The organism is Paenarthrobacter sp. PAE-2, assembly GCF_026013155.1.
Lineage (GTDB): Bacteria > Actinomycetota > Actinomycetes > Actinomycetales > Micrococcaceae > Arthrobacter > Arthrobacter ureafaciens.
The window spans coordinates 1-55451 of the sequence record NZ_JAPDNV010000017.1 but is presented as its reverse complement, the minus strand read 5'-3'; the positions used below and the strand labels follow the sequence as shown (position 1 = coordinate 55451).

At 62.9% G+C, this 55451-nt stretch carries 57 protein-coding genes, 1 pseudogene and 2 riboswitches (1 of these 60 running past the window's edge); of the genes and pseudogenes, 25 read left to right on the top strand and 33 right to left on the bottom strand.

Features of this window, described 5'->3' with window-relative positions:
• Together OCL88_RS12370 and OCL88_RS12365 are read left to right on the top strand one after the other, a co-directional pair.
• Positions 1 to 1685 carry the 3' portion of a helix-turn-helix domain-containing protein gene (locus OCL88_RS12370; protein WP_243542973.1) on the top strand. Its footprint begins 100 nt before the window's first position, so only the last 1685 of its 1785 coding nucleotides appear in the window; the start codon falls outside the window, past its left edge; its stop codon occupies positions 1683 to 1685.
• A 206-nt stretch (positions 1686 to 1891) separates the two neighbouring features.
• Positions 1892 to 2656: a type 1 glutamine amidotransferase gene (locus OCL88_RS12365; RefSeq protein WP_243542974.1), complete on the top strand. Its 765-nt coding sequence runs from the start codon at positions 1892 to 1894 to the stop codon at positions 2654 to 2656.
• A gap of 165 nt (positions 2657 to 2821) precedes the next feature.
• Here OCL88_RS12365 and OCL88_RS12360 read toward each other — a convergent pair whose 3' ends face one another.
• From OCL88_RS12360 to ald, 3 genes are all read right to left on the bottom strand, one after another.
• A complete protein-coding gene (locus OCL88_RS12360) occupies positions 2822 to 3316 on the bottom strand; it encodes an HtaA domain-containing protein (RefSeq protein ID WP_243542975.1) in 495 nt (164 codons plus the stop codon).
• Between the two features lie 488 nt (positions 3317 to 3804).
• A complete protein-coding gene (locus tag OCL88_RS12355; RefSeq protein WP_264962717.1) occupies positions 3805 to 4062 on the bottom strand; it encodes a hypothetical protein in 258 nt (85 codons plus the stop codon).
• 65 nt (positions 4063 to 4127) lie between these two features.
• Positions 4128 to 5243: an alanine dehydrogenase gene (ald, locus tag OCL88_RS12350; RefSeq protein ID WP_243542976.1), complete on the bottom strand. Its 1116-nt coding sequence runs from the start codon at positions 5241 to 5243 to the stop codon at positions 4128 to 4130.
• Between the two features lie 137 nt (positions 5244 to 5380).
• Here ald and OCL88_RS12345 point away from each other — a divergent pair, with 137 nt between their 5' ends.
• Both OCL88_RS12345 and OCL88_RS12340 read left to right on the top strand, forming a co-directional pair.
• Positions 5381 to 5863: an Lrp/AsnC family transcriptional regulator gene (locus tag OCL88_RS12345; protein ID WP_243542977.1), complete on the top strand. Its 483-nt coding sequence runs from the start codon at positions 5381 to 5383 to the stop codon at positions 5861 to 5863.
• Between the two features lie 36 nt (positions 5864 to 5899).
• Positions 5900 to 6391 carry a hypothetical protein gene (locus tag OCL88_RS12340; protein ID WP_243542978.1) on the top strand — a complete coding sequence of 164 codons (492 nt, stop codon included), beginning with the start codon at positions 5900 to 5902 and terminating at the stop codon, positions 6389 to 6391.
• Positions 6392 to 6450: 59 nt separating this feature from the next.
• Here the strand turns inward: OCL88_RS12340 and OCL88_RS12335 are convergent, their stop codons facing one another.
• Together OCL88_RS12335 and OCL88_RS12330 are read right to left on the bottom strand one after the other, a co-directional pair.
• Positions 6451 to 6876, bottom strand: coding sequence for a GNAT family acetyltransferase (locus OCL88_RS12335; RefSeq protein WP_243542979.1), 426 nt, complete (start codon positions 6874 to 6876; stop codon positions 6451 to 6453).
• A 299-nt stretch (positions 6877 to 7175) separates the two neighbouring features.
• The gene (locus OCL88_RS12330) at positions 7176 to 7808 is read right to left on the bottom strand and encodes a hypothetical protein (protein ID WP_243542980.1); all 633 of its coding nucleotides are present in this window, start codon (positions 7806 to 7808) and stop codon (positions 7176 to 7178) included.
• Between the two features lie 354 nt (positions 7809 to 8162).
• On the opposite strand from OCL88_RS12330, the gene OCL88_RS21275 reads away from it, so the two are divergent.
• Both OCL88_RS21275 and OCL88_RS12325 read left to right on the top strand, forming a co-directional pair.
• Positions 8163 to 8294 carry a helix-turn-helix domain-containing protein gene (locus OCL88_RS21275; RefSeq protein WP_316963924.1) on the top strand — a complete coding sequence of 44 codons (132 nt, stop codon included), beginning with the start codon at positions 8163 to 8165 and terminating at the stop codon, positions 8292 to 8294.
• Positions 8295 to 8685: 391 nt separating this feature from the next.
• Positions 8686 to 9339, top strand: coding sequence for a plasmid pRiA4b ORF-3 family protein (locus OCL88_RS12325; RefSeq protein WP_243542981.1), 654 nt, complete (start codon positions 8686 to 8688; stop codon positions 9337 to 9339).
• A 121-nt stretch (positions 9340 to 9460) separates the two neighbouring features.
• On the opposite strand, the gene OCL88_RS12320 is transcribed toward OCL88_RS12325, so the two are convergent.
• Together OCL88_RS12320 and OCL88_RS12315 are read right to left on the bottom strand one after the other, a co-directional pair.
• Positions 9461 to 10981 (bottom strand): hypothetical protein, encoded by a 1521-nt coding sequence (locus tag OCL88_RS12320; protein ID WP_264962716.1) that lies wholly within the window; start codon positions 10979 to 10981, stop codon positions 9461 to 9463.
• The gene (locus OCL88_RS12315; RefSeq protein ID WP_264962715.1) at positions 10978 to 11553 is read right to left on the bottom strand and encodes a hypothetical protein; all 576 of its coding nucleotides are present in this window, start codon (positions 11551 to 11553) and stop codon (positions 10978 to 10980) included. Before OCL88_RS12315 ends, OCL88_RS12320 begins: the two co-directional genes overlap by 4 nt.
• A gap of 748 nt (positions 11554 to 12301) precedes the next feature.
• Here OCL88_RS12315 and OCL88_RS12310 point away from each other — a divergent pair.
• Positions 12302 to 12667 carry an ArsR/SmtB family transcription factor gene (locus OCL88_RS12310; RefSeq protein WP_264962714.1) on the top strand — a complete coding sequence of 122 codons (366 nt, stop codon included), beginning with the start codon at positions 12302 to 12304 and terminating at the stop codon, positions 12665 to 12667.
• Between the two features lie 38 nt (positions 12668 to 12705).
• On the opposite strand, the gene OCL88_RS12305 is transcribed toward OCL88_RS12310, so the two are convergent.
• Entirely contained in the window at positions 12706 to 12837 is a 132-nt protein-coding gene (locus OCL88_RS12305; protein ID WP_264962713.1) for a hypothetical protein, read from the bottom strand.
• 51 nt (positions 12838 to 12888) lie between these two features.
• On the opposite strand from OCL88_RS12305, the gene OCL88_RS12300 reads away from it, so the two are divergent.
• On the top strand, positions 12889 to 13734 hold the full coding sequence (locus tag OCL88_RS12300) for a cation diffusion facilitator family transporter (protein WP_264962712.1): 846 nt from the start codon (positions 12889 to 12891) through the stop codon (positions 13732 to 13734).
• 898 nt (positions 13735 to 14632) lie between these two features.
• Here the strand turns inward: OCL88_RS12300 and OCL88_RS12295 are convergent.
• From OCL88_RS12295 to OCL88_RS12265, 7 genes are all read right to left on the bottom strand, one after another.
• On the bottom strand, positions 14633 to 15046 hold the full coding sequence (locus OCL88_RS12295) for a four-helix bundle copper-binding protein (RefSeq protein ID WP_264962711.1): 414 nt from the start codon (positions 15044 to 15046) through the stop codon (positions 14633 to 14635).
• A gap of 154 nt (positions 15047 to 15200) precedes the next feature.
• Positions 15201 to 16751, bottom strand: coding sequence for a multicopper oxidase family protein (locus tag OCL88_RS12290; RefSeq protein ID WP_264962710.1), 1551 nt, complete (start codon positions 16749 to 16751; stop codon positions 15201 to 15203).
• 40 nt (positions 16752 to 16791) lie between these two features.
• Positions 16792 to 17541, bottom strand: a complete 750-nt coding sequence (locus OCL88_RS12285) for a cytochrome c biogenesis CcdA family protein (RefSeq protein ID WP_264962709.1) — start codon at positions 17539 to 17541, stop codon at positions 16792 to 16794.
• Between the two features lie 4 nt (positions 17542 to 17545).
• Complete coding sequence (locus OCL88_RS12280) at positions 17546 to 18421, bottom strand: F510_1955 family glycosylhydrolase (protein WP_413775462.1); 876 nt, start codon at positions 18419 to 18421, stop codon at positions 17546 to 17548.
• A gap of 100 nt (positions 18422 to 18521) precedes the next feature.
• Complete coding sequence (locus OCL88_RS12275) at positions 18522 to 19163, bottom strand: DUF305 domain-containing protein (protein WP_264962707.1); 642 nt, start codon at positions 19161 to 19163, stop codon at positions 18522 to 18524.
• Between the two features lie 130 nt (positions 19164 to 19293).
• Positions 19294 to 19764 (bottom strand): hypothetical protein, encoded by a 471-nt coding sequence (locus tag OCL88_RS12270; RefSeq protein WP_264962706.1) that lies wholly within the window; start codon positions 19762 to 19764, stop codon positions 19294 to 19296.
• A gap of 232 nt (positions 19765 to 19996) precedes the next feature.
• Positions 19997 to 20311: a heavy-metal-associated domain-containing protein gene (locus tag OCL88_RS12265; protein WP_264962705.1), complete on the bottom strand. Its 315-nt coding sequence runs from the start codon at positions 20309 to 20311 to the stop codon at positions 19997 to 19999.
• 242 nt (positions 20312 to 20553) lie between these two features.
• Positions 20554 to 20751: riboswitch (cyclic di-AMP (ydaO/yuaA leader) on the top strand.
• Between the two features lie 3 nt (positions 20752 to 20754).
• Here OCL88_RS12265 and OCL88_RS12260 point away from each other — a divergent pair.
• On the top strand, positions 20755 to 21528 hold the full coding sequence (locus OCL88_RS12260) for an NlpC/P60 family protein (RefSeq protein ID WP_264962704.1): 774 nt from the start codon (positions 20755 to 20757) through the stop codon (positions 21526 to 21528).
• Positions 21529 to 21620: 92 nt separating this feature from the next.
• On the opposite strand, the gene OCL88_RS12255 is transcribed toward OCL88_RS12260, so the two are convergent.
• From OCL88_RS12255 to OCL88_RS12245, 3 genes are read right to left on the bottom strand one after another with little or no spacing between them, the layout of a single operon-like run.
• A complete protein-coding gene (locus tag OCL88_RS12255) occupies positions 21621 to 23900 on the bottom strand; it encodes a heavy metal translocating P-type ATPase (RefSeq protein ID WP_264962703.1) in 2280 nt (759 codons plus the stop codon).
• A gap of 2 nt (positions 23901 to 23902) precedes the next feature.
• A complete protein-coding gene (locus tag OCL88_RS12250) occupies positions 23903 to 24127 on the bottom strand; it encodes a heavy-metal-associated domain-containing protein (RefSeq protein ID WP_264962702.1) in 225 nt (74 codons plus the stop codon).
• A 19-nt stretch (positions 24128 to 24146) separates the two neighbouring features.
• Positions 24147 to 24467: a metal-sensitive transcriptional regulator gene (locus OCL88_RS12245; RefSeq protein ID WP_264962701.1), complete on the bottom strand. Its 321-nt coding sequence runs from the start codon at positions 24465 to 24467 to the stop codon at positions 24147 to 24149.
• Positions 24468 to 24670: 203 nt separating this feature from the next.
• Here OCL88_RS12245 and OCL88_RS12240 point away from each other — a divergent pair, with 203 nt between their 5' ends.
• From OCL88_RS12240 to OCL88_RS12170, 15 genes are all read left to right on the top strand, one after another.
• The gene (locus tag OCL88_RS12240; protein WP_264962700.1) at positions 24671 to 25123 is read left to right on the top strand and encodes a universal stress protein; all 453 of its coding nucleotides are present in this window, start codon (positions 24671 to 24673) and stop codon (positions 25121 to 25123) included.
• Between the two features lie 46 nt (positions 25124 to 25169).
• Positions 25170 to 25601, top strand: a complete 432-nt coding sequence (locus tag OCL88_RS12235; RefSeq protein ID WP_264962699.1) for a hypothetical protein — start codon at positions 25170 to 25172, stop codon at positions 25599 to 25601.
• A gap of 63 nt (positions 25602 to 25664) precedes the next feature.
• Complete coding sequence (locus OCL88_RS12230) at positions 25665 to 25946, top strand: DUF2933 domain-containing protein (RefSeq protein WP_264962698.1); 282 nt, start codon at positions 25665 to 25667, stop codon at positions 25944 to 25946.
• Positions 25936 to 26604: a methyltransferase family protein gene (locus OCL88_RS12225; protein ID WP_264962697.1), complete on the top strand. Its 669-nt coding sequence runs from the start codon at positions 25936 to 25938 to the stop codon at positions 26602 to 26604. The genes OCL88_RS12230 and OCL88_RS12225 overlap by 11 nt, the downstream gene beginning before the upstream one ends.
• Before the next feature lie 41 nt (positions 26605 to 26645).
• Positions 26646 to 26831: a hypothetical protein gene (locus OCL88_RS12220; protein ID WP_264962696.1), complete on the top strand. Its 186-nt coding sequence runs from the start codon at positions 26646 to 26648 to the stop codon at positions 26829 to 26831.
• On the top strand, positions 26828 to 27511 hold the full coding sequence (locus tag OCL88_RS12215; protein ID WP_264962695.1) for a TIGR00730 family Rossman fold protein: 684 nt from the start codon (positions 26828 to 26830) through the stop codon (positions 27509 to 27511). The genes OCL88_RS12220 and OCL88_RS12215 overlap by 4 nt, the downstream gene beginning before the upstream one ends.
• A gap of 59 nt (positions 27512 to 27570) precedes the next feature.
• On the top strand, positions 27571 to 28425 hold the full coding sequence (locus OCL88_RS12210) for a DMT family transporter (protein WP_264962694.1): 855 nt from the start codon (positions 27571 to 27573) through the stop codon (positions 28423 to 28425).
• A 68-nt stretch (positions 28426 to 28493) separates the two neighbouring features.
• The gene (locus OCL88_RS12205) at positions 28494 to 28757 is read left to right on the top strand and encodes an SHOCT domain-containing protein (RefSeq protein WP_264962693.1); all 264 of its coding nucleotides are present in this window, start codon (positions 28494 to 28496) and stop codon (positions 28755 to 28757) included.
• 170 nt (positions 28758 to 28927) lie between these two features.
• Positions 28928 to 31507 carry a heavy metal translocating P-type ATPase gene (locus OCL88_RS12200; protein WP_264962692.1) on the top strand — a complete coding sequence of 860 codons (2580 nt, stop codon included), beginning with the start codon at positions 28928 to 28930 and terminating at the stop codon, positions 31505 to 31507.
• Between the two features lie 11 nt (positions 31508 to 31518).
• Positions 31519 to 32880, top strand: a complete 1362-nt coding sequence (locus OCL88_RS12195) for a phenylacetate--CoA ligase family protein (RefSeq protein ID WP_264962691.1) — start codon at positions 31519 to 31521, stop codon at positions 32878 to 32880.
• 103 nt (positions 32881 to 32983) lie between these two features.
• Complete coding sequence (locus OCL88_RS12190; protein ID WP_264962690.1) at positions 32984 to 35413, top strand: phosphoketolase; 2430 nt, start codon at positions 32984 to 32986, stop codon at positions 35411 to 35413.
• 1 nt (position 35414) lies between these two features.
• Positions 35415 to 38633, top strand: a complete 3219-nt coding sequence (locus OCL88_RS12185) for a beta-phosphoglucomutase family hydrolase (RefSeq protein WP_264962689.1) — start codon at positions 35415 to 35417, stop codon at positions 38631 to 38633.
• A gap of 314 nt (positions 38634 to 38947) precedes the next feature.
• Positions 38948 to 39574, top strand: a complete 627-nt coding sequence (locus OCL88_RS12180) for an ABC transporter ATP-binding protein (RefSeq protein WP_264962688.1) — start codon at positions 38948 to 38950, stop codon at positions 39572 to 39574.
• Positions 39571 to 41124 (top strand): ABC transporter permease, encoded by a 1554-nt coding sequence (locus OCL88_RS12175; RefSeq protein ID WP_264962687.1) that lies wholly within the window; start codon positions 39571 to 39573, stop codon positions 41122 to 41124. The genes OCL88_RS12180 and OCL88_RS12175 overlap by 4 nt, the downstream gene beginning before the upstream one ends.
• Before the next feature lie 158 nt (positions 41125 to 41282).
• The gene (locus OCL88_RS12170; RefSeq protein ID WP_264962686.1) at positions 41283 to 41492 is read left to right on the top strand and encodes a hypothetical protein; all 210 of its coding nucleotides are present in this window, start codon (positions 41283 to 41285) and stop codon (positions 41490 to 41492) included.
• 1212 nt (positions 41493 to 42704) lie between these two features.
• Here OCL88_RS12170 and OCL88_RS12165 read toward each other — a convergent pair.
• From OCL88_RS12165 to OCL88_RS12150, 4 genes are all read right to left on the bottom strand, one after another.
• Positions 42705 to 42998, bottom strand: coding sequence for a hypothetical protein (locus tag OCL88_RS12165; RefSeq protein ID WP_264962685.1), 294 nt, complete (start codon positions 42996 to 42998; stop codon positions 42705 to 42707).
• Between the two features lie 118 nt (positions 42999 to 43116).
• On the bottom strand, positions 43117 to 43782 hold the full coding sequence (locus tag OCL88_RS12160) for a DsbA family protein (RefSeq protein WP_264962684.1): 666 nt from the start codon (positions 43780 to 43782) through the stop codon (positions 43117 to 43119).
• Between the two features lie 177 nt (positions 43783 to 43959).
• Positions 43960 to 44181 (bottom strand): hypothetical protein, encoded by a 222-nt coding sequence (locus OCL88_RS12155; protein ID WP_264962682.1) that lies wholly within the window; start codon positions 44179 to 44181, stop codon positions 43960 to 43962.
• A 160-nt stretch (positions 44182 to 44341) separates the two neighbouring features.
• Entirely contained in the window at positions 44342 to 44995 is a 654-nt protein-coding gene (locus OCL88_RS12150) for a TlpA family protein disulfide reductase (protein WP_264962681.1), read from the bottom strand.
• Positions 44996 to 45077: 82 nt separating this feature from the next.
• Positions 45078 to 45280, top strand: a riboswitch (cyclic di-AMP (ydaO/yuaA leader).
• 152 nt (positions 45281 to 45432) lie between these two features.
• On the opposite strand from OCL88_RS12150, the gene OCL88_RS12145 reads away from it, so the two are divergent.
• Entirely contained in the window at positions 45433 to 46083 is a 651-nt protein-coding gene (locus OCL88_RS12145; protein WP_264962680.1) for a M23 family metallopeptidase, read from the top strand.
• Positions 46084 to 46127: 44 nt separating this feature from the next.
• Here the strand turns inward: OCL88_RS12145 and OCL88_RS12140 are convergent, their stop codons facing one another.
• The 11 genes and pseudogenes from OCL88_RS12140 to OCL88_RS12090 all read right to left on the bottom strand — a co-directional run.
• A complete protein-coding gene (locus OCL88_RS12140; RefSeq protein WP_264962679.1) occupies positions 46128 to 47036 on the bottom strand; it encodes a cytochrome c oxidase assembly protein in 909 nt (302 codons plus the stop codon).
• A gap of 2 nt (positions 47037 to 47038) precedes the next feature.
• A complete protein-coding gene (locus tag OCL88_RS12135; protein ID WP_264962678.1) occupies positions 47039 to 47287 on the bottom strand; it encodes a hypothetical protein in 249 nt (82 codons plus the stop codon).
• A 25-nt stretch (positions 47288 to 47312) separates the two neighbouring features.
• Positions 47313 to 47948 carry a DUF3105 domain-containing protein gene (locus OCL88_RS12130; protein WP_264962677.1) on the bottom strand — a complete coding sequence of 212 codons (636 nt, stop codon included), beginning with the start codon at positions 47946 to 47948 and terminating at the stop codon, positions 47313 to 47315.
• On the bottom strand, positions 47945 to 48889 hold the full coding sequence (gene lgt, locus OCL88_RS12125; protein ID WP_264962676.1) for a prolipoprotein diacylglyceryl transferase: 945 nt from the start codon (positions 48887 to 48889) through the stop codon (positions 47945 to 47947). Before lgt ends, OCL88_RS12130 begins: the two co-directional genes overlap by 4 nt.
• Positions 48886 to 50433: a multicopper oxidase family protein gene (locus tag OCL88_RS12120; RefSeq protein ID WP_264962675.1), complete on the bottom strand. Its 1548-nt coding sequence runs from the start codon at positions 50431 to 50433 to the stop codon at positions 48886 to 48888. Before OCL88_RS12120 ends, lgt begins: the two co-directional genes overlap by 4 nt.
• 44 nt (positions 50434 to 50477) lie before the next feature.
• Positions 50478 to 51227: a cytochrome c biogenesis CcdA family protein gene (locus tag OCL88_RS12115; protein WP_264962719.1), complete on the bottom strand. Its 750-nt coding sequence runs from the start codon at positions 51225 to 51227 to the stop codon at positions 50478 to 50480.
• Positions 51228 to 51232: 5 nt separating this feature from the next.
• The gene (locus tag OCL88_RS12110) at positions 51233 to 52114 is read right to left on the bottom strand and encodes a F510_1955 family glycosylhydrolase (RefSeq protein ID WP_264962674.1); all 882 of its coding nucleotides are present in this window, start codon (positions 52112 to 52114) and stop codon (positions 51233 to 51235) included.
• A gap of 72 nt (positions 52115 to 52186) precedes the next feature.
• The gene (locus OCL88_RS12105) at positions 52187 to 52669 is read right to left on the bottom strand and encodes a DUF305 domain-containing protein (RefSeq protein WP_319951654.1); all 483 of its coding nucleotides are present in this window, start codon (positions 52667 to 52669) and stop codon (positions 52187 to 52189) included.
• 245 nt (positions 52670 to 52914) lie between these two features.
• Positions 52915 to 53382 (bottom strand): hypothetical protein, encoded by a 468-nt coding sequence (locus tag OCL88_RS12100; protein ID WP_264962672.1) that lies wholly within the window; start codon positions 53380 to 53382, stop codon positions 52915 to 52917.
• 319 nt (positions 53383 to 53701) lie between these two features.
• On the bottom strand, positions 53702 to 54124 hold the full coding sequence (locus tag OCL88_RS12095; protein ID WP_264962671.1) for a four-helix bundle copper-binding protein: 423 nt from the start codon (positions 54122 to 54124) through the stop codon (positions 53702 to 53704).
• A 688-nt stretch (positions 54125 to 54812) separates the two neighbouring features.
• Positions 54813 to 55451, bottom strand: a pseudogene (locus tag OCL88_RS12090) (Fis family transcriptional regulator); the annotation flags it as partial.

The following is a 55451-nucleotide window of genomic DNA, read 5'->3' as shown; positions in this document are numbered from 1 at the left end:
TGTCCGAGCTCACGCAGCTAATGATGGAAGGACCCGATCCGCTCGCGCTTGCTCAAAGGGCAGTGGACCTGGTTGCCAGGGCAACAAACTCAGCAGGGGTTTTCGTCTACCTGTGGGATGAACAGGAACAAGTTCTTGTTATGCGTGCAGGTACTGCTGGAGTACAGAGCCAGCAAGTTGGAAGGGTCACCCTTCGCCTCGGTGAGGGGGTAACCGGCTGGGTGGGGCTTACCCGGCAGTCAGTTGTCCTTAACAAAAACATTCAGCAGGATCCGCGGTTCGTCAGCATCAGCGAACTTCAGGAAGAAGATTTCAACTCGATGCTGGTAGTCCCGATCGTGGCTCCGACCGGGACGCTCCTGGGTGTATTCAGCCTCTGGTCGTATGCCGAGGAAACCTTCACCTGGGAGTCAAAGCTGATTGCTGACGAGGTGGGCATGCTGCTTGCCAGCGGCCTGCTGCAGGCTGAGACGGTTGACGACTTGCGGCGTCAGTCTGCAGCAGCGCATTTCCTTGTAGATTTCCCGATCAACTCCGCCACTTCCGTTCTGCAATGCGCTCAAGTGGCCGCCCAGTCGATCCTCAAGCACATGAGCTCCGACGGTTGTGTCATCGAATATTTCGGCCGTGGTCCAGCCACATCCCCGCCCACTGCCATCGCAATGGACAAGGGCGAGCGAAGCGGAACAGTGGTTCGAACCACTCACTCACGAACAGCAACCTCCGAATTTATCGAATCCAACTTCGCCGGACATGAGCGGATATCTGTTTCCTTCGGCCTGACGAGCACCCGGGGCATCGTCACCTGCTACCGTCCACGCCGCTATTCCACCAGGGAACTTGACCGTCTCAGCGCCATTTGCTCTCAGCTGGCCGCCCTGTTTGAAGCAGTAGAACTGGAATCGGTAGGTTCTTCCCATGCTTCACGCCTGCTCCGTAGCGTCGGCACGAGCACATTCGCCCGCATTCTGGAGGAGTCAGGCTGGTCAAAGGGCCGCACCCTGCCTGTCCTGGTACGGGTGAAACGGCTGAAATTCGACTCGGATGCCGTGTCTAGGCGCATTGCCCCCTACCTGCAGGAACTGGCCGGCCCACGGTCCCTCGTCTTCACGGAGGGACCCCTCAGCCTGCTCTTTATCGATACCCCCTTCGGTACGGGAGAGGAGATCCAGGCGAAGCTGGAGACAACTCTTTCTGAGCTCGACGAACACCGCGGCGTTTCAGCCTTCGCCGGCCTCGGTCCGGTGGCCCGCGATGTCGCTTCCCTGCAGCCTGCGCTTTCCGACGCCGAGACCGCACTGGCATGGACAGAACTAGTTGCCAGGACGTCCGGGAGACGGGTCACCTCTTTCAGCGAAATAGAACATCTGCAGGACATGCCGCTCGTAGGGGAAGGGATGTCTGCGGAGATCAAGGACGTGCTCGCTGAACTCAGGTCCCTCATGCGCTACGACGCGGAAAATGGAACCCAGTTGGCCGAAACAGTTGCCATGCTGCTATCCAACAAGGGATCCATTGCGGACACGGTCTCCAAGTTGCATATCCACCGCAACACGCTCCGGCAACGCCTCCAGCGCGTAGAGCAGCTCATCGGTCATTCCTTCGAAGAAGCCGGTGACTGGCTCCCCACAGGCATTGCCGCACGATTGGCGGTGCGGGAAGGCCAGGGCGCGGTTCTTCAGTGACGGCAACGGCCGCCCAAACTGAGTCCTGTTCAAGGATCGTCACATGGTGTGAATAGAGTCGACCCCAGCCAACCGAAGCTCCAAAGTCTCAGCTCTGCAAGCACACACATTCGGATCTCAATGTGCAAATGGCACTGCTGTGGCGGCGATGCTGTTCGCTACGTTGAAGTATTGGAAACTTCGATCGCCCGATAAGGATTTCGAGCATGACCTACCAGCCAGATCTTTCCCGGGGCACCGGCACTTTGCAGGCCCTCGTCATACAGCCGGATCCCTATTGCCCGATCGACCGTCTCGGTCTGTGGCTGCACGACGAGGGTATAACCACCAGAATTGTCCAGCCTTTCAATGACGACGTGATCCCGGAAATACTCCAGGAGGACGCCCTGGTGGTCCTGGGCGGAGACATGAGTTCGCTGGACGACCATGTCTATCACTGGCTTGCTCACATCCGCAGCCTTATGGCAGCTGCTGCCAGCCACAGGAAGCCCACACTTGGGATTTGCCTCGGAGCTCAGCTGATGGCACAAACGTTCGGCGGAACCGTGACCAGGGGCGACCAGGGCCTCGAAGCGGGCGTCGTAGAGGTAGCGTTACGGGCGGAGGCGGCCGAGGATCCCTTGATGGCCGGGTTACCGGGCCCTTTCTGCGCAGGGGCAATGCATGGGGACATGATCGACCACCTGCCACCTTCGGCGGTCTGGCTCGGGATGACCGCCCAGTATCCGCACCAGGCTTTCCGGATAGGCGAGATGTCGTGGGGAGTGCAGTTTCACCCTGAACTGTCGCCGGCAGTCTACCGCCAGTGGTTGTCCCTCGTCGACGAGAATGACGCGGTTGCTATGGAGCGGGCAGGGCGCGGGATGCAGGCGTTCGAGAATCAAGACCAGATTGTGAGGGAGCATACCGAGGCACTGGCGCGACGCTTCGCCCACCTGGTCCGTACGACCGCTACAGTGGCTTCCCAGTAGACCAAGTGGTGTGGCGCGGCGCTGCCCTTGCGGCTTGGGCGTGTCCTGGACATCCGGCGCCGCGTCTCCTGCCCCCGATTCCAAGGGGGGCAGGAACACGCCATATCCGTCGTGGCCGGATGCGCCAGGTATGTTTTGAGCTCCTGGGTAAATTGAACTCCTGCGTCACGGTACTTTCACGGAAGATGGTGCTCTCATGGTCAGCGGAGCCAGTGTCTCTCCGGCTGAGTAGCTGTCTGCAAAGACAGCCGCGCCTGCGCTGGTCAGCGATACCTGGACATTCGCCCACATGGTGACGCCGTCTTCCACCGACACCGCCGGCAAACGCAGATGGGCGAGTTGCACCGTCTCGTTTCCTTGATCGATGAACAGGTATGCCCCGTCCAGCCCGGCTTCAATTTTGGGGTTGCAAATTGCGACCGACATAAGCCCGTGATGGGCGAGGAAGCGGGCGTCTCCACCGAACCGGAGCACAAAGTGGTCACTGTCAGACTGGTCCACGCTCTTGAACGGGAAATAGAACTGCCGGGTATTGGTCACGGCAGCACCGTCACGCAGGAGTATGCGTCCGTCATGCATGGACTGCACATAGCGGACAAAGCTGTCTTTGACCGCCCATGCCATGCCGAGATCTGCTCTTTCAACAGTGAGTTCGGACATCAGGTTTCCTTCGTCGTTGCCAGGTTGCACAGGGTCGATGGCGCTCCCCGCTCTCTGACACACCAGGTAGGGGAGGGGCTTGCCGGCTGTTCATCTTCGACCATTTTCGTGGCGGCTCAGATGATCGACATGTACTGCGGGCACATCATTCGCGCGGACCGTGTGCCTGGCGCCCATCGGAAAGGACGGTCGTTGAGGTTGAGAGCTGCTGGGGGAGCGCTGATGGGCGGGGCCAGTCCGGCCGGGCCTGAATTATCGTGCCATGTTCAGTCGTTCAGACGCGATGCACTCGTATACGAGCCCGGGAGGAATCTGGTGGCAGAGCTCCAGGGTGTAGGACCAGGGGCCGTGCCAGGTGACAAGAACACCTGACGCTTCACTGTGGCCCCGTTGGGAACGCAGCCGGGTGATGGCTGCCGACAATTCATCATCACTGTGGAGCCGCTCCCGACGCTGTACGTATCCAGCCGCGTTGGACTGCCCGCCCCTCATGATGCAGCCTCCCGCTGGAAGTCAGGGCAACGGCTGAACCTATCGGTTTCCCACTTGTAGTCGACCCACACGTTGAAACCGTCTGCCCGGTGAAATAGCCGGCGGGGCTCAGCCCCGTCACTGTCGAGCCACAAAATTTGATCATCGTCGGTGACTGCATCGACAACTCCGCGCCGGATCTCCTGATCCTGAAGTTTAACAATGACCAGCTGGCCAATCAGCGGCTGCCACTTGGGCTGCAGGTGAAATGCCATTCGATGCTTCCCTTTCTGTGAAGCGGGCCGTGTCTGCCTTCTATCGGGCAGACACGGCCGATGCCTTAGACCGTTACGAGGTCCTGCCAGTCGGCGAGGTCATGCCCGTGGGCATCGCTGACCGACTTGTGGGTCACCTTGCCTGCCGCCACGTTCAGACCGCCGGCGAGAGCTGGAAGCCGGTCGAAAGCGCCTTTGACGCCGTGGTTCGCAAGGGCTACCGCGTAGCGGAGCGTGACGTTGGTCAGCGCGTAAGTGGACGTGTTCGGGACGGCACCCGGCATGTTTGCCACGCAGTAGAAAATGGTGTCGTGGACCTTGTACGTGGGTTCCTGGTGCGTGGTGGGGTTGGTATCTTCAAAGCAGCCACCCTGGTCCACGGCGATATCAACGAGCACCGAGCCGGGCTTCATCCGGGCCACGAGGTCGTTGGTCACGAGCTTGGGTGCCTTCGCTCCCGGGATCAGGACGGAGCCGATGACGAGATCAGCGTCGATAACGGACTTTTCGATCTCGTATGAGTTGGACGCTACGGTCTTCAGGCGGCCCTGGTACTGGGCGTCCAGTTCGCGCAGCCGGTTGATGTTGATGTCCAGGATGGTCACGTCGGCGCCGAGGCCGAGCGCCATGGCCGCGGCGTTGGTGCCGGCGACGCCTGCACCGAGGACGACAACCTTGGCGGGACGGACGCCCGGAACGCCGCCGAGCAGCACACCCTTGCCGCCAGCGGGTGCCATCAGCGAGGTCGCACCGACCTGGACGGAGAGCCGGCCGGCCACTTCGGACATCGGGGCGAGCAGCGGCAGTGCCCGGCCTTCCTGGACCGTCTCGTAGGCGATGGCGGTGACACCGGATTCGACAAGCGCCTGGGTCAGTGCGGGTTCCGCTGCAAGGTGCAGGTAGGTGAAAAGTAGCAGGCCCTCACGGAAGTGCCGGTATTCGGATGCCACGGGTTCCTTGACCTTCATCACCATGTCGGCCCTAGCCCAGGCCTCATCTGCGGTTTGAACGATCTCGGCTCCAGCAAGGGCGTACTCCTGATCGCTGATGCCGGAGCCGGCGCCGGCGCCGGTTTCCACGAGCACGTCGTGGCCGTTTGCTTTGAATTCGTGGACGCCGGCGGCAGTGATGGCAACGCGGAACTCGTTGTTCTTGATTTCCTTGGGAACGGAGATGATCATGACTCGTGCTTTCTGACGGGATTGATGCTTGTGGGCAAAAGAATGACAGAAAATGCGGAAACATGAGCGGAGCTCGCAGGATCTGCGGCAGAATGAAAACAAATGAACAATTTCCACAATGTGAGGAGCGTTACAGCGTGTCGGACTCGCAGAAACTGCAACAGGTGACGTTGGACGAAGTCGACCAGAAGCTTCTGGGCCTGCTTTCCAATAATTCAAGGCGTACCAACCAGTCGTTGTCGGAGGCTCTCGGACTTGCGCCGTCAACCTGTCTTGCCCGCCTCAAAGCGCTCAAAGACTCGGGGGTAATCAAGCGGTTCACCGTCGAAGTCGCACCCGAAGCGATGGGCCTGCCCCTCCAGGCCCTGGTCAGTGTGCGGCTCAGGCCCGGTGCCCGGCACTTGATGAATGCCTTCGGAAGCGAGTTGCGGGACCTGCCCGAGATCAAGCAATTCTTCGTTCTTGGCGGTTCGGACGATTTCCTGATCCACATCACGGCCAAGAACACCGAGCACATCCGTCAATTCGTACTGGACCATCTGTCATCGAATCCTGCCGTCGCAGGTACCCAGACCAACCTCGTGTTCGAACATGGCCACGGAAGCGCGTTCGGGCTCTAGAAACCTGGGACCAACTGCCACCGATGGCCCAAGCCATTGGGCATCCCCGTTTTTCCCGCATCTGGGGCCCAGGCCGTCGTATATCACAAGAAGGACACCGAGGCCGGAATTACCTCTGCACTGCTCAACTCCGCACAGCAGATCGGTGTTGCCCTCGGACTGGCAGTTCTGGCGGGCGTCGCTGCGACGGTCAGCAACAGCAGCCGGCATTCGGCCCTTACGGAGGAAGCCCAACTAATCACCGGATACGGCAGCGTGCTTGCCGTCGCGGCCGGGCTGCTGGTGGCTGCAGGAATACTGGCTGCGGCTACCTTGCCTTCGCGAACCGCGGCACAGGCCAGCGCCCCCGCTGCGGCCGGAATAGGCGGACCCGGACAGGGACTGTCTCCGGCGACGAGAAGGTACAGCATGCACGCCCTGATGCCTGGGCGTGCATGCTCGTTGGCCGAGGTCCCGGTGACCGGCGCAGCGACTGGACAATGCCGCTACGCCACCACTCATCCGCGGCTCTTTACCGTTGTTTCATGATTCGCAACCCCTTGGGGTGGACATAACCAGACGCAGTCGAGGGAGCCGTCCCGGAAAGATCAGTCGGTAATGAGGCGCCTGGCGAAAGTCAGGGAGTCACTGGATTCAAATCCGACGGCACGCCAAAAATCTGCTGCCGCTTCATTTTTGCTGCGGACGTTCAGATGGATCTTGGGACAACCCAAAGCACCCAGCCGCTGCTCGATATCCTGAACAAGGCGGCGGCCCAGCCCGCGGCCTTGCTGTTCGGGGTGGATAGCAAAGTAGTGGATCCAGCCCCTATGCCCGTCATAACCAGCCATGGCCGTGCCGACCACCCGCAGTCCGTCATGTGCCACCAGAAAGAGTTCTGGCTGCACCTGGAGTTTCCGCTCTATATCTTTTCGGGGATCGTTCCAGGGACGTACAAGGCCACAAATGGTCCAAAGGTCCACTACGGAATCGGTGTCTTTGCTGTTGAAGCTCCCAAGAGTGACTGTCTGCATTGTGGGGTCCTTAGGACGGGTGCGGGGACCAATGAGGAGCGGTCCCCAAGGCGATTCGAAAGTGCATCCCAAAGAATACCCACTGTGTAACGGCTCGTTGCCGCCGTGCAGGTGTCCTTGTCCACGTACGGATGCAAAAGTGGCGCATCAGAGCGCAATTGCGCAAAGCCGGAACGCCGATAACTTATATTCCGTCAAGCAAAAGATGCCAGGTTGGGTGTGACCTACCCCTGGGTCCGCATACACGGATGCTTCTGGATCCCTGGGGGAGTTGTGCGACCTTGCCTCTGGTTTACTGGTTAGAGGGTTCGGTCGTCCTGCAACGGTTGCAGAGTCTCAGGCAGCCATGAGTCCTCAGGCCAGTTGTTGCGCTTCCTAATGTCCTCAGCATGTTCAACGGCGTTGCGCTGCAGGCGCTCGATTACGTCCTCGGAAACACCGCCAAGCCGGGCAAACCTGATGTTGTTGATCATGCCAACCAACCAAGCGGCGGCAGTGGAGTTTGCTTCTAATACGGCCTCGACGTAGTCGGCACGGCGCTTATCGACCTTCTTTTCGAGTGCCTCCCGCATGAACAGGTTTGCCGTAGCCCAGTCTGCCTGCAGCCACTTTCCCACCGCGTCGCCGTCTAGCTTGTCCGCGAGCATCTGCAAGCTTGTACGGGCCGACACAAGCTTCGGCCCCACAGCCTCGGACGATCCGGCGAAATCGAATGTCACTAAGTCGTTTAGGGCGCGTATTGCCTCATCCCACACGATGTCGAGGCGGGCCCGCCTAGCGTCTTCCAATGCCGATTCCGCTATGGCGTTAGCATGATCGGCGCGCGCGTTTGCGCCCCTGGCGATGTCATTGGCCTTACGCGAACTAATCCACGCCAAGCCCGCAACGACTAGGGAGAGAGCCGCGATTGCGACAGAGAACCATTCAGCCATGAAAACAGATTAGGCCAGCTCGCCCGCACCGGCGTTTCCTGGGGGATACCGGGCCCAGTTCTATCCCGTATCGTCCCGACTCCAGAAGGAACCGAAACGAAACGGTTCTGGGCTATAGCGACAACTAGGGTTGCTGTAGCGTTCAACCGGTTCACCTTCTCGGCCTACCGCTGCAGGGTGCGGGATCAAGACCTTAGTGGCGTGGTTGCTTCCCTTGTCCCACTGGGACAGTAGTACTGTCCCACCGTGGGACAAGGGAAGGAAGCTATGTCGTTCGTCAGCTCATCGGAAGCATTTCGGGCAGCTCGGGCTCAGGCCAGCGTTGTATGAGCCGTCGAGTCGGAAGTGCTTCACATGGCTGTCTACGATGGACGCGAGCAGGGCATGACGATTCGGGAGGTGGCGGCGGCATTGCAGTTGCCCAAAAGTACTGTCGCCAGGCATTGGCAGGAGGGTCACAGGTGCCCGGAGGTCCCGCCGGTGTAGGGCGACGAGGCCGGATACGTAGCCACCTGGAATTCGACGTGGAGCCACGATCCAACCGAGCACATCAAGACTTCATCTTGGACGTGGGAAGAATTCGGCGACGGCACCCGTCGCGTCCAGCAACATGCACTCGGCCCAGTCAGGCAGCAATCCGCGGACGACAACGGACCGGAGTGCACAGCCTGAGCTGGTCCTTCATCTGAGCGCTGGGCGTTCCCGCCACTTCGCCCTGATACGCAGCGTCAAAATAGACCGGTTTCTTTCCGCGTGCGGCCGGAGCCTATGGTCGTTCCGAAATACAGATAACCCACGTTTTGTAAGGCTGAAGTTTGATGGCAGGGGAGAGGCTAGCGTCTTTGGGGCCGAAATGCGGGCTGTAAGAATGGCCTGCATGGAGAACGCTTCTACCGAGATGTGCGGGCAGCCGGGGTCGATACTGGGGGTTCGCGTGGAGCTGGCCGACATCGAACCAAAAATCTGGCGCCAGCTGGAGGTCAGCGGCTCCTTGACTCTGGATCAGGCACACAGGGTCCTGCAAACTACCTTTGGGTGGGAGGACATGCACCTGCACAGGTTTACAGCCGGTGACCCCTTTGCGCCGTTGCGACCGGTGGACGGTGAAATTCCTGAGACTCTGCAGTGGCTTCCACGGCGGGAGTGCAACGAACCGGATGACAGGCCAGAGGAAAAGATGTCCCTTGGCCAATTGCTGGACATGGGCGGTGGCGCAGCCTTTTATGAATACGACTTTGGCGACAGCTGGCTGCACCGGCTTGAGCTCGTTGCGCAATATCCTGCGAAGGAAGGCGCCCCGCTGGCCAGAGTGGCCGGCGGCGCCCGCCGCGGCCCGTTGGAAGACTCCGGAGGATTCCCAGGGTATGCAGAGATCCTGGAGGCACTGGCAGACCCGGCTCATCCGGACCACGCCGAGCACTCGGAATGGGTGGCGGAGATCACCGGCTCGGCTGAACCTTTTGATCCGGAGTTCCTGGACATTCCGGCCTTGAACCAGGCGCTGGCAGCCCAGGTTCAAGCACGTGATTAGCGGGCGAAAAGCGCTGCGGTTACGCCGGAATGCAACCCCTTCCGCGGCGTCTCCCCCGGCCGTTTTCGAGCGCCGATAATTGATCTTTCGTCAACTAGGGGAGTGCCTCACGGCTTCGCCCCTACAATCCCCATATCGGAGGCCCTGAATTTTCTTCCGCATCTTCGACATGTTCCTCGTCGAACCCTGTCGAAGATGAGCTTAGTTCGCGGTTTATCGCCTCAGCGAGTGCATTACCCAGACTGCTTGTGTCTATCTGCCTATTGTGCAGTAACAGATTTAGCGCGGCCCTGGCATGGTTTGCCAATGAGTCGGAGGGACTGCTGGTGACGAGCATTTCGGAGAATTCGACGAGAGAAGTCGTGTCCACTCCGGCGATACTGTCTTGGATTTGTATCCGGGGCACATAAAAGCTCTCTTCCAGCGCATCAGTAACTGATGATATATCACTGTAAATATCACCGGACTGCTCCGCAGATATCGATACTCGCCTAGACAGGCCGTGGAGGTCGACTGCTTTGACTCTAAATGAAGGCAGCTTGTCCGCAAGATCTGACCACTGCGGTGTGCCGCCACCGGAGAAACGACCCTTCAACTTGCGGGCATCATCTGCAAAAAGAATTCGCCAGTCCTCGATATCGAGGGCTATGAGGCCGCGCCACAACTTCCACTGAGCCTCACGGGATGAACTTGCGGTGCCGGCCTCATTGAGAGATGCATGAGCATCCTCCTCCGGAGTAACCATATTCATGACTACTTGGCTGCGTTTTGCACTCCATCTATTGACATTGGCATCGAGGAGGGGCGAAACGTCGTAGGCTTCCAAGTCAGCTGCTATCTCGAACAGGTCTGACAGAGTCATAACCTCGCCGATTTCATCCCATAAGTGTCGAGTTCGACGAGCCTCCGGGTTGCCGAGCAAGAGCGGCAAGACGGTTCGTAGTTCGGCTTGCGTAAACTGCCCTGCTAACGAGAGCTCCCCAAACTCCCCTCGCAGCACGTCCCGGACGAGGCCCGTTGAGCGTTTGAGCCGCAGGGCGGCGTCCTCCATAAAGAACTGATCAACTGCGCTGTTGAAAGCATCGAACGATTCTGCGTGATCAGTCAGAACGGATGCCGAGTAGATGCTGCTGGCTTCTTCTTTGCCAACGTATCCGCGCCCGCCGCGTAAAAAGTTTTGACTGATGAGCTTTGAAAAGTCATACCCCGTCTTGGGGGACATGGTCGTCGGCGATAACGCGGAAATAGAGCCCGTGTCAGTCATCAACAAGTCGACACGGCGCGTCTTCTGCTCTTCCCGGACAGCTTCACGGGCCGGCGCGCCGGAGCTTCGTTCGTCAACGCCAATGACTAGGGGGGACTGGGCAATGAGTCCATGGATGTCGGCAGCAATGCCAAGGGGATCAACGTCCGTGCGCACAAAGAGCGGGCGCTCCACACGGCGACCCGCCTCCTGCCACGTAAGAAACATGTCGGGCATATAGGAATGATTGAAGTACTCCGTGAAAACGACGTCCACTCGCTCATCCAACTCGGCAAGCTTCTCAGCGACTGCTGTTTTCACGCCGCTAACAATGTTGTGCGGTGAGCTGCCGTTAAGAGCTGCAAGCACTTCTTGCTGAAAATCACGTGGTTCAGTCACTGCGCTTTCCTTCCCAGCACTTCTTCGATGCGATTTAGCTCTGAAGGTGTAAGCATGAAGCGCTCCTGGCGCTCATTGAGTATGAGAAGATGAACAAGGTCTGATGTTTCCTTGAGGACGTTATCGTCAATTTCCGCATCGCCTAAGACGGATCCAAATTCCGTAAGAGCCTCACGGATCCGAGATGGCTTGAAGTTGTCTACCCATTTTCCCAGACCGAAAGGGTGGGTAGTAACAAACATGAATTCGGGGCGCTCTGCCGCATTGTTCTTCTTGGCTAGTGCGGTCGCGCTGTAGGCATTTGCTAGAAATTCTTTATAGTAAGTGTCAAGCTTGCTGGCGTTACCGTCATAGTTTTTTGCTTCGACATACAGGGGGACGTTCGATTCGCCGAAGATGAAGCCGAACATGTCGAACAACTTAGTCCCGTTCAGCAATTGAACGCGGCAGATAGTGTCGTTCCTGTACGCATTGAATGGCAGTTCAATCCACGTGGTGCTCTCAAGGCCGCGCTTTGCAAGGGCTACGCCGTCGATGCCCTTTTGCTGGATTGGTTCAGCATCTAGCCCCAATTAACGTCCCGATCGTTGATGCCTATATAAACTTCGGCGATTCTACACCGGCCCGGCCCGGAGAAGGTCCACTTAGGCAACAACGACACAATCCATGACGACGTGCTTGTAGCACGTCGAGCATGAGCGAACTCTCGGAACTGCGAACCGATGCGAGTTTCTCTCCCCTAATGACAGCCCAGACCGGACGCCGATAATGGATATTCGGTCAGGTAAGCCAATAGGAGAGTCCGACACACAACACCCGTCAACTTCGGCGTCAGACTAGGGCGAGAATCCGTTTCATTGACAGCCGCTCCATGCTGCTCTCAGACTTCACCCTGACAGTCCGGAGGGGAGGAAAGTTGAGGGGCAATGAACCGGGGATCATCGAAATAGCCCAAAGAATCGGGGCCTGATGGAGATTTCTCGGGATACGGGCTAGCGATGTCACGCCTTGCATCTCGACAGCACATAAGAAAAGTCCTGACTTTGCCGACAGACGAGGATCCTTCCTGGTCAGGCGCCTTAATGTCGGGTTGGGGTGTACTTCAGATGGACGCGTGCGCGCGCCTACCCACAGCGTCACGAGCTACAGAATGCCTTCGATATACCGTCGGAGCTCTCGAATTGTGCTCTCACTACTGCTAGCTGATTCCTACTTGGATGAGAGGGGATAACGCGATGCTCCTGTAGTCGTCAATTTGGCCTCAACATAGCGCCGGAGGTATGGCGCGTAAGTAGAAACTGGGTATGTAATAATATTCGCATGAATGCAGATAGGGCCTGCGGGTTGAACGTGGACAGCGGGTATGTGGAGTTGGCGGTGGAGGTCTTCGCGATGCTTGCCGACGCTACGCGGGTTCGGATAGTCCTGGCTTTGCGTGATGGCGAGATGTCGGTTAATGATCTTGCCGAGGCGGTGGGTAAGCCTCAGTCTGCCGTGTCTCAGCATCTGGCCAAGATGAGGATGGCCCGGATGGTTTCTACGCGTCATGAAGGCACCCGCGTGTTTTATCGCCTGGAGAATGAGCACGCCCGGCAGCTTGTTGCTGACGCCATCTTTCAGGCCGAGCATACTCTCGGGGGCACGCCTCGCCACCATCATGGGCAAACGGAGAGTGGTGCGGCGTGAAGCATACAGACGAGAACGAGTACACAGATACTCACTCGTCATCGATGTCCAGCCCCGCTCGGGAACACGACGTTCATGCGCACGAACATGGCCATGGTCATGGTCATGGTCACGGTCACCAGCATGGACATGGGCATGAGCATCCGGGGGGCTTGAGAGGGTTCCTTCATGGCCTGTTTGTGCCTCACAGCCATGATGCTGCCGATTCTGTGGATGAGGCGATGGAATCCTCGGTTAAGGGCATCCGGGCGCTGAAGATTTCCCTAGGCGTACTGGCTGTCACGTCGTTGTTGCAGCTCGTGGTGTTTCTTTTCAGTGGTTCGGTGGCTCTGCTGGCCGATACAATCCACAACTTTTCTGATGCCCTGACGGCGGTGCCCCTATGGGTGGCGTTCGTCCTGAGCCGGCGCGCCGCGACCCGGACGTACAACTACGGGTTCGGGCGGGTCGAAGACGTCGCGGGATTGTTCATCGTCGCCATGGTGGCTCTGTCGGCCATTGTGGCCGCGGTCGAATCTGTTATCCGCATCTTCCAGCCTCAGCCGCTGAACAATTTGGGCTGGGTCCTGGCTGCGGGTCTGATCGGGTTCGCCGGTAACGAGATCGTGGCGATCTACAGGATCCGAGTTGGTAAGGAGATCGGCTCGGCGGCTCTGGTCGCGGATGGTGTCCACGCCCGGACCGACGGATTCACCTCCCTGGCGGTCGTCGCCGGCGTGATCGGCGTCTGGCTTGGTTTCCCCTTGGCTGACCCGATCATTGGCATCCTGATCTCAATCACCATCTTCGTCTTGCTGTGGGGTACCGCCCGGGACATTGGCCGCAGGCTGCTGGACGGGGTTGATCCAGACCTGCTTGAACGCACCGAAACGGCCATCGCACCGGTGGCCCCTCCTGCTTCAACAGTCCGGCTCCGGTGGAGCGGCCACCGGCTGCACGTTGAGGTCACTACCCCTGCCGACGAGCGGTGGACCGTGGTCGAGTTCAATAAGGTCAGGGATTCCGTCGAGAAGGCCGTGCGGACCAATATCCGCAACGTCGGAACGGTGCTAGTCGTTGCCCGCTAACCGACGGCCCACCCGGGAGGCCGTAGCTCCCGGAGGACTTAACAGCGCTCCATTTGACTGGACCAGTGCCGGTATCCCGGGCTACGGACGGTTCTTCCTCACAGACGCAGCTGTAGAAATGATCAGTGTCTTCGGAGGCACGTTGCACTGCTACATGGGTCCGGGCGGTTGCCGGAAGCAGGGTTTGTATTTCTCGCGAACCCTTCCCCGTAAGCACCTTTACTGTCTGCTGGGCCCCGGCGACGTGGCCCATGGTGCTGCTGGGGCCGGAGAACTTGGTATTGGCGTCAGCGTCAGCCATGACTTGGCGCCCAAGCTGGACGGGGCAGTCCTGGACTTTGGGCTTTACAACAAGATGCAGCGGTTTGTCTGGTTGTCACTTCCTGCGGTGAAAGGGCCACAGTGCACCTGCCTGCGTTCCACCGGAGCCCCGGCCGCCAAGCGATCCCCCTGTCTTGATGATGCAGGAACAGGTTTGACCGACCTGCCATGAGACATCTGCTCTGGACGAGCATTTGACACCACGAACCGGGCCCCGCCGACAAAAGGAACACCATTCAGGCCTGCGGGTGCCGGATGTCGTCACGGGTTTCGGTGACCTTCGCTTGTGGCTCTCATCGGCTGACCTTTCACGGGTCGTGATGCAGGGCGCCGCTATCCCCAGGCTTCTAACCGGGGTGACCAATGCCTGTTGTTGTTTTGAAGGACAAACTGTCCTGGAAAAGAACTACAAGACCATTTCGGCGGCTGCGATCGCCGTAGCCGCCGCTCTGGCTGGGTGCTCAGGCTGGTCAACGTCACCTTGGACGGTTTGCGGCCGGCCCCAGTCCTCCAGGACCTGAGTTTGCCGCCGGCGCTGAAGGGAGCCCGCGCTGTGAACTGGGCCCCCTTCAAACCGTTAGCCGAGTGAAGCGAGGAGTTCGTTGCAGGCCGCTTCACACCGGCGGCATGCTTCGGCGCAGATCCTGCAGTGTTCGTGCATGCCTGCGTGCTGTTCGCATTCTTCGGCGCAAGTCTTGCATGCGGTCGCGCAGGCTTGGAGTATGGCGCGGGTGACGTTGGCGTCGTAGCCGGTATGACGCGAGAGGACATTGCCGGTTGTTATGCAGATGTCGGCGCAGTCGAGGTCGGTGCGAATGCACTTGGCCAGCTCAGCGATCATGTCCTCGCTGAGGCAGGCGTCCGCGCAGGCGGTACAAGCTTGTGAGCAGTCATAACAGGATGCGATGCATTCGGCGAGCTTGTGCTGGTCGATGCCGCCCAGGTCTTTGGGGTAGGCATCCAGGAGCTTGTGGGTTGTGCCGTGTGTCATGTCTCTCCTTAGTTATTGTTGCGCTGGCTGTTGTGTTTGCTGCGGGGCTCTGCGGTTATCGCCCTGCAGTGACTGGGTTGTTTGGTGTCCTTTCTCTTCGTCAGTGGAGCCGGATGTTGTAGGTCCTTGGTCAAGCGGTGTTCGGGAACAGGGGTCATTGGGTGTAGGAGAAGACTGTCATCATGCCCCGTTCGGCGTGGTAGGCGTTATGACAGTGGGCAAGCCATTGGCCGGGGTTGTCCGCGTCGAAGATTACTGTGACGGTTTGTCTGGGGCGGACGATGATAGTGTCCTTGCGCGCCCCGCCACCTTTTACCTGAAAGGTGTGGCCGTGCAGGTGCATGGGGTGCCACATGTCAGTGTCGTTGATGAATTTCACTTCAACCCGTTCACCTGCCTTGATATCGAAGGTGGAGGCGTAGGGGTTGGTCATGTCGAAGCGTTTGCCATTGATGCCCCAGTCGTAGTGCATCATGCTGCCGGTGAGGTGGACGTCGTGGGTACGATCGGGGGCCTTGTCCGCCAGCGTGACTTTGGGATCGGCTTTCAGTTGTCCTCCGTCAGTCACGGTGCCCTCCAGTTTGTTCGGGAGTACAGCGGGCAGTGGTTTCTTACCCGTGCCGGTGCTGATGAAACCCAGCGCCTGGCCGGTCTTGCCCTCAGCCAGTGCCATGACCGGGGTGTAGCCTTCCCTGACTGTGAGGAGTGCGTCGATGCGTTCGCCCATGGCGAGAACCACGGCGTCGACGTCCTGGTGTTGGACCGGGAACCCGTCGGTGTGGGTAAGGGTGAGTTTTTGGCCCGGTACGCCGACCCGGTAGGCGGTGTCCCCGGCGGCGTTGATGATCCTTAGCCGGATCACTTCCCCTGCCTTGGCGCTCAGGGTCTCGGCCTCATCGGGTGCTTTGGAGTTGAACAGGTGGTACGGGTATCTGACGTCGCCGGCGTCACCGCCGAGGAAGTCGCTGCGGGAGCCCATGAGCATGTGTTTCATGCCCGCTGATCCTCCGGTGGGTGGGGGTGTGGATCCCATCATGGATCCGTGGTCCATTCCGGACATGGACATCCCGCCGGAGAGTTCCTTCACGACTTCGTCCGGGGTGCCGGTAATGCCGTCGAGCCAGTCGTCGAGCAGGATGACCCAGTCCCTGTCGTAGACGAGTTCCTCCGCAGGGTCCTCGACAACCAGTGCCCCATAAAGCGCGCGTTCGCGTTGCATTTCGACGTGGGAGTGGTACCAGTAGGTGCCGGGGTGGGGGAGCCGGAAATCGTAGCTGAACGTGGCCCCGGCGTTGACTGGTTCTTGGGTGAGGCCCGGGACGCCGTCCTGGTCGTTGCGCAGAGCGAGCCCGTGCCAGTGGATGCTGGTGGTGTCTTTCAAGTCATTGACGAGATTAACGTTCAGGCGGTCCCCGGCCTTGGCGCGGATGGCTGGTCCTGCCAACGTCCCGTTGTACCCCCAGGTGGTGATGCTCTTGCCGGCCACGGCGGCGGTGAAGGCACCTGCCTGCAAGTGTTGGGTGACGGTGTTTCCTGACGAGGGGCGCGCGGTTTCATGGTCGGCGACCATCGGGTCGGTGGGCATGATTCGTTTGGCTGTGGCGGTCGTCGATTGCGGGTTTGGGGTGCAGGCTGCCAGTGCCGCGGCCGCGGCGGTGGCGACCGATAGGCCCAGGAAGCGGCGCCGGTCCAGGTGGTGTTGCATAGATACTCCTTGGTGGGCGGAGTTTGCGGTTCCGCCGGTGTCAGATGGGGGTGAGGAAGGTCCCGGAGAGGTTTTGCAGCTGGTAGATCCAGCGGACCCAGAGTCCGGTGACCATGAGGATGCCGAGGACGATGAGCATTGAGGCTCCGGCGATGTTGACGGCCCGGATGTGTTTGCGGATGAAGGTCAGGGCGTTGCTGACCCACCCCAGTCCCAAGGCGGTGAGGACGAAGGGGATGCCGAGTCCCAGGCAGTAGGCGAAGGCCAGCAGCGCTCCGCGCCCGGCGCTGCCGGTGGTGACACTGAGCGACAGGACGGCACTAAGTGTTGGTCCCATGCAGGGGGTCCAACCGAGTCCGAACACCACCCCGAGCAGTGGGGCCCCGGCCACGCCGGTGCGTCGGCCGAGGCTGATCTTGCGGGTTTGCTGGAGCCAGGGCACCAATCCCAGAAGAGCCAGGCCCATCAAGATCACTATTGCCCCCAGGCCGCGCATCAGTGTGTCCTGCCAGCGCAGCAGCCATGAACCGATCGCCCCGAAAGCGGCCCCGTACAGGGTGAAGACGACTGCGAATCCGAGCACGAAGAGTCCTACTCCTGCCAGGACCCGGCGCCGGTTTTTCGGCTGGGTGGGGTCGGTCAGCCCTGAGACGAAGCCGAGGTAGCCGGGGACCAGGGGCAGGATGCAGGGTGACAGAAACGATACAAGCCCTGCTGTCATTGCCAATGGGATGGCGATGAGCAGCGCACCGGAGGTGACGGCGGAGGCGAAGAACGCACCGATGTCCATTGGCTCAGGCGGCGTCAGCGGGGCGGAACGTGGCTCCGCCGTCGGTGGAGACGATAAGTCCGGCGGTCGTGGCGGCCCAGATCCATGGTTTGCCGTCTGCTCCGGCCACGGCGGTGATCGCCTGGACCTGGCCGTCAATCCGGCCTGTTTTGGTCCATGTGCTTCCGGCGTCTGCTGAGTAGTGGACGGAACCGTTCGGTTCGACGCCGGCGACTTCCGTGCCTCCGGCGAACGCGGCGAACTGGATGACCGGTGCCGTGGTGTTCCGTGTCCAGGTCTTTCCGCCATCGGTGGATCTCTGGAGCCCGTCACGGGTGGTGGCCAGAACGGTGTCGCTTTCCGGGGTGCCGGCCAGCACGGCGGGAACGAAGGCGGCGGTGGATTCGGACCAGGTTCTTCCGTCGGGGCTTGTGCGCAGGGTTCCGTCGAAGGCGACGATCCCTGACTTGGTGGCGGCCAGGGCGTGGAAGTCTGATTCGCCCTGGCGGGAGAGCTGCTCCCAGGTCTTTCCACCGTCGACGGTTTTGATCAGGCCCAGGGGGTTGGGCAGGTCGGAACCGGGACCGGGATGCCCGGAGGCGTAGAACACGTCCTGGTCCGCCGCTGCGGTGAACCCCATCAGGTCGTTGGTGCCACCGATCTTGGTGGCCGGTGCCTTGGTGACGTCAAACAGTCCTTCATGGGTGGCGAGCAGGACCTGGTCGGTTTCCCTGTTCACGCTCAGGCCGTGGACGTGGGAGCTGGGCACCGCTGAGGCGGCTTTGGACGGCGCTGCGCCGGGAGCGCCGGCGGTGCCGGGGGAGCAAGCGGAGAGGGTCAACAGCAGGGATGCGGTTGCGGCGAGGGCCGCGAGGGAACGGCGGTGTGTTGTTGTGGTCAGGGGCACGGGAACTCCAAAAAAGGGGTGGCCAGATTGGCCGGGAAAGATGAAGGGGAGGCGCCGGCCCCTGGGGGAGGGGCCGACGCCGTCGGTGTGCTGGCTACAGGGTGGCCAGCAGGTCTTTCATTTCCTGGATTTCGGTTTCCTGGGCGCTGACGATGTCCTTGCTGAGCTGGACGGCGTCGGCGTTTTTTCCGTCTGTGGTTTCGGTCTTGGCCATCATGACTGCCCCTTCGTGGTGGGCGATCATCTGGGTCAGGAACAGTTTGGCGGCTTCGGTGCCTTGGGCCGCCTCGAGTTTGGCCATGTCATCCTCGCCCATCATGCCTTCCATGCTGTGGCTGGAGGCCATGTCGGTGGGCGCCTGGGTGGGCTTGCCCCAGCTTTGAAGCCATCCGGTCATCTTCTCGATTTCCGGGCCCTGGGCTGCCTTGATCTTGGTAGCCAGGTTGGTCACAGCCGCGGGGATGTTCTGCTTCTTGAGCATGAGATCGCTCATTTCCACAGCCTGGGCGTGGTGCGGGATCATCATTTGCGCGAACATGGTGTCCGCGTCGTTGAACTCGGCAGCCGCTGCTGAGGTTGCCGTGGCGGGGCTGGATGACATCATCCCGGAGCTGCCGTGGTTCATTCCGGGCATGCTGTTTGTCTCGGAGCTTCCGCTTCCGGACCCGGCGGAGCATCCGGCCAGGGCAATGGCCGCCGCGATGGCGGCAGCAGAAATTGTCAGGGTCTTGTTCATGAAAATCAGGTCCTCAAAAGTATCAGTGGCGTGCGGGGACGCCTGGTAGGTGGGCAGCCTCGGTGAAAGGCGGGCCGTTCGTCGCTGCCGATGGACGGGCGCTGGTGCAGGGCACGGCGCTGAGGAAGGTTTACGTCCGGCTGATACTGAGGTCACCGGGGGAGGGGCTGTCCGGTGAGTAGGAATAGGTGCTTGTCGCTGCGGCGGCGACACGGAAATCCGGCAGCTCATAGGGGGCCGTTCCCGGAAGCGGGGCGGCGAGAGTGGTGGTTCCCGGAGCCAGGACGCAGGCAGCCGCACCGGCCGTCATCTCCGGGCAGGACCCAGCCGGGGCACAGGCCGACGAGGATGAACCGGTGACTACCGCGGGGGCCTCCGCAGCAGCATCGGTCCCCGTTTCGTGAGAGTGGCTGACCGGCATGGTCTGCAGCTGCACGACCGCGCCGTCCCCGGCTGCCGTCATGCTGTGGCCGGGACCCATGTGATGGGCGCCGTTCATGACGTGCATGCCGAAGATCCCGGCGATGATGGCCAAGGCAGCCACGAGAAACCCCGCACTCAGGAGGAAGGCGGTGAAGCGGCGCTGGCATGCTGCGGTCACGGCATCTTCCTCCTCTCAGTCCAGGGGCAGGACACATCCAGCCTACCGGGCATGCGCTGCAGGGCAGTCCCTGCCGTGTTGGTACAACGTGCGCGCCCGGCATTCGGTTTCACTGCGCCCACGTCGGTTGAGGTACGGGGTGGTGTTTAAGGCGGCGGGCCTGTCCGGCGTGCCGCGCCCGAGACCGGCTCCTCCTTCCGGGGCCGGAAGGAGGAAGGTCCGGGAGAAATGCCTAGTTGTCGGCGAATGTGTAGCCGGCGGCCGTGACGGCCTCGCGCACGTCAGCCGCATCTGCCCTGCCTCCTACCAGCAGGCGCGAGCGGCCGCCGGGGACCAGCTCGACAGTGGCCGATTCGACCCCATCCAGGGAGGAGACGGCCGTCTCGACGGTCTGAACGCAATGCCCGCAGGTCAGACCCTCCACCGCGAATTCCACGGCGCCGGTTACGGCTGTGGAGGGGACAGCGGAGGCTTGGGTCGAGCAGCAGCTGCACCCGGTAGCCGATGAGGCAAGCGGCAGCTGGGTACGGATTTCAGTTCCACACATGTCAGTTTCCATTCCTTGACGAAGGACTTATGGGCGCTGGGGTTGAACGGCTGTGAGAGGCGGTGCAGTGCACCGGCCGGGACATACCACTTCACTGACAACATCGAAAAGTATACCCCCATGGGGTATAGGTTGCAAGGGGCTTCGGGGCGGCGCGGCGTGCGGCGTTACCGGAATGTGACAAATGTTGCTGCTATGACGTAGGGTCGGAGCCGTGCCGGTTTCTCCTAATGCGGCACTCCCGAGCTGACTTGCCTAACTCTGCCGCCGCCCGGGATCCGTTCGCAACTTTCGTCCGGCAGAGACGGGGAACCCAACAGTGGCCTTGCTTCGGGCAGGTCTTGGGGTGAAGCCGTGCCTGGTTCCTTGGCTACCAGTCCCGGCCGGGTGTCTCCCATCCGAATCCGACAGCTAACCTCGCAGGCAGTGGGAGAGGCCTTTTCATGCCCGTGCGCAAAGCACACGGCCGCCATCGCGCGGTCCCTGTCCAGACCCGTCCCCTTGCGGTGTTGTCCAAGTCTGTAGCCGGAAATGCCGGTGCGGCCGGCCGACAAGCAGCTGTTATTGCCGCAGCTTCCGGGCTTGTCCTGACCAGCGGCATTGCCGCCCAGGCGGCGGAGGCGCCGGTCCAGCGTGACGCGGAGCCGGCTTCGACGCTTGAAGTCGCCAGCCAGGTTGAGGCGCCGCTGAGCGCGGACGCCACAGTGCGGATTTCTTTCGAGCGTCCCGTCGTGGAAACCACCCCGGCTCCGGTCGTGGAAGCACCCAAGCCGGTCGCAGCCCAGGCACCCAAGGTGCCCGCTGCACCTGCCGTGACCCCGGCGGCGGCGCCGGCGAAGGCCCAGGTAACGGTTACTCCTGCGGCTGCCGCCCCCGTGGCAGCACCGGCCGCCGGCGGCATCAATGCCATCATGCTTTCCTCCGCCTACGCGCAGATCGGCATGATCCAGGACTGCACCCGACTGGTGGAGAACGCCCTGAACGCTGCGGGTATCCCCGTCGGTGACCTCGGCCCCATGCAGTTCATGAATTACGGAACGGTCGTCACCGACCCGCAGCCTGGTGACATGGTGATGCAGCCCGGCCACGTCGGGATCTACGTCGGCAACGGCCAGGTCCTCAGCTCCGGCTTGAACGGCAAGAACGAAACCGCCGTCCACCCCCTGACTTGGATGACGTCCAAGGGTGCGGTCACATTCGTCCGCGCCGGCAAGTAGAGGGCATAGATCACTGAAGGCCGGCGATGCACTGCCTTGGGGGCAATGCATCGCCGGCCTTCAGCATCCCTGCCGCAAGGGGGGCTACTCCCTCATTGCGGGCGCCCGAAGCGGCGCAGCCGCAACGAATTGGTAACCACCAGAATTGAGCTGGCGGCCATCGCAGCGCCTGCGATCATCGGGTTGAGCAGCCCCAGCGCGGCGACCGGGATGCCGACGGCGTTGTAGAAGAACGCCCAGAACAGGTTGGTCTTGATCGTGGCCAGCGTGCGGCGGGACAGCTCGATGGCTTGGGCGACCTGCCCCAGGTCGCTGCCCATGACTGTCAAATCTGCAGCCGCGATAGCCACGTCGGTGCCGCTGCCCATGGCGATGCCCAGGTCGGCCTGGGCCAGGGCTGCAGCGTCATTCACACCATCGCCGGCCATGGCCACTGTCGCTCCGGCGCCCTGCAGCTGGCGCACAGCGGCCACCTTGCCTTCCGGCAAGATCCCGGCCAGCACATCCTCGGCCGGGATCCCGACCTGCTTGGCGACGGCCCCCGCGGCCGAGGCGTTATCGCCTGTGAGCAGGACGGGACGCAGTCCGAGGTCCTTCAGCCGGGCGATCGCGGCGGCAGAACCGGGTTTGACGGTGTCAGCGAGGCTGATTAGTCCTGCCGGTTCTGCGTCGATGCCGACCCAGACCACCGTGGCGCCGGAGTCTTCCAGCGTCCGCAGCATCTGCCCGCCACTGGCAGGTTCGCTAATGCCGTTGTCCTGCAGCCAGCCCGAGCGTCCGACGACGACTTCGTGTCCGTTAACGGTCCCGCGGACACCGCCGCCGGGGGCGCTGACAAAGTCGGTTACCGCTGGCAGCGGCGCTATCGTCCTTGCTTCCCGGGCGATGGCGTGCGCTACGGGGTGTTCGCTTGCTGCTTCCACTGCCCCGGCCAGGGCGAGCAGCTCGTTCCTGCCGGTCCCGCTCAGGCTTTGGACAGCGGACACGGACAGCTTGCCGCTGGTGACCGTTCCGGTTTTGTCCAGCACGATGGTGTCCACGGTCCGTGTGTCTTCAAGGACCTGCGGGCCCTTGATGAGGATGCCCAGTTGCGCTCCCCGGCCCGTTCCGGTCAGCAGTGCTGTCGGTGTTGCAAGCCCCAACGCGCACGGGCACGCGATGACGAGCACGGCCACTGCGGCGGTGAAGGCCTCCTGCAGATTGCCGGTGGCAAAGAACCATCCGGCGAAGGTGGCTGCGGAAATTCCCAGCACAACCGGGACGAAGACGGCGCTGATCCGGTCGGCCAGCCGGGCGATCGCAGCCTTGCCGCTCTGGGCCTGGCTGACAAGCCGACCCATCTGGGCAAGAGTCGTTTCGCTGCCGACACGGGTGGCTTTGACCAGCAGCCGACCGTTGGTGTTGATCGTTGCCCCGATCACCGTGTCGTCCACGCCGACCTCGACAGGCAGGGCTTCACCGGTGATAAGGGAGGTATCAACGGCGCTCCGGCCCTCCACGACGTACCCGTCGGTGGGGATTTTTTCTCCCGGTCGGACGAGGAACACGTCGCCTGGGACGAGCCCGTCAACGGGGACCCGGGACTCTGCCCCGTTCCGGATCACAGTGGCTTCCTTGGCGCCCAGGTTCAACAGCGCGCGCAGGGCGTCGCCTGCACGCTGTTTGGCGTTGGCTTCCAGATACCGTCCCAGCAGCAGGAAGGTTGTGACGACGGCTGCGACTTCGAAGTACAGTGCGTGGACGCTCATGTTCATGCCGGGATGTGCGGTCATGAAGGGATCGGCCAGAAGCTGCCATGCCGAAAAAAGGAAGGCGGCGCTGACGCCGATGGATACCAGGGTGTCCATGGTGGAGGCGAGGTGCCGGGCGTTGATGGCTGCCGCCCGGTGGAAGGGCCAGGCGGCCCAGCTGATCACCGGCGCGCTGAGGACCAGGGCTGCCCAGCCCCAGTGAGGGAACTGCGCGGCCGGGACCATGGAGATCACCAGGACCGGGAGGGTCAGGAGGGCTGCCACGTAGAGGCGGGGCCGCAGGCTCCTGCCGGCCGCTGCCCTTGCCGCGGCCGACTCGTCCCCGGCGGCCCCGGTTTGCTGGGCCGGCTCGATGTCGGCCGGCCGGTTTTCCGGGGCGCTGTGTTCGGTCTTGAGCGCGGCCGAGTATCCGGCGGCAGTGACGGTGTCGATGATCTGCTGGTCGGAGATGGTGTCCGGGACGATCACTCGGGCAGACTCGAGGGGCAGATTCACCGTGGCGTCGACGCCTTCGAGCTTGCCCAGTTTCCGCTCGACCCGGGAAACGCAGGACGCACAGGTCATGCCCCGGATGTCGAGCTCGAGGAATCGGCTACCTGGGGCAAGAATTTCGGTCTCCATGCCTACCCGCCAGCCACGACGGCGTAGCCTGCTTCGGCTATCGCCGCGCCGATCTGTTCGGGGTCCAGCTTTGCCGCGGAGGTGATGGTGGCAACCGAGACGCCATCTTTATTCAGCGCCACATCCGCGCCCGCAACTCCGTCGATCTCCTGCAATTCCTCGGTCACCGACGCCACGCAGTGGCCGCAGTGCATGCCGGAAATGTTGATCGTTGTCTTCACGCTCATGGCGGTCTCTCCTTCGTCGTCAGCGCAGCAGGCGACCGATGGCGTCTGTTGCTTCCTTGACCTTTACTTCGCCGGCCTCGTCGGAGGCGGCGGCAGCGTTCACCACGCAATGTCCTATATGTTCTTCGAGCAGGCCCAGGCTGACCGCGTGCAGCGCCTTGTTCACCGCCGCGACCTGGGTCAGAATGTCGATGCAGTAGGCGTCTTCATCGACCATCCGGGCAATTCCGCGCACTTGGCCTTCAATGCGCTTCAGGCGCCGCAGGTAAGCCTCTTTTTCGCTGCTGTACCCGTAATCCGCCGGATCCGCGGAGGGAGCGCTGTCAATGTTCTGGGTCATCGAAAATTCCTCTCAGCGACAAAACTAAAACTATACCCCTGGGGGGTACTGCGTCAAGTACCCCCCAGGGGTATAAATCGCTGGTTTGCCATTTTGGCGCCGGGCGCTGGCCACAGCCGGGAAGGGACTTTCCGCCCTTGCAGACGAGGGCTTTCCCGGGACACACTGTCGGCACTGGTGGAGCGTGGAGAAGGAGAGGCTTGATGGTTGGGGCGGAAGGATTCCGGATCGTTGCCGGCGTTGACGGTTCGGCGGTTTCGCGTTTGGCGCTGGAGTGGGCTGTGACGGAGGCCCGGCTGCGGGGAGGCCAGGTTAGGGTTGTGACCGCGTGGGAGTTCCCGCCCGTGACGGTGGGAATGGAAGGCCTGGTCCACGACCCGGACATCTTTCCGCAGGCGGCCCGCAGGCTTCAGAACGAGGCCGTGAAAGGGGTGGAGAGCGGGGCAGTGCCGGTCACCGGCGATATTGTGCAGGGCCCTGCGGCGACCGTGCTGCTGAGGGCAGCCGAGGACGCAGACTTGCTGGTGGTCGGTTCCCGAGGTTTTGGCGGCTTCACCGGGCTGTTGCTCGGTTCAGTTTCGACGCAGGTCCTCCATCACTCGCCCTGTCCGGTGTTGGTCGTGCGGACCAAGACCCGGGCCGGTATCTTCGAATGAGAAATCCCCTCGCCGCCCCCGGCGGCTCTCACGGGCGGACTTTGTCATGACCGCGAACCACTCTTCCCATATCCACGGCGGACGGGGTCCGCTGAACAGGACGGAGCGGCCGGCCCAGGGCCTCAAGGGACGGCTCCAGGGGCTCTGGCACACGGTGACCGCTGTATTGGGCTTGGTGATGGGTCTGGTGCCACACGTGCTGCACCATGTTGGCCTGCTGACCGGGACAGCGCTGGTGGCGGGTACCGGAGGGACCGCCCTGTTCGGTGCGCTGGGATTCGTAGCGTCCATCCCCATGCTCGTACGGCTGTACCGGAAGTTTGGCACATGGGTCGCCCCCGCCCTGGGGTTTGTGGTCTTCGCGGCCATGTTTAGTCTGTCCGCCTTTGTAATCGGCCCCGCCATTAGCGGCACGGCCGGGGACACCAACCCCGCCCCCGAGCCGACGGTGAACCACAGCGACCACTCAGGGCACTAAAGTCCCGACTGTTGGGCCGTTTGGCCCTACCTCAGCCTCCGGCAGGCCGCTGAGACTAGGGACATGAGCAAACTCGACCACCAGCGGGCTCTTAACACCGGCCAGCACTTCCCGCCCTGGGTGCAGGCTGCGCTTACCATCGCTATCGCCGCAGCCGCGTTCTACCTGATCTCTGCGCATTGGGTGCATGTCCTGGACGCCCTGCCCTACTTCTGGGTGGTGCTGATGATGGGTATGCACCTGTTCATGCACGGCGGGCATGGCGGGCACGGGGGACACGGCCACGCGGGCCACGGCGGTAGCGGACGGCGGGAAGAACAGGGCGGAGGCGGGCATGTCCACTGACTACGGATATGACCTGTGGGTCTTGGTGATCATTAACTCGGCAGTGTTCATTGTCTTCGCGTTCAGCTTCGTACGGCCCAGGACAAAATTGGACTGGCGTGCTCTTGGCGGATTTTCGGCGTTCATCGTTGCGCTGTTCACCGAGATGTACGGCTTTCCGCTGACGGTCTACCTGCTCTCGGGGTGGCTGGGGGACCGGTTGCCGGGCGGGAATCTCCTGGACCACAATTCCGGGCATTTGTGGCAGGACCTGACCGGCTGGAAGGGGGACCCCCATCTGAGTCCGTTGCACCTTCTGAGTAACGTGCTGATCGCTGCCGGGTTCATCGTTTTATACCTGTCCTGGCAGGTGTTGTTCTCAGCCCAGCGTGATCACCGTTTGGCCACCACGGGGCTCTATGCCAGGGTACGGCACCCACAGTACTCCGGGTTCCTGATCATCATGGCTGGGTTTTTGATGCAATGGCCCACGCTGTTGACCCTGCTGATGTTCCCGGTGCTGGTCATCGTCTACCTGCGCCTGGCCCGGCGGGAGGAGCGGGCGATGGAAGCCGAGTTCGGCGATGCCTATGCCACCTACCGCCGGCAGGTCCCTGGCTTCGTTCCCCGCTTTGGCCGCCGTGAGGCAGACAGCAGGCGGAGCCTGCGGCAGAAATGATGGCTGCCAGGTAACCCGCTTGGACGGGAAAGGGACGGATTGTGGCCGCAAAGAATGCGGTACAGGAAGAGGCCGAGCTGCTGATCACTGTGCGCGCAGCGGCCTTCAACGATCTGCCGATCATGAGCGCGCAGGAGTTTGTGTCAGGGCTGGAGCAACAAGACCGGCGGGTACAGTTCCACGCTTCCGGCGGTCGCCGCTTGCATGAAGGAGCAACAGCTCGATGAGAATGACCGATGAAGACCTGCTCGCGGTGATGGCCGACCCCGCCGACGACCCCGCCCGGATTGAACGAATCAGCGCAGAAATCCGTGCCGGGTTCGGTCTGCTCTCACCACGGCTGGGCAAGGCAGTCGCCGTGTTCGGGTCGGCCCGCCCCGGCGGGGACGATCCACGTTACGAGACGGCACGGACGCTGGGATCGCGTTGCGCCGCGGCCGGGTTCGCAGTGATTACCGGGGGAGGGCCGGGACTGATGGAAGCTGCAAACCGGGGCGCCGCCGAGAACGGCGGCACATCCGTCGGCCTGGGCATCGAACTTCCGCACGAACAGGCCATGAATCCCTACCTGAACCTGTCGATGACCTTCCGGTACTTCTTCGCCCGGAAGCTTATGTTCATCCGGTACGCCTCGGCCTTCGTTGTCCTTCCCGGCGGATTCGGCACCCTGGATGAGCTCTTTGAGGCCTTGACGCTTATCCAGACCGGAAAGATTCACGAGTTCCCCGTCATCCTGATCGGAACGGACCACTGGGCCGGGCTCATGTCCTGGATCACCGAACAACTCCGGGACCAGTCGTTCATCGCCTCCGATGATGTCCGGCGTCTCATGTGCACCGATGACATCCATGAAGCCGTCGACCTTATTCAACAGTGTCACCTGCGCCAGTACGGCCGTGTGCCGTGAAGGCAACCGTTGACTCGCCCACCCCCGGCGCGAGGAAAGGGGCGCCCCGGACACGGCGGATGCTGTGGATCACGGGGGCATGGGGCTTGTGCTTCCTGGCTATCAGGATCGGCCTGCAGGATGCCCCCGTGCTGTGGTTCGCCACTCTGCGGGCGCTGCTCGCCGCCGCTGCGCTGCTGATCGTCTGCCAGGTCCAGGGCAGGAGCCTGCCCCGGGGGCGCCGCACCTGGGCGCTGATCGCACTGATGGCGCTGACCAATGTCACCCTTGCCTTCGCCGCGATGTTCGCCGGCACCGCAGGGATGACCATCGGCGCGGCAGCCGTTCTGGCAAACGCCCAGCCGCTGCTGATCATCCTCCCCGCCTGGTGGCTGTACGGGGAGAGAGTGTCGCCCAGGACCCTGCTGGCCGTCTTCATCGGTTTCGCCGGACTGGTCACCGTCGGCCTCAGCAGCGGAGGCGGGTCAGGGGCAGGGCTGTCGCTGCTCGCGGCAGCGGCCGTCACCGCCGGCACCTTGACCGCCCGCAGCCTCGCCGGGACCGACCTGGTCGCCGCCAGTGCCTGGCACTTCCTGATCGGCGGAGTCTTCCTGGCGGTCATGGCAGCCATCATGGAACCGGGGCCGGTGATCCGGTGGACACCGCGTTTCCTCGCCGCACTGCTGTTCCTCTCGCTCGTGGGCACCGCCGCGGCCTTCCTGGCCTGGTTCATGGAAGCAGGCCGCTCACGTCTGGACCTGCTGACCGCCTGGACCATGCTGGTCCCCGTCATCGGGACCGCCGTCTCGCTGACGCTGCCCGGGGAACGGCCGCCACTCTGGACTCTCACCGGGGCAGGCCTGGTCCTGGTGTCACTGTGGCTGATTTACCACCAGCCCAGGAGCAGAAAAGCGTACCGGGACCAAAGACTCTGACGCACCCGGCCCATCCGCGCTGATAGTTAAGTCAGAGCTGTGCGTGCACTAGAAAGAAGGAAAAGGCGATGATGTACTGGGACGGAAACATGGGCGGCTGGGGCTACGTCCTGATGGTGCTGAGCTTTGTCCTGTTCTGGGGCGCTGTCATCACCGCCTTCGTCCTGCTGGCCCGCTCGACCGGCGCGGGCAGCCGCCGGTACGACGGCCGAGCGCCGGGGGCCTCCGGTACAGGGCTCGCCGAGCACATGCTCGCTGAAAGGTTCGCCCGTGGCGAGATCGACGAGACCGAATACACCGCCCGCCTCAACGTGCTCCGCGGCAAGGCATGAAGCAGGGTGCGAAACTTTCCTCCAAACGCTTGACCTATACCCCTAGGGGGTATAAGTTACGGGTAACCGGAAAACGACGTCACGGGCAAAGCCCTCACGCAGTGAAGGTCTGGCAACGGGGCTCTCGAGCCTTGGTTGACTTCCTCAGACACGCCTGCGAAAGGACGATCATGTCAGTTCATCCGAGGCCGGCCCCTTCAGGGGCCGTACCGGGACTCAAAAATGCCATCGTGGAGGTCCGCGGTCTGCACTGGGCGACGTCCAAGGGCGTCGTCGAGCGTGTGCTGCTGCAGCGGCCCGGGGTCGTTGCCGTCGATGCCAACGCTGTCGCCCAAACCGCCACCGTCAGTTTTGATCCGTCGTTGACCTCACTGGAACAGATCACGAGGTGGGTGCGCGATTGCGGCTACCACTGCAGGGGCGCATCCGTTCCCGAGCACATCTGCTTACCCATGGACACGGCACATGAACCCTCCGTGCCGGGAACCTCGACCGGGACTCACGCCGGACATGCCCACCACGATGACGGGCACCCCGTCCAGCACATGCAGCACCCGGAGGTCCAAACCCACCACGGTCATGCCCCGGCACCGCCGGCCTCGCACCAGGGCCATGCCCACCCGACCGGGGACGCCCACGCAGGTCACGCGATGGACGGTCATGGCGGACCCGCACGGACCCCGCAAGACATGATGGGTCACGGCGGGCATCACGCCGGGATGTCCATGGACGACATGGTCAAGGACATGCGCAACCGGTTCCTGGTCGCCGCGGTCCTCTCGATCGGGGTGGTGCTGTGGTCCCCGATGGGCCGGGACATGCTCGGCTTCAACGCACCGACACCGTTCGGGCTCCGGGACGATGTGATGGCGCTGATCCTGTCCCTGCCGGTCATTTTCTACTCAGCCTGGATCTTCTTCGACGGAGCCTACCGGGCACTGAAGGCCGGCACCCTGGACATGATGGTCCTGGTCGCGATCGCCGTGGGCACCGGCTGGCTGTACAGCGTCTGGGTCACCCTCACCGGCGGCGGCGAGGTGTTCTACGAGGCTGCGACCGTTTTGGCCTCCTTTGTCCTGCTGGGCCACTGGTTCGAGATGCGGGCCCGGGGAGGGGCGAACGAAGCTATCCGCACCCTGCTCGAACTCGCCCCGCCGGTAGCGGTGGTCATCCGCGACGGGGAAATAGTTGAAATCCCCACCTCCGAAGTGCAGACCGGCGACCTGCTCCTGATCCGGCCCGGCTCCAAAATCCCTGTCGACGGGGAAGTCGTTGAGGGCCAGTCGGAGGTCGACGAGTCCATGGTCACCGGCGAGAGCCTGCCGGTAAGCAAAACTGTCGGTTCAGAAGTGATTGGTGCCTCCATCAACACCACTGGAACCATGCGTGTCCGGGCTACCAAGGTCGGCGCAGACACCGCCCTGGCGCAGATCGTGGCCCTCGTCCAGGAAGCCCAGAATTCCAAGGCACCGGGACAGCGCCTGGCCGACCGGGCTGCGTTCTGGCTGGTCTTGGTCGCCCTGATCGGCGGGACTGTGACGTTCGCCGCTTGGCTCGCCCTCGGAGCGGGGCTTCAGGCGGCCATGCTCTTCGCCATCACCGTCGTCGTGATCACCTGCCCTGACGCCCTGGGCCTGGCCACCCCTACGGCCATCATGGTCGGCACCGGGCTCGGCGCAAAACGCGGCGTCCTGTTCAAGAACGCCACCGCCCTGGAAGTTTCCGCCCGGATCGACACCGTCGTGATGGACAAGACCGGCACCCTGACCAAGGGTGAACCCGAAGTAACCGACGTGGTCGTTGAAGGAATTGACCAGAACACCCTGTTGGCGCTGGTCGCCGCCGTCGAGCGGGAATCCGAACACCCACTGGCCACAGCCGTTGTCCGCCACGCCCAGGCGCAGGGCGTACCTGTGATCGCCGCGACGGATTTCCTGAATGTTCCCGGTCACGGCGCGGGAGCGACCGTGGACGGACACCGGGTCCTGGTCGGGAACCGCAGGCTGATGGCAGACGAAGGCATCGACCTCGGACCGCTGGCAGCCGTGCGCGAGGAACTCGCCGGCACCGGACGGACCGCGGTACTCGCCGCCGTGGACGGCCGGCCCGCTGCGGTGATCGCCATGGCAGACGCCGCGAGGGAAACCGCCGCCGCCGCAGTCGCGGCCCTGCACGAAGCCGGGATCGAAGTTGTCATGCTCACCGGCGATAATGAGGCCACCGGCCACCGGATCGCCGGCCAGCTCGGCATCGACACCGTCATCGCCGAAGTGCTCCCCGGCGACAAATCAGCGAAAATCGCCGAACTTCAACAAGCCGGGAAAAAAGTCGCCATGGTCGGTGACGGCGTCAACGACGCCCCGGCCCTGGCCCAGGCCGACCTCGGCATCGCGATCGGCGCCGGCACCGACGTCGCCATCGAAACCGCAGACGTCGTCCTCATGCGCTCGGACCCCCTCGATGTGCCCATCGCCCTGCGGATCGGCAAAGGCACGCTGCGGAAGATGCGCCAGAACCTCGGCTGGGCTGTCGGCTACAACGCGATAGCGCTGCCCATCGCCGCCGGGGTCTTCGCCTTCGCAGGGATCGCCCTCAGCCCCGAAATCGCTGCCCTGTCCATGTCCGGTTCCAGCTTCTTGGTCGCAGTGAACGCCCTGCTGCTCAAGAGGCTGCGCCTGCCCCGGCCCGAAACACCCGAAGCCACCACCGCCCGTGAAACCCGGCCGCTGGCCCCGGCCGGCACCCGATAGGCACCCCCGCCATGGACCTCGGCCTGACCGCCCGGGTTCTGTTCCTGCGCGCCGCGTGGCGGCGAAGGGACCACTGGGACCCGGACCGGATTGCCGCGCACCAGGAACGCGCGCTGAAGGAACTGCGCCGGGCCGCCTACGCCGGCTCCGAGTTCTACCGCCGCCACCACTCCGGCCTCCACGACGCCCCGTTGGACCAGCTGCCGCCCGTGACCAAGGCGGACCTGATGGAGCACTTCGACGAGGCCCTGACCACACCGGATCTGACCCTCGGTGACCTCGAGGAGCATTTGCGGTTTCTGACCGACCACCAAGGCGATCCCGGTGATCCGTGGGAGGGCCGTTGGTGGGCCGCTGCGACGGCCGGGACCACCGGCCGGCGCGGCACCTTCGTCTGGGACCGCGCCGAATGGGCCACCGTCCTGGCCTCCTATGCGAGGGCTAACGATTGGGCCGGGATCACCACCGGACTCACCCGGCCCCTGAAAATGGCCCTGGTCAGTTCCCGCGTCCCCACCCACCAGTCCGCCGTCGTCGGGGCATCCTTGCGCTCCAAGCTGGTGCCCACCCTCCGCCTGGACGTTACCGCGCCCATGGAAGAGACCGTCGCCGCGCTCAACCGGTTCCAGCCCCGGATCCTGGTCGGCTACGCCTCAGCCCTCAAACCATTGGCGGCCGAACAGCACGCCGGACGGCTGCACATCGCCCCCCAAGGGGTCATGTCAGCCTCTGAAGTGCTCACGCCGACCACGGCCGCGGAACTTGAAGCAGCCTGGGGGAGTGCCCCCTTCGACGTGTACGCCGCCACCGAAACCGCCGGCATCGCCTCCGCGTGCACCCGGCGTAACCGTCACGTGTACGAAGACCTTCTGATCGTCGAACCCGTTGACCAGGACGGAAACCCCGTACCGCCACACACGACCGGGGCGAAGCTCCTGGTTACCGTCTTGTTCTCGAGGACCCTGCCGCTGATCCGCTACGAAATGTCCGACACCGTACGCCTTGGCGGACGCGGCTGCCCGTGCGGGCGCTCCTTCGCACTCCTTGAGGACATCGAAGGCCGCCTTGAAGACGTCCTGCACCTGCCGGGAAGGACCGGCGAGGTCACCGTGCACCCGATTGTGTTCCACCACGTCCTGGACCAGGCAGCCATCGCGGGATGGCAGATCATTCAGGAATTCAACGGGCTCCGGGTCCTTCTTGCTGGCCTCACCCGGGGAACCACCCCGGAAAACGTCGAAACCACGCTCTCCCGCGCCCTCACCGAGGCAGGCGTTGCACCGCTCGCAATCGCCATCCACGTCGTGGATCAGCTCGAACGGACAGCGCTGGGGAAAGCCCCATTCGTCCGCGGACTCAAAGCTCCGCGATGAGATACGTGCCCTCCATCCGCGGCCCCCCAGCCAGTGGCAGCAGCAGTTCCCGGACTTCTGCGTCCGTCACCGTTCTTTCCGCACCAAGAGGCAGGACTTTTCGATGAACGACCACCAGCTTTCACTGACGCACGAACCCGCCCTCAGCCCGGAACAGGCTGACCGTATCCATGCCTGGTGGCGGGCAGCGAATTACCTGTCCGTTGGTCAGATCTACCTGATGGACAATCCGCTCTTACGCGAACCGCTGCGGCCGGAGCACATCAAGCCCCGGCTCTTGGGGCACTGGGGCACAACCCCGGGCCTGAACTTCATCTATGCACACCTGTCCCGGGCCATCATGGAGCGGGATTTGGATATGATCTACATCATGGGCCCGGGCCACGGCGGACCAGGGCCTGTGGCGGCAGCCTGGCTGGAGGGTACCTACAGCGAAACATATCCGGACATTTCCCAGGACCTGCCGGGAATGAGTAAGCTTTTCCGTCAGTTTTCCTTCCCCGGCGGCATCCCCAGCCACGTCGCGCCCGAGACCCCTGGATCCATCCATGAGGGCGGGGAACTCGGGTACGCGCTCTCACACGCCTACGGGGCAGCCTTCGACAATCCCGACCTGATCGTCGCTGCCATCGTTGGTGACGGCGAAGCAGAAACGGGTCCGCTGGCAGCGAGCTGGCACTCCAATAAATTTATCGACCCCGCCAGGGACGGAACGGTGCTGCCGATCCTGCACCTGAACGGTTACAAGATCGCCAACCCCACGGTCCTGGACAGGATCGACCGGGATGAGCTGGACGCGCTGCTGCGCGGGTACGGCCATAGCCCCCATTTCGTGGAAGGCTCCGACCCGGCGCAAATGCACCAGGACTTCGCCAGAACGTTGGATGCCTGCCTCGATGAAATCCAAGAGATCAAGCGGGCGGCGCGGGAGGAAGGGCGGACCGGCAGGCCCCGTTGGCCCATGATCGTCCTGCGTTCTCCAAAAGGCTGGACAGGGCCGACGGAAGTGGACGGGCTCAAAGTGGAAGGAAGCTGGCGTTCCCACCAGGTGCCGTTCACGCAGGCCCGCGAAAATGAGGACCACCGAGAAGTTCTTGAGCGCTGGCTGCGCAGTTACCGGCCGGAAGAACTTTTCGACGAGGCAGGAACCCCCATCCCGGCGATCGCCACGCTCCACCCTGCCGGGCAGCGGCGCCTCAGCGCCAATCCGCACGCCAACGGCGGGCTGTTGCTGCGGGACCTGCGGCTCCCGGACTTTACCGCTTATGCCGTGCCCGTAGACGCTCCCGGCACCGGGGCTGTGGAATCGACCAGGGTCCTTGGAACATTCCTGCGGGACATCGTGGCCGCGAACAAGGACAACTTCCGGGTCTTCGCCCCCGACGAGAACAACTCCAACAGGCTCGGCGCGATCTTCGATGCCACCGCCCGGTCCTGGAACGCCCGCACCGTTCCCGAGGACGACCACCTCGCCCGTGACGGGCGGGTCATGGAAATCCTCTCCGAACACACCTGTCAGGGCTGGCTGGAAGGTTATCTGCTCTCGGGCCGGCACGGATTCTTTTCCTGCTACGAGGCGTTCATCCATATCGTCGATTCGATGTTCAACCAGCACGCGAAATGGCTGACCACGACCAACGATATTCCGTGGCGCCGCCCCGTCGCGTCCTTGAACTACCTGCTGACATCCCACGTGTGGCGGCAGGACAATAACGGGTTCTCGCATCAGGACCCCGGATTCATCGACCATGTCATCAACAAGAAGACCGACGTCATCCGCGTCTACTTGCCGCCGGACGCCAACACCCTCTTGTCCGTGACCGACCATTGCCTGCGCAGCCGTCAGTACGTCAATGTCATTGTCGCAGGTAAGCAGCCCCAGTTGCAGTACCTGGACATGCAGCAGGCGATCGTGCACTGCACCAAAGGCATCGGTATCTGGGACTGGGCCAGTTCCGACGCGGACGGGGAACCCGACGTCGTCATGGGCTGCGCCGGTGACGTGCCCACCATGGAGACCCTCGCAGCCGTGGATATTCTTAAAGAACGGTTCCCAGACCTGAAAATCCGTGTGGTGAACGTCGTTGACCTCATGCGCCTGCAGGACGCGGCCGAGCACCCGCACGGCCTGTCCGGGCGGGACTTCGACGCGTTGTTCACGACCGACAAACCAGTCATCTTCGCCTACCACGGCTACCCGTGGCTTATCCACCGGCTCACCTACCGCCGAACAAATCATGACAACCTCCACGTCCGCGGCTACAAGGAGGAAGGCACGACCACCACCCCGTTCGATATGTGCGTGCTCAACCAACTCGACCGGTTCACCCTCGCCATGGACGTCATCGACCGGGTACCGAGGCTGAAGGACATTTCGGCGCATGTGCGTGAGGAACTCAGGAACAAGCTCATCGAGCACCGCCAATACATCCGGGCCCACGGCGAAGACATGCCCGAAATCCGGAACTGGGAGTGGACCTCCGGGCCCGGACCGGCCAGCGCGAGGTCCGATGCAGCAAAGGAACCGGAATAGCTTGGAAGAGGTCTATGCGGCGCGGGCCAGCGGCCCGGGCACCGGTGAGCGCCACAGGACAACGCCGCCATACCAAGCGGTGCTCTTTGACATGGACGGAGTGGTCACCCAGACCGCGGCCGTCCATGCGGCAGCGTGGAAGCGGCTTTTCGATTCTGTCCTCCAGGATCCCCGGCTCACCGGACACCCGCGACGTGATCCCTTCGATATCGACGCAGACTACCGCCGGTATGTCGATGGCCGGCAGCGAGAGGACGGTGTGGCCGCCTTCCTCGCCTCCCGCGGGGCGGAGGTTCCGTCCGGCTGCCCCAATGACGGGCCGGATGCCTGGTCGGTTCCAGGACTCGCGGCCCGCAAAAATGCCCTCTTCCTGGAAGCGGTGGCAGATCAGGGCATCCGGGCATACCCCGGCACAACAGCCCTGCTGGTCCGCCTGCGGGACGCCGGGATTCCCGTGGGCTTGGTCACCGCAAGCCGCAACGCCCGCACACTGCTCGCCGCCGCCGGCCTTGGAACCGCGTTCGATGTCATCATTGACGGTCAGACCGCCGCCGGAAACGCACTGCCGGGAAAACCGGACCCGGCAATGTTCCTTGCCGCAGCCCGCCGCCTCGGCGTCGCACCCCGGCACACCGCTGTTATCGAAGACGCCGTTGCCGGCATCCAGGCAGGGCGCCGGGGTGGATTTGGCCTGGTCGTGGGCATCGACCGTGGCGGGCACAGGGAACAGCTGGAAATTGCCGGCGCCGACATCGTCCTGGGCGACGTCGCCCAACTTGATCTGGGGGTTTCCCGAACCGACCCCTGGAAGCTCGTCTATGAAGGGTTCGACCCTGCCCACGAAGGACACCGTGAGGCACTGACTGCGCTGGGCAACGGCTATATGGCTACGCGCGGAGCGCGGCCGGAGCGCCATGACGACGGCATCCATTACCCCGGCACCTACCTGGCCGGAATCTATAACCGGACCACAAGCACTATCCATGGGCGCGACCTGGAAGAAGAGCACCTCGTCAACCTCCCGAACTGGCTGCCACTGGACCTCGCCTTCGGCGCCGGCCCCTGGTGGTCAAGCGGCCGCCTCCAGGTCAGCGACGAACGCACCGAAGTCGACCTGCACGCGGGCATAGCGACCAGACGGGCAACCCTCACCGGTCCGGGCGGGAAGCAGCTCACCGTCGTGCAGCGGCGGCTCACTTCCATGCACAAGGCCCATATAGCGGCGATGGAGACTATCCTGTCAGCCCGCGGGGTCACCGGCACCATCCGCCTCCGGGTCGGCATCGACGGAACCGTTGCCAACGCCAACGTCCGCGACTACGCCGGCACAGGGCAAGTACACCTGACTCCGCCTGCCTTCACCGAGCCAGAGCCAGAGCCAGAGATCATCTTGTGCGAAACCGAGACCACCCAAAGCCGGATAGGTATCGCCCTGGGCCTCCGGACCGTCATCACAGGTCAGGCGGCGTTGGCTCCCGGCAGCGCCCGGACCAGCGGCCGCCGGTACCAGCGGCAGTACGCGCTTCGGCTGATCGAAGGGCAGCCAGTCACCATAACCAACACCGCAGCCGTAGCCACGTCCCGGGACGTCGCCATCTCCTCACCCAGGACCGCCGTCCTTGCCGAGCTCTCTGAGGACAACACCGGATTCAACGCCCTGGTCGAAGATCACAGGCAGGCATGGAAGCGCCTGTGGGAGCTCTTTGGAATCAGCATCGATGGGGACCGGCAGTCCCAGCTGGTGCTCAACATGCACGTGTTCCACCTGCTCCAGACAATCTCCGTACACACCGCAGCCCTGGACGCCGGAGTACCGGCCCGCGGCCTGCACGGCGAAGGGTACCGGGGCCACATCTTCTGGGATGAACTGTTCATTTTCCCCGTGGTCGGGCTCCGGCTCCCGGAAGTCAGCAGGGCGCTGCTGGAATACCGCTGGCGCAGGCTCGATGCAGCCCGGGCAGCTGCCCGGGACCGGGGCCTTAGAGGAGCCATGTTCCCTTGGCAAAGCGGCAGCGACGGACGCGAGGAAACACCCCGCCAGCTCTACAACTCCCGGTCCGCCCGATGGATGCCGGATAACTCCAGCCGTCAGCGCCACGTGGGTCTCGCCATCGCCTACAACGCCTGGCAGCACTTCGAGCTCACGGGAGACCGGGAGTGGCTTCGGCTCCGCGGCGGGGAGCTGATCATCGAAGTAACCAGATTCTTTGCCTCGCTCACCACCTTTGCCCCGGAAGGGCAAAGGTTCCACCTTTCAGGGGTGATGGGCCCTGACGAGTATCACGACGGTTACCCGGATGAGCCCGGCCCCGGTCTGCGTGACAATAGCTACACCAACGTCCTGCTCTCATGGGTGTGCGACCGTGCCGCGGACGTGCTGACAGAACTGCACGGCCACCCCGGTGCCGACCTTAGGGACCGGCTGCAGATCACCGAGGAGGAAATCAATAACTGGGCCAGGATCAGCCACAATCTCGCCGTACCATTCCACGCCGACGGCATCCTCAGCCAATTCGACGGGTACGAAAACCTGGCAGAACTTGATTGGTCGCATTACCGGTCCACGTACGGCAACATCGGTCGGCTCGATCTGATCCTCGAGGCCGAGGACGACGCCACCAACCGATACAAACTCGCCAAGCAGGCAGATGTCCTGATGCTCATCTACCTGCTGGGTCCCAAGGGCCTGATCAGGCAGCTTCACCGGCTCGGATACACGTTCACCCAGTCCACCCTGCGGCGGACAGTTGAGTACTACCTCGCCAGAACCGCCAACGGATCAACGCTCAGCCGAGTTGTCCATGCCTCGGTACTGGCGCGCATGGATGAAACCCGAGCCTGGCAAGTCTTCCGCGAAGCACTGGTCTCCGACCTGGACGACACCCAAGGCGGCACAACCCAGGAAGGCATTCATCTGGGAGCCATGTCCGGAACTGTCGACGTCGTCGTCCGTGCTTTCGCCGGTTTACAGGCAGAATCCCACGCCCTGACTTTCTCTCCCCGGCTACCGCCTCCACTCAAACGCGCCGCGTTTCAGATCCTGTACCGGGGACACCGCATGGAAGTGTCCCTGACCGCGGACACACTCCGGATCCAACTGCAGCCCTGCAGCGCACCCGCGGTACGGATAGGCGTCGAAGGACTCTATGCAGAACTCGCCGGCGGGGATGGAATGGACTTCCCGCTGGTACGGCAGAGCCCAGAACCCGGCGCGGGCTGAGGACCGCTATGGAGGAACAACACACCGGCAAGTGGGGAGGCATACCAATGGCTGCAAGGCGCAGCAAGGCAACCCGGACGAAGCGGCAGGACGGAGGCATGCACGACACAGCGGCTCGAAATCCCGGGGAACATCGATGCGATTAGTTGGGATCTACTTTTCGGCCCCTATGCCTGTTCCAAGGCCGGTGGCCTGAAAGCCCAGGTAGGGGAGTGCAACAAAGACGCCGGTAAGGACTTCCGGCATTACGGGGAATAGGGAAAGGTGCAATGGATCCAAGTGGGAGCCCCTCCCCAAGGGGGGAGGCTGGTCTTGTGCTCGCCGCAAGCGGGATATCGAAGACATACCGGCAGGGAGTCTGGCCGTTGCGTCGGCGCAACCACGTGCTCAACGGGGCCTCATTGTCGGTCCGCCCGGGCGAGGTCGTCGGGCTTGTGGGGGAAAACGGGTCCGGGAAATCCACCTTGATGCAGATCATGGTCGGGACGTTGTCGGCCGACGCTGGATCCGTGGACGTGCATGGGTCTCTGGGATACTGCCCGCAACGGCCGGTCGTATTCGAAAGGCTCACCTGCGATGAGCATTTCGAACTGTTCGGGGTCGCCTACGGCATGCCCGGAAATGAACGTGCCCAAGCGCAGCGGGGGCTTTACGAGGAGCTCGACTTCAGCCGGTACGCCACCGAACGTGCCGACAGGCTTTCCGGTGGTACCCTGGCCAAGCTCAACCTGGCTCTGGCGATGCTCCCTGACCCCTCGGTGCTGCTGCTCGATGAGCCTTACGCCGGGTTCGACTGGGATACATACCTGCGGTTCTGGGACTTGGTGGCCAGGCGCCGCAAGGAAGGCCGGGCGATCCTGGTGATCAGCCACTTCATCGCGGACGAGCAACGGTTCGACCGGATCGTGGAGCTCCGGGGCGGCAAGGCGATCCAGAAGTGAGGGCGGTCGCAGTCCTGACCCGTCGCTTCCTCGTGGAGTACATGTGGAACCCGGTGACCCTGCTGGTGCTGGTTCTGATCCCGGTCGTTTTCGTGCTGGTCGCCGCGCAGCCGATGGCAGACGCCGCGAAGCTGCTGGGCGGCACCGGCGTCGCGGTGGAAACCGCAACGACCGGTTGGGCCTCAGCGTTCCTTGCGGCGCTGGCGATGTACTTCCAGACCTGCCAGGCGAATTCCGCCGACCGGCGCCTTGTCCTTGCCGGCCTTCCCGCCCCGCAGCTTGTCATGGCCCGGATCACGACGGGGCTGCTCATAGCCGGGCTCGTCTCGGCTGCGGCCCTTGCCACACTGTTCCTGCGGGGACAGGTCGACGACCCGGCGCGGGTCATCGCAGGGGCGCTGATGTTCTCCGTCATCTACGTCGGCATCGGCACGGCTGTCGGCTCCTTGGTCAAGGACCAGGTCAACGGCACCGTCGTGATCCTGCTGGTGTGGATCCTGGACGTCTTCTTCGGCCCTGCGCTTACCTCACCTGACCGCGCCGAGATCACGCGGTGGATGCCGACCCACTACGTGACCTTGTGGATGGTGGACCTCCCCTCCGGCCACGGCGGGTACCTGGGCGATCTGGGACTGGCACTGGTTTGGGTCATTGGTGCGCTGCTGGGTAGCGGCCTGCTTCTCACACGCGAGGTACGGGCAGGCCGTCGCCGGCATCCAGTCTCTCGCCCGGGCTGGGGGACTCAAGCGGCAACGAGCTTCCGGATGGGCCTGCGGCAGTATCGGCGCAACCCGGCCCTGTGGCTTCTGCTCGTCACCGTGCCTGTCATCTTCATCTGGATGTCCAAGGCCATCACCAATGAGCAGTATTCAGTGATGCGAGTGATTGAAGACGGCAGGGAAGTGGACGGCCAGTACTGGCTGCCCGATACGCATGCAGGGACCATGGCACCCATCGCGGTGGCCTCCCTCGCCACCGTCGCCGGGCTCTTCATTGCCCTGAACAATCGCGAGGGGGACAAGAGGCTTGTCTTGTCAGGAATGCGACGCTCGGCGCTGCTGACAGGACGGTTCGGTGAAGTCGCCGTGGCGGTGATAGTCATCTCCGCCGCGTCACTTGCCGTTACAGCGATGGTTTTCTCCGCCCGGCAGTGGTCCGGCTTCATCGGGGGCACCATCCTCATGGGAGTCGTCTACGCACTCCTGGGCATGTGCCTTGGCTTCATCCTCGGACGCGTCACCGGGGTCCTCATCGCCTTCGTCGTACCATTCCTTGACCTCGGCATTACCCAGAGCCCCATGCTTCGACTCGGTCCGCCCGAGACGGCAGTCCTCCTTCCTGGCTACGGCCCCTACCGAGTCCTCATCGATACCGGCCTGAGCGACAAGTTCGACGAAGTCAACGGGCTGCTCATCGGCCTTATCTGGGCCGTTGGGCTCGCCGTCACGGTTGCCTCAATATTCGTCGCACGCACCGGCACTGCACCACGACGGGCACGAACCGGTCATCATCTGCGCAAAAAGGCCATCACCCAGGCGGCCCTGGAGTGATCCCCGCGCATTGCCTCCGCCTACGCAGAACTGTTTTTGCCTGCCTCTTAGCGCAGCCGAGAGGTTGGGGCGACCTAAGCTCCGTAAGACCAAGGAGAAAGTAAATGGAACAACTCATTCCCTGGTTGGTGTTCTGACTGGCCGCTTTGGTGTTCTCCGTGGCCAGGCCAAACGGAGCACGCACCTTTACCGGCGTCTTCTTTACCGTCATGGCGCTCGGGGTCAACCTGCTGCTGAGTGTTGTGGGCCTAAAGCAATTTGTCGCCCTCGATACCGATGCTCCCTTGATTCCCTTCTACGAATGGTTTTTAGGAAACGTGGTAACGGGCCGCACCATCTGCGGTAGGTATCGCGGCCGCCGCAGGTGAAATAACGGTGGGGCTGCTGATCCTCAGCCACGGACGCGCCGTGTAGTGGGGCCTTGCCGCCGCGATCACCTTCCTGATCCTTATTACGCCATTGGGTGTCTGGACGCTGCCAAACCCAGTGATGGCGGCCGGCCTGGTGTGGTTGCTGGCAAAGGAATTTTCCCGTTCCCTGTGGCACCGGGGGAGCCAATCGGTCGCCAGTGAGGGCGTCATTAGGCGTTACCGGTAGTTCGGCCATCCACTTCCAAGCGGCGCACTCGATTGCCGATATTGCAGATTTCGTCAACCTAAATCGGTTGCTCTTGTCAAGAGGCTGCCAGCGAGTCATGTCGTCATCCCTGACGCCTGAGCAGCTGGCGGACCTCTACGCGGCACGCACTGAGTTGCTGCAGCTTGCCGCCGAGGTCGGGGTGAGCAGCCTCAACGCCTGCCCCCGGGACGGGGCGCCGTTGGCAGGACGACCCCGAGACCAAATGGACCATCACAGCGGTCATTTGCGAAGCACAGCTGGAGGAACAACTATCCCCCGAGGATTCCCGGGCCGGCTCCCGGGGTTGCCGCTGTGGGCGTATTCAGGACTTTCCCGGCTGCGACTGTTTCTGCTCCCTTGCCGCGGCCCCCTTATTTCTACATACTGTAGAAGCAGTAATAAGTTTTGGTCGCGCCCCCCCTGTAAGTTTCGCGGTGCGCCCCGTAGAGAGAACGAGCCACCCGATGTTTCTGGACAGACGCCGCTATCGTCCCTTTGCCATGGTCTTCGCGTCAGTGGTGGCTGGATTGTTTGGGGTGTCTGCGGCATCAGCGGCTGAACCGGCAACCCCGTCCCGGACGTTTGGGCCGCAGGTTGCGGTCCCCGGAGTGGTGTTTTTGAGTAAGCCCTTGGCAGTGAGCGTGGAAGCTCCACCCATCGAAAGGGTCCCCGCAGCTTCGGGGTTTCCGATTCCCGCTTCTGGCCCTGTGCATATTGATGCCGTCTTTTCCGTGGATCCGGCTGAGCCCGGAGTCGCGTCTCCAGCTCCGGTCCCCACGCAACCGAGCCTCCAACCACCCTCCGACGCCAATGCCCCTGTCACCATGGCCGTCGCAGCAGGAATTTTGCTGCTGGCGTTAGCCGGGTTCCTCTTTGCCAACCGGCGACGAAACAAAGGCCATGGAGGACCGTAACGCCCGTCCTGCCCTGCCCCGCAGGTCTGAACCCGGGGCCGGTTTCTGCTAACACCAGGGTGAGAGCAGCACAAGCATGGCGGATCCGGCATACCCTGCAACGGCTGCGCCCGGCACTGGCCAGTGGTTCAGCGGTGGACGGCCATCGTTCAGCGTCAAAGCCTCCGCCCGGCTCAGAGCGTTGAGCATCTGCGGCACAGCAGCGAAATCGGCGACAACGTCGGCGCAGTGACCGCAGCAGGAAAGATGCCGTTCGAATTCCCGGCACTCATGGCGGCTCAATGACCCGAGCACAAAAGCTGCGGCCCAGTCATGGTACGGATCCGGAACGGGCTCCTTCATTGATGTGACTCCTCGCCGGGTTGTTCTCGCATTTGGATTCTTGCCCACCCTGGGACCGGTGTCCCGCAGGTGATGGCTTGCCGTGCCTGCGCATCCCGTGGCGGGTGGGTGGTGACACCTACTTCGCGGAAAATTGTGCCAGTTCCCGTCCGAATTGTTCTTTGCTGTCCAGTTTGAGCATCTTGTCGTTGAGGAAGAAGGTCGGAGCGTCTTTCACGCCCAGGCCGGTGCCATCGGTGATGTCCTCCTTGACCCGCACCTTTGTCTTATCGTCGGTCACCGCGGAGTCGTAGGCGTCCATGTCCAGGCCCAGATCCTGGGCGTAGGACCGGAACAGCGATGCCTGTGACTCCTGCTTGCCGCTCCACTGGGGCTGGGTCTGGAACATTTTCGAGTACATCTGCTCATATTTGCCCTGCTGTGCTGCCGCTTCCACAGCCAGAGCGGCCGCGGCTGAGTTCCGGTCTGCGGGCTGGGGGAAGTAGCGGCTGACGAACGTGACCCGGTCCCCGTACTCCTTCTTCAGCTCCTCCACCAGCGGCTGGGCTTGCCTGCACGCTTGGCAGGCGAAATCCACGAACTCCACCAATTGCGCCTGCGCAGCTGCCGGAGAGGTGCTCCGGTGGCTGTCTTCGCGCACGAGTTCGACCCTCTGGGATGAGGGGGCTGGTGTGGAGGCGTCGGGCCTGTTAACGGCGAAGACCGTGTACCAGACCAGGCCGATTCCGATGAGGAAGACCAGCAGAACCCAGACAAAGACGCGGGTTTTCCTGATGGCAGTCATTTGCGGTGGCGATGTTTTTTCTAGCTTTATCACTGCGTGAAGGCTTTCTGGTGGCGACGGCCACGTGGGCCTGTCTGGTTAGCGATGGAAGGACCGGATTCGAAGAGCTGTTCCTGCCGTGGCCACAATGTGGTCCAGGAGGACCGGAATGCTTCCCGGCTGGAGTCGTAGCTGAGGCTACTGGAGGGGCTGGGTCGAGGATGCGGGGCTGCTTGGTTGATTGGGTACGCAGTCGCTGGCCGGCCCGGAGACATTATGGAAGCCGGGCGCGCAGTCGACGATTCTGTCCGTGCGGGGTTGAGCAAGCAGAACCAGAACCACGAGAACAACCATGGTGATGAACAGCCCGGCGAGAACGACGGCGATCCGGGCGGGGGATCTGCCGTGAATCTCTCCCATGGGACCCTCCGCAGCCATAGATTAAGCCTGCTGTCTTCTTCAGCAGATCTTCCCACGCTGGCACTGCGCGGCACACACCCTGACTCTGGGCCGCTCGAGGGAAGAGGACCTTCCCCACGCCCCGCCGTGCCTCGCGGGGCACCACGACCCGGGCAGGCTGTCACGGCTCTGCCACTGCACTGGAGATCAGGGACCTGAGGATGCTTTCATCGGCCAGGCCCAGGATTCTTGACGCTACCCGGCCCTGTTTGTCGATCACGAGCGTGGAGGGAACCGCCTGGGGTGGCACATACTGTGCCATCGCCAGAAGGATGCCGCCGTCCTTGTCCTGCATGCTGGGGTAGGTGACACCGAAGGTCCGCTCGAAAGCGACGGCGGTGGCTTCCTCGTCCCGGACGTTCACCCCGTAGAACCGCACCCCTTTGTCCTTGTTGCCTTCGGACAGGGCTTCCAGCCGTGGGGCTTCAAGCCTGCACGGTGCGCAGGCTGCGTACCAGAAGTTCAAGACGGTGACGCTGCCTCTCCAATCTGCCGAGTCGACCACGGTGCCGTCATAGAGTTTGCCTTTCAGGACGATGGGAGGCTTCCGGTCCGCGGCACTGTATTCAGTGACGGAACCGTCCCCGGCGATGTAGTTCTTGGTGTCCCCCGCCCTGGCCTGCTGCGACAGTTCATCACTGTTGCCGCACGCGGTCAGCAAGGTTCCCACCCCGGCCAGGAAGGACGAGATGACCAGACGCCGGCGGGACAGCAGCGGCGGTGACTTGGTTGCGCGGTGCAAGGAAGGAGGGCCGGCGCTTTGATAGTCAGACATAACCGTCCTTAGATAACGAATTTGTAACGTTCGGGTGTTTTTGGGTAGAGTTGCCGCAGACATACCCCCGACGGGTATGGGTATGACCGCTTCGCCAAACCCCGCCGGGCGGTTCATGGGCCATGAGTTTGAAGGCGGGGGCGGAGGACCCAGATACGGTGCAATGCTGCGCCTTGGGGTGAAGCCTGGCCCTGCGAACGCCCCTTTCAGGGACGCGCTCGGGGCAGGCCGGACAGTCCACTCGTCCGAATCCGACAGCTAACTTCGCCGGCGTCGAGAGGACCCCCGTTTTGCCTTCACGCCCCCAGCATGGCCGCCGCCGCGCGGCCCCCTCGCCCTCGTCCGTCCCGTCCTTGCGCGCTCTCGTGCCGTCCCTGTCCCGGCCTGGCCGGGGTGTGCAGTTCGGCGCTGCGGCAGCAGTGACTGGGTTGATTGCCATGTCGGCCCTTTCCGCGGCCCAGGCCAATCCGGGCGCCGCGGCCATTAACGAGGCGGCCGGCACCGTTGAAGAGCCTGCCGCCGCCGTAGAGCCGGTCGCAGCCCAGCCGGCAGTCACCGTCGTGGCCGACGCCGAGCTGGTCTTCGACCGGCCGGTGGTTTCGTCGAAGCCCGCCCCGGCAGCGTCTCCGGCACCCAAGGCCAAGGTGGTCGCTGCATCGGCTCCTGCCGCTCCCGCGTCTTCCCCGGCTGCCCCTTCCCAGGGCCTGAGCGCGCCCTTGGCGTCGATGAAGGTCAGTTCACCGTTCGGCCTGCGGGTTAATCCGCTGACGGGATCCACGGGTGAGTGGCACACCGGGATTGACCTGACCGGGGCTTGCAGCACCCCGGTGTTCGCTGCCGGGTCAGGAACCGTCGTGGAAGCCGGATGGAGCCAGTACGGCGGCGGCAACAGGATCGTCGTGGACCACGGCAATGGGTTGAAAACCACGTACAACCATCTGGCGAGCATCGGGGTTGCTGTCGGCCAGTCGGTGACCAAGGGTGCGCAGATCGCGGGAGTGGGAACCACGGGCGCTTCGACCGGGTGCCATCTGCATTTTGAGGTCATGGTCAATGACAAGACTGTGGATCCTTCTTCTTTCATCTAGCGGACCGTGGGTGAACATGCTGCCGCTGCCCTTGGCGGACGGGCTCAGGCATGTGGTGTGCCGCGCCCGTGAAGCGGTCCCTTGAGGTGTTCCCGGTTCAGCGCGTCCAGCTCTTCGTCGGTGAGTTCATCGAAAGAGCGGGCCTCGCGCCGGTCGCTGCGGGCGAAGCGGATGAACATCAGGATGATCAGTGGCAGGTCTACGGCTTCAGCCAGGAACCACAACAGGTCTCCTGCCAACTGCTGGTCACGCAGTGGATCCGGCAGCCAGGCGGGGTGTCCGATCAGGGCCTGTGTTGCCCCGTCCAGGACTTCCGGGCTGATGCGCATCAGCACCCCGGGCACGGCGTCGGCGACCAGTTCGATGAAAACGTAGATGAATTCAACGACGATCAAGGAAGTGACGTCCCTGGTCGAGCCGTCTTCCATGATCGGCACAGCCATTAGCATCCCCACCAACGGCACCAGGATGGTCAGCGTCGCGTCCCATAGCGGCTCGGTCCGCAACGGGTAGAACCAGGGTGTGAGGAAGAGGGTGAACAGGGCAAGGCCCAGCAGGGCTGCGACGACGGTGTTGCTCAGTGCCCGGATGGCTTTGTGGTCCAGAAAGGCCCTCAACCGGGCTTGCCCGGCCTGGCTGAGGGTCGCTTTGGCCAGCGTCAGAGGTTGGCCGGCGGCGAGGAACAGCGGCACGATGAAGAGGTAGGCGGTGACCTTCAGCGTGAAGGCCCAGCGCAGGTCGTGGCTGTAGGTTCCGGTGAAGCCGAAGCTAAGCACGCCAAAACCGCCCAGGCCCAGGACGTAGAAAATCACTGCCCGCCACCATGGCCAGGCTATCCCCCGCGCCGAGGCTGCGCGTAGTCCCTTGCTGTAGAGGATCCCTGCGCAGGCCATGACAAGGGCTGCGGGGATGTTCAGGGTCCAGGAAGCCAGGACGATGTCCAAGGGAGGCATGTTCAGCGTTTCCTGGTCTCTGCCCGGCCGGCGAGGAGGGCCCCTGCCAGAAACAGCGCCGCCGCGGTCGGGTAGCCTGCGTAGATGTCCAGGGCGAGGCTGGGACCCTGGCCTGAGGGTTCCAGGTGAAGGATCCAGTGCCAGATGGCCACCACCGCACCGGCGGCCATAACCAGCTGCCCGATGCGCACCAGCCGACGGTGGCGGCGGTAGCGTGCTTCGGGGTCTTCCTCGGGTTTGTCCTTTGTCATGGAATGTTCCTTTGTGTTTCCGGCCTTAGCCGTTGTTTCCGCCGGTGCAGGCGGCCCCGGGTTCGGGTGCCTTGGGCGATTGGGCGTAGGCGTTGATGAACGTTAGGATGCGGGAGTCGGTGGCGCTTTGTGTTGCCAGTTGCGCACCCCAGGCCGTAGCGGTGACCGGGCTGCTCTGATCCGGGTCGGGGCTGAGCAGGGTGTAACGGTTGGACTTGGCCAGACCGGTGAGCGTGGCGAGATCGTCGGGGGCCAGACCGGGTTTGTAGCTCAGCCACACGGCACCGTGTTCCAGGGAGTGGACGGCGCGTTGTTCGTTGACCGGTTCGGTGTAGACACCGCAGTTCGTCCACACGGCTGCGTGGTCGCCTCCGACGCCGGGTTCCTGCGGGTAGGACACAGCGTTCTGGACATGGTTGCGGGAGAGCCCGTTGAAAGTCTGGACCCCTTCGATGGGCTTGCTCGCCGCCTCAAGAGCCGCGTTTTTCTCCTGGACCGCCCCGGTGACCACCAGAGCCACCGTAGTGATGATGGCAGCCAGCACCACACCGAAGCCGCCGTAGACCAGGATGTTCCATTTCCGTTGTTTGGCTCTCTGTTGTGCTTTCAGTGCCGTGAGGATGGCTTCGTGGTCGGCCCGGCGTCTACTTGCGTTGCTCATGGCTTTCTCCCTGTGCGTGGGTGGATGGTTTGGCGTGGGCTGGTAGTAGGGGCCGTCGATGGTTCCTGCGCCGCGGTCAGGACGAAGGAGCGGGGGCCGGGGCGGAGGATGAAGAAGAGCAGAATGCCGGCGGCCAGGAGAGCCCCGGAAACCCAGGTGTTGACCCTCAACCCCAAGATGGTGTTGGCCGGGTCCGAGCGCATCAGTTCAAAGGCGAAGCGCCCGGTGGTGTAGAGGATGATGTAGGTGGCGAACACGGATCCGGCGCCAAGGTGGTAGCGGCGGTCCAGGAACATCAATAAGGATGCAGCGGCCAGGCACCAGAGGGATTCATAGAGGAAGGTCGGCTGGAAGTACCCCAGGATCTGGGCGGCGCCGTCCGGACCCGTCACCGCCTGTCCGGTGGCTTGGTCCATGGCGTGGATCTGAAGCTTCCACGGCAGGTCGGTGGGGTTTCCGTAGAGTTCGTTATTGAACCAGTTCCCCCATCGCCCCAGACCTTGGGCGATCAGCAAGCCCGGGGCGGCCGCGTCTGCGAACGCGGCCAACGGTATCCCGGCCCGCCGGGCACCGATGGCGGCGCCGACCAGACCCAAGGCCACCGCACCCCAGATCCCCAGGCCCCCTTCCCAGATCCGCAGGGCACCCCAGGGATCCCGGCCGGGACCGAAGTAGAGCTGGCTGTCGGTGATGACGTGGTAGAGCCGGCCGCCGATGATCCCGAACGGTACCGCCCACATCACCACGTCCAGTGTTTGGGCGGTGGTGCCGCCCCTGGCCCGGACGCGGCGTGCTGTCAACCAGACACCGAAGATGATGCCGGCAAGGATGCAGAGCGCGTAGAAGCGGATGGTCAACGGCCCCAAGGTGATGGCGCTGACCGTGGGTGAGGGGATGAAGAAGTCCCCAGCTGTCAGTTGTTCCACGATGTGCGGTCTCATTTGATATAGGAGAAAACGGCCATCATGCCGCGCTCGGCATGATAAGAGTTGTGGCAGTGTGCCAGCCATTGACCGGGGTTATCCGCGTCGAAAAAGACGCTGACTGTTTGTTTCGGCCGCACTATGACGGTGTCTTTGCGCGCCCCGGATGTCCCTACTTGGAAGGTGTGCCCGTGCAGGTGCATCGGGTGCCACATGTCAGTGTCATTGACGAACCTGACTTCAACGCGTTCACCGATCTTCACGTCGAAGGAATGCTCGAATGGTTTGGTCATGTCGAAGCGGTTTCCGTTGATGCCCCAGTCGTATTTCTCCATTCCTCCGGTGAGTTTGAGCTCGTGAGTGCGGTCAGGGGTTTTGTCTTTCAGGGTGACGGATGGGTCGGCTTTGAGTTGTCCTCCGTCCGGGACGGTTCCTTCGAGTGAGGTGGGAAGGACCGCCGGCAGTGGTTTCTTGCCGGTGCCGGTGCTGACGAATCCGAGTGCTTTGCCCGTTTTGCCTTCGGGCAGGGCAAGGACGGGGGTGAATCCTTCGGTGACGGTGAGCAGCGCATCGATGCGTTCGCCCATGCCGAGAACGACGGCGTCCACGTCCTGGTGTTGGACGGGGAACCCGTCGGTATGGGTGAGGGTCAGTTTCTGTCCTGGAACCCCAACACGGTAGGCGGTGTCGCCGGCGGCGTTGATGATCCGCAACCGGATGATGTCACCGGCGACCGCGTCCAGGACTTCTGCTTCCTCGGGGGTTTTGGAGTTGAACAGGTGGAACGGGTATCTGACGTCGCCGGCGTCGCCGCCCAGAAAGTCGCTGCGGGAACCCATCAGCATGTGCTTCATGCCCATCGATCCGCCGGACGGGGACGGGGACCCCGAACCTGTGGAGCCCATATCCATGCCCGTCATCGTCATGCCCCCGGAGAGTTCCTTCAAAACGTCCTCGGGGGTTCCGGTGATCCCGTCCATCCAGTCATCGAGCACGATGACCCAGTCCTTGTCGTAGTTGAGGGGTTCCTGGGGGTCCTCCACGATCAGGGCCCCGTAGAGGGCGCGTTCGCGTTGCAGTTCCATGTGTGAGTGGTACCAGTAGGTTCCGGGGTGGGCGAGGCGGAAGCCGTAGCTGAAGTCGGTGCCGCCGGCGATGGGTTCCTGGGTGAGGTGTTGGACGCCGTCCTGGTCGTTGCGCAGGGCAAGGCCGTGCCAGTGGATGCTTGTTTCCTCATGCAGGCTGTTGGTCACGGCCACGTTCAGCAGGTCCCCGGCTTTGGCGCGGATCGTGGGTGCGGCAAGTTGTGTGTTGTAGCCCCAGGTGGTGACCGGTTTGCCTGCCACCGCGGCGGTGAAGGCGGTAGCGTTCAGGGCCTGCGTTACGGTCGTGCCGGTGGCGGGCCGTCGCGCTTCGGTGTCTGCCACGGCCGGATCGGTGGGCATGATTCGTTCCGACGACGCGCCGGGACCTGTCGTGGTGGTGCAGGCTGCCAGGGCCGCTGCCACGGCCCCTGCTGCGGAGAGGCCGAGGAAGCGGCGGCGGTTCAGTTGAAGGTCCATGTGAAGTCCTTTGGTTTAAGGTGATCCCCGATCCCGGGTAGGGGTTAGATGGGGGTAAGGAAGGTGCCGGAGAGGTTTTGCAGCTGGTAGATCCACTGGACCCACACGCCGGTAACCATGAGGACACCCAGTACGATCGGCAGGGCGGCGCCGGCAATGTTCACGACGCGTATGTGGCGGCGTGTCAGGGCAAGTGCTGAGCTGACCCAGCCCAGTCCCATCGCGGTCAAAGCGAAGGGGATTCCGAGGCCGAGGCAATAGGCGAAGGCCAGGAGCGCGCCGCGGCCGGCGTTGCCGGTGGTGACGCTCAGGGACAGGACGGCGCTGAGAGTGGGACCCATGCATGGGGTCCAGCCGAGACCGAAAACGACTCCCAGCAGCGGGGCGCCGGCCAGTCCGGTCCTGCGTCCGAGATTGATCTTCCGGGTCTGCTGCAGCCAGGGCACGAGTCCGAGCAGGGCCGCGCCCATCACGATCACGACAACACCGAGGCCCCGCATGAGAGCGTCCTGCCAGCGCAGCAGCCATGATCCGATCGCACCGAATGCTGCCCCGTAGAGCGTGAACACGACGGCGAAGCCGAGGACGAACAAGCCCACTCCGGCAAGAACACGGCGCCGGTTTCGGGGCTGGCCGGGATCGGTCAGTCCCGAAACGTAGCCGAGGTATCCGGGCACAAGCGGCAGGATGCAAGGGGACAGGAAGGACACCAGTCCGGCGGTCATGGCCAATGGTATGGCCATGAGCAGCGCACCGGAGGTCAACGTGGAAGCAAAGAAACCGCCGATATCCACGAGGATCACTGCGCCAAGGCGGGCCGGAAGGTGACCCCCTGATCGGTGGACACGGTCAGTCCGGACGCGGTGGCCGCCCAGATCCACGGGCTGCCCTCTGATCCTTCCGTGGCGGCGAGGGCTTCGGGGGTGCCGTTGGTCTTTCCGGTTCTCTTCCAGGTGTTGCCGGCGTCGGTGGAGATGTGAACGGTCCCGTCAGGGGCGACGCCGACTGCCTCGGTGGCGCTGGCGAAGGCCGCGAACTGGATGATCGGTGCTGCCTTGTCGAGGGTCCAGGTGTTGCCGGCGTCGGTGGAGCGTTGGAGACCGTCCGGTGTCGTCGCCAGGACAGTGTCGCTGTAGGGGTTGCCGGTGAGCATGGCCGGCGCGAACCCAGCAACGGCTGCTTTCCAGGTTTTTCCGTCGGTGCTGGTTTGCAGGGTCCCGTCATACCCGACCAAACCGGATTTGGTGGTGGTGAGGGCGTGGAAGTCGGATTCTCCCTGCCGGGAGACCGCTTCCCAGGTTTGGCCGCTGTCGGTGGTTTTGATCAGCCCCAGGGGGTTGGGCAGGTCAGAGCCCGGTCCTGGGTGTCCTGAGGCGTAGAACACGCCCTGGTCCATGGTCGCTGTGAACCCCATGAGGTCGTTGGTCCCGCCGATCTTCACGGCGGTGTTCTTCGATATGTCGAACAGGCCTTCATGGGTGGCCAGCAGAATCTGGCCGCTTTCGGAGTTGGCGCTAAGCCCATGGATATGGGAGCTGGGCAGCGCGCTGTCGCTTTCCCCAAGCGACACGGTCGGGGGTGGCGCTGGGGAGGCGGCTGTGGTGGAGCAGGCGGTCAGGCCCAGGACGATGGAAGCGGTGAGGATCAGGAGAGAGGAAGGGGCGGTACATTGGCGGGGCATGGGTGCTCCAAGGTTCAGAAAATTTGCAGGTCATGGTGTTGTGTTCCCCGGTCATGTGCTGGCATCGGAGGGTCAGAGTCCGGCCAGCAGCTTCTGCATCTTTTGGATTTCTGTTTCCTGGCTGGCGACGATTGATCCGGCCAACGCGACGGCTTCGGGGTTTTTGCCGGCCGCCGTTTCCTTTTCGGCCATCGTGATGGCGCCCTGATGGTGGGCGATCATCTGGGTCAGGAACAGCTTGGCCGCGTCAACGCCTTGCGCGGCCTCCAGTGTCGCCAGGTCTGCCTCGCCGCTCATGCCCGGCATGGTGTGGTCGGCTGTCATGCTCGCTGGTTCATTCCAGTTTTGGAGCCAAGTGGTCATTTTAATGATTTCCGGCCCTTGGGCGTCCTTGATCCGGGTGGCCTGGGCCGTGACCTCGGCAGGGATGTCCCGTTTGCTCAGGATCATCTCGCTCATCTGCACAGCCTGGGCGTGGTGCGGGATCATTGTCTGGGCAAAGGCGGTGTCATCGCCGCTGTGGTCCCCCGCAACAACAGGGGCTGTGGCAGACATACCGGTTCCACCGTGGTTCATCCCGGGCATACTGCCCCCGGCAGAGCAGCCGGTCAAAACCAGCCCGGCCGTAATGGTCGTAACGGAAAACGTCAGGAATTTCTTCATGGGAAGTCAGGGTCTTTCAAGCATCAGGGGACGCGCACGGCGTCTCGAACATGGCACCGAGGCAGGCTGAAGCCTGGCTGAGCGCATCTACGGGAGGGTCTGGGCGCGGCGAAAGACACCGCGCCGGCGATTCCTGCCTATGTTCGGCTGATGCCCAGATCGGCCGGTGAAGGGCCTGAGGAAAGATAAGTGAAGGAAAGCAGGCGCCCGGCATTGCTGTCCGCAGGGTAGCCCAGCAGGCTGGTTCCTGGCAGGGGTACATCCAAGGCGTTGTTTCCCAGTGCGGGGATACATTCCTGGTCCATGGTGGACATCGCCGGGCAAGGCACCGGATCCGCACACGAGCTCGCCGCAGTTGTGGCCGTCCCCGAAGCTGTGCTTGACCGACTGACGGCCAGGGTCACCGTCTGTTGCTGGGATGCCCTCTCCATCGATGGATCAGAATGCACCATGGCCGCTGCAGGGCCCGTGACCGTCATCGGCATGTCATGCGACGTGGCCAGCAAGTGCATGCCGAAGATCCCGGCAATGATGGCCAGTGCCCCGGTGAACAGCGCCGTGCGACGCAGGAACGCGCGGACGCGGCGCTTTATGGCACCGGTCATGGCGTTCCTCCTCTTAAACACTAGCGCTGTCTCTCAGTCGGGCACTTGCCCGTCTTAAGGGTACAGGTTCGGGTGTGGCGGAATTGCCCACACGGTCCTTCAACGAATCCCAGCACCATAAGGTTTCCTGCGGTGCGGGGCCGATGTTGTCTTGTACGTCAGAGCTTCATCACTCCGTGTCAAACGCGCAGGGTCGTTCGCTGGCGTAGCAGATCCTGCCAGGCCAGCAGACAGCTGGGGCGGCCCCGGCAGGATCTGAACGTGAAGTTATGCAGAAACGGGTTTCACTGCCATGATGCCCGTATCACTGGCAGGTTGACTACTCTGAGGCGCCGCCCCCGAGCGTTGCCAGAAGCTCGTTGCAGGCCGCTTCACAGCGGCGGCAGGCTTCAGCGCAGACCCGGCAATGTTCATGCATGCCGGCGTGACGTTCACATTCGTCGGCGCATGCCTTGCAAGCCGCGGCGCAGGCCTTAATAGCGGCCTTGGTGATGCTCGCGTCGTAGCCCGTATGCCGGGACAGGATGTTTCCGGTCGCGGCGCAGAGGTCGGCGCAGTCAAGATTTGTGCGGATGCACTTGGTCAGGTCCGCGACCATGTTTTCGCTGAGGCACGCGTCAGCGCACGCCGCGCAGGTCTGGGCGCATTCGAAACAGGCCGCGATACAGTCGGCCAGCTTTTGACGGTCCACGCCGCCCAGGTCCTTGGGATAGGTATCCAGCATTGAAGTGATGTGACTCATTGTTCTGCTCCTGGTTCATCGATAGTGGAAGAGACGGTCCAAAACACAGTAACCTTATTATCTTTGTGGATCACCCCCGCGAAGGCTGGTCTCGCAGCTACTTCCACTCCCGTGGGTTGACTGGCAGCGGGACGTGTTGAAGTGGGACGAGTTCATTCCCGTCGTGGATCACTTCGGCGAGGGAGAATGGCACCATGTCTATCGACAAGGGAAATGACATGCTGGGTGCGTCACGGTCCCTGATCGAGAATGAATGGGAGTGGCCGGTGCATGGCCTCCGTCATCCTCCGGAACGAGGGACGAGTGGTTGGTACGTATGGACTGGCGATCTGTCACAGGATGACGACTTTTTTCAACCTTGGCACGCGTCTCACCTCGTGGAGCGGTGCCCCAGTCTGGGGCACCTACTGCGTTTACCTCCGGGCACTCGCTTCCTATTTGCGCCAGGGTACGAAGACGTGTGGGAGGACCCTTCGCTCCTGGAGGTCTAAGCCCTTTGCAGAGCTCCGGGGCCCATCAGTGACAGTGAAAAAGCGGACAAGTATTCCGCGTAGTTTGCCGATGATGCAAGGGCATGGCGGTCGATCGTGGCCGGGGAGTACCGAGTGCTTCGGCGATGATGGCTACGGGGGCGAGTTTGGTGAGTTCGTGAAGTGTTCCGAGCCTGGCTGCCCGGCTGCTGAAAGCCTTACTCAATCGATGGGTGAGGGTTGAGGCCTGGATGTGCCGGCCCGGGTGAGCCGCCGCGGAACACCCAGTTGCTGTTCGGATGCGCGGCTGTCTGATCGTGGGTCGGGGTGGCTGCGAGTTCGCGCCATGGCTCATCGAGCGGCGACGTGAGGGCGATTTCGACGGCTCCGAAGGTGACCGTGACCAGATCCTCTGTCACCTTGACGTCGTCCAACGTCAGCTGGACGATGTCGGAAACCTGCTGCCCAAAGACCAGGACGAGGATGGCTGCTGCGCGGTCCCGCGGGCTCATATCGGTCGTGTGGCTGAGGCCGTGGACGAGCTCTGCTTGAGCGGCTGCATCGAGTCTTGGGCTGGTGCCGCGACGATGGGGCTGCAGCTTCAATGAGGGATCGACAAGGCTGGTTCTGGTTGCCCAGTCGAGGAAGCGTGAGACGATGCCTCGCGTCGTGGGGCCTTCTGCCTGCCACCGGTCCAGATGTGCTTGGTTCACTTCCCCGAGTTCCGTGTCTCGTTCGGTGAGCCAGTTCAGAAGTTCTACGGCGACGGTGACTGACTGTTTGGCCCTCAGGAAGGTGCCTTGGGTGACTTCGTCCATCTGGTTCATGCGGCGCTGGTGGTGCCAGCGGATGTAGAG

Bases quoted from the DNA above. Each gene is read 5' to 3' on its own strand.
- OCL88_RS12365 (WP_243542974.1), top strand. From the start codon at position 1,892: ATGACCTACCAGCCAGATCTTTCCCGGGGCACCGGCACTTTGCAGGCC.
- OCL88_RS12360 (WP_243542975.1), bottom strand. From the start codon at position 3,316: ATGTCCGAACTCACTGTTGAAAGAGCAGATCTCGGCATGGCATGGGCG.
- OCL88_RS12355 (WP_264962717.1), bottom strand. From the start codon at position 4,062: ATGGCATTTCACCTGCAGCCCAAGTGGCAGCCGCTGATTGGCCAGCTG.
- ald (WP_243542976.1), bottom strand. From the start codon at position 5,243: ATGATCATCTCCGTTCCCAAGGAAATCAAGAACAACGAGTTCCGCGTT.
- OCL88_RS12335 (WP_243542979.1), bottom strand. From the start codon at position 6,876: ATGCAGACAGTCACTCTTGGGAGCTTCAACAGCAAAGACACCGATTCC.
- OCL88_RS12330 (WP_243542980.1), bottom strand. From the start codon at position 7,808: ATGGCTGAATGGTTCTCTGTCGCAATCGCGGCTCTCTCCCTAGTCGTT.
- OCL88_RS21275 (WP_316963924.1), top strand. From the start codon at position 8,163: ATGGCTGTCTACGATGGACGCGAGCAGGGCATGACGATTCGGGAGGTG.
- OCL88_RS12325 (WP_243542981.1), top strand. From the start codon at position 8,686: ATGGAGAACGCTTCTACCGAGATGTGCGGGCAGCCGGGGTCGATACTG.
- OCL88_RS12310 (WP_264962714.1), top strand. From the start codon at position 12,302: ATGAATGCAGATAGGGCCTGCGGGTTGAACGTGGACAGCGGGTATGTG.
- OCL88_RS12305 (WP_264962713.1), bottom strand. From the start codon at position 12,837: ATGAAGGAACCCTCTCAAGCCCCCCGGATGCTCATGCCCATGTCCATG.
- OCL88_RS12300 (WP_264962712.1), top strand. From the start codon at position 12,889: ATGGAATCCTCGGTTAAGGGCATCCGGGCGCTGAAGATTTCCCTAGGC.
- OCL88_RS12295 (WP_264962711.1), bottom strand. From the start codon at position 15,046: ATGACACACGGCACAACCCACAAGCTCCTGGATGCCTACCCCAAAGAC.
- OCL88_RS12290 (WP_264962710.1), bottom strand. From the start codon at position 16,751: ATGCAACACCACCTGGACCGGCGCCGCTTCCTGGGCCTATCGGTCGCC.
- OCL88_RS12285 (WP_264962709.1), bottom strand. From the start codon at position 17,541: ATGGACATCGGTGCGTTCTTCGCCTCCGCCGTCACCTCCGGTGCGCTG.
- OCL88_RS12275 (WP_264962707.1), bottom strand. From the start codon at position 19,163: ATGAACAAGACCCTGACAATTTCTGCTGCCGCCATCGCGGCGGCCATT.
- OCL88_RS12265 (WP_264962705.1), bottom strand. From the start codon at position 20,311: ATGTGTGGAACTGAAATCCGTACCCAGCTGCCGCTTGCCTCATCGGCT.
- OCL88_RS12260 (WP_264962704.1), top strand. From the start codon at position 20,755: ATGCCCGTGCGCAAAGCACACGGCCGCCATCGCGCGGTCCCTGTCCAG.
- OCL88_RS12255 (WP_264962703.1), bottom strand. From the start codon at position 23,900: ATGGAGACCGAAATTCTTGCCCCAGGTAGCCGATTCCTCGAGCTCGAC.
- OCL88_RS12250 (WP_264962702.1), bottom strand. From the start codon at position 24,127: ATGAGCGTGAAGACAACGATCAACATTTCCGGCATGCACTGCGGCCAC.
- OCL88_RS12245 (WP_264962701.1), bottom strand. From the start codon at position 24,467: ATGACCCAGAACATTGACAGCGCTCCCTCCGCGGATCCGGCGGATTAC.
- OCL88_RS12240 (WP_264962700.1), top strand. From the start codon at position 24,671: ATGGTTGGGGCGGAAGGATTCCGGATCGTTGCCGGCGTTGACGGTTCG.
- OCL88_RS12235 (WP_264962699.1), top strand. From the start codon at position 25,170: ATGACCGCGAACCACTCTTCCCATATCCACGGCGGACGGGGTCCGCTG.
- OCL88_RS12230 (WP_264962698.1), top strand. From the start codon at position 25,665: ATGAGCAAACTCGACCACCAGCGGGCTCTTAACACCGGCCAGCACTTC.
- OCL88_RS12225 (WP_264962697.1), top strand. From the start codon at position 25,936: ATGTCCACTGACTACGGATATGACCTGTGGGTCTTGGTGATCATTAAC.
- OCL88_RS12215 (WP_264962695.1), top strand. From the start codon at position 26,828: ATGAGAATGACCGATGAAGACCTGCTCGCGGTGATGGCCGACCCCGCC.
- OCL88_RS12210 (WP_264962694.1), top strand. From the start codon at position 27,571: ATGCTGTGGATCACGGGGGCATGGGGCTTGTGCTTCCTGGCTATCAGG.
- OCL88_RS12205 (WP_264962693.1), top strand. From the start codon at position 28,494: ATGATGTACTGGGACGGAAACATGGGCGGCTGGGGCTACGTCCTGATG.
- OCL88_RS12200 (WP_264962692.1), top strand. From the start codon at position 28,928: ATGTCAGTTCATCCGAGGCCGGCCCCTTCAGGGGCCGTACCGGGACTC.
- OCL88_RS12195 (WP_264962691.1), top strand. From the start codon at position 31,519: ATGGACCTCGGCCTGACCGCCCGGGTTCTGTTCCTGCGCGCCGCGTGG.
- OCL88_RS12190 (WP_264962690.1), top strand. From the start codon at position 32,984: ATGAACGACCACCAGCTTTCACTGACGCACGAACCCGCCCTCAGCCCG.
- OCL88_RS12165 (WP_264962685.1), bottom strand. From the start codon at position 42,998: ATGAAGGAGCCCGTTCCGGATCCGTACCATGACTGGGCCGCAGCTTTT.
- OCL88_RS12160 (WP_264962684.1), bottom strand. From the start codon at position 43,782: ATGACTGCCATCAGGAAAACCCGCGTCTTTGTCTGGGTTCTGCTGGTC.
- OCL88_RS12155 (WP_264962682.1), bottom strand. From the start codon at position 44,181: ATGGGAGAGATTCACGGCAGATCCCCCGCCCGGATCGCCGTCGTTCTC.
- OCL88_RS12150 (WP_264962681.1), bottom strand. From the start codon at position 44,995: ATGTCTGACTATCAAAGCGCCGGCCCTCCTTCCTTGCACCGCGCAACC.
- OCL88_RS12145 (WP_264962680.1), top strand. From the start codon at position 45,433: ATGTCGGCCCTTTCCGCGGCCCAGGCCAATCCGGGCGCCGCGGCCATT.
- OCL88_RS12140 (WP_264962679.1), bottom strand. From the start codon at position 47,036: ATGCCTCCCTTGGACATCGTCCTGGCTTCCTGGACCCTGAACATCCCC.
- OCL88_RS12135 (WP_264962678.1), bottom strand. From the start codon at position 47,287: ATGACAAAGGACAAACCCGAGGAAGACCCCGAAGCACGCTACCGCCGC.
- OCL88_RS12130 (WP_264962677.1), bottom strand. From the start codon at position 47,948: ATGAGCAACGCAAGTAGACGCCGGGCCGACCACGAAGCCATCCTCACG.
- lgt (WP_264962676.1), bottom strand. From the start codon at position 48,889: ATGAGACCGCACATCGTGGAACAACTGACAGCTGGGGACTTCTTCATC.
- OCL88_RS12120 (WP_264962675.1), bottom strand. From the start codon at position 50,433: ATGGACCTTCAACTGAACCGCCGCCGCTTCCTCGGCCTCTCCGCAGCA.
- OCL88_RS12110 (WP_264962674.1), bottom strand. From the start codon at position 52,114: ATGCCCCGCCAATGTACCGCCCCTTCCTCTCTCCTGATCCTCACCGCT.
- OCL88_RS12105 (WP_319951654.1), bottom strand. From the start codon at position 52,669: ATGTCTGCCACAGCCCCTGTTGTTGCGGGGGACCACAGCGGCGATGAC.
- OCL88_RS12100 (WP_264962672.1), bottom strand. From the start codon at position 53,382: ATGACCGGTGCCATAAAGCGCCGCGTCCGCGCGTTCCTGCGTCGCACG.
- OCL88_RS12095 (WP_264962671.1), bottom strand. From the start codon at position 54,124: ATGAGTCACATCACTTCAATGCTGGATACCTATCCCAAGGACCTGGGC.